The organism is Pseudoduganella aquatica (assembly GCF_009857595.1).
Taxonomy (GTDB): Bacteria; Pseudomonadota; Gammaproteobacteria; order Burkholderiales; family Burkholderiaceae_D; genus Rugamonas; species Rugamonas aquatica_A.
Window position 1 is genome coordinate 1 of sequence record NZ_WWCU01000029.1, and the last position, 57,545, is coordinate 57,545.

49 protein-coding genes, 1 pseudogene and 2 riboswitches (1 of these 52 running past the window's edge) are annotated in these 57,545 nt (G+C 65.6%); of the genes and pseudogenes, 17 read left to right on the forward strand and 33 right to left on the reverse strand.

Going from position 1 to position 57,545, the window contains the following annotated elements:
• The 5 genes and pseudogenes from GTP77_RS21395 to GTP77_RS21415 form a co-directional block, all read right to left on the reverse strand.
• Positions 1-526: pseudogene (locus GTP77_RS21395) on the reverse strand (hypothetical protein); the annotation flags it as partial.
• Between the two features lie 19 nt (positions 527-545).
• Entirely contained in the window at positions 546-1,139 is a 594-nt protein-coding gene (locus GTP77_RS21400; protein WP_161074180.1) for a hypothetical protein, read from the reverse strand.
• 162 nt (positions 1,140-1,301) lie between these two features.
• A complete protein-coding gene (locus tag GTP77_RS21405; protein WP_161074181.1) occupies positions 1,302-2,201 on the reverse strand; it encodes a peptidase associated/transthyretin-like domain-containing protein in 900 nt (299 codons plus the stop codon).
• A 10-nt stretch (positions 2,202-2,211) separates the two neighbouring features.
• Positions 2,212-2,844: a hypothetical protein gene (locus GTP77_RS21410; protein ID WP_161074182.1), complete on the reverse strand. Its 633-nt coding sequence runs from the start codon at positions 2,842-2,844 to the stop codon at positions 2,212-2,214.
• A 20-nt stretch (positions 2,845-2,864) separates the two neighbouring features.
• On the reverse strand, positions 2,865-3,425 hold the full coding sequence (locus GTP77_RS21415; RefSeq protein ID WP_161074183.1) for a Spy/CpxP family protein refolding chaperone: 561 nt from the start codon (positions 3,423-3,425) through the stop codon (positions 2,865-2,867).
• A gap of 175 nt (positions 3,426-3,600) precedes the next feature.
• On the opposite strand from GTP77_RS21415, the gene GTP77_RS21420 reads away from it, so the two are divergent.
• Positions 3,601-4,290, forward strand: coding sequence for a response regulator transcription factor (locus GTP77_RS21420; protein WP_161074184.1), 690 nt, complete (start codon positions 3,601-3,603; stop codon positions 4,288-4,290).
• A gap of 2 nt (positions 4,291-4,292) precedes the next feature.
• Positions 4,293-5,987: a HAMP domain-containing sensor histidine kinase gene (locus tag GTP77_RS21425; RefSeq protein ID WP_161074185.1), complete on the forward strand. Its 1,695-nt coding sequence runs from the start codon at positions 4,293-4,295 to the stop codon at positions 5,985-5,987.
• Here GTP77_RS21425 and GTP77_RS31090 read toward each other — a convergent pair.
• The 13 genes from GTP77_RS31090 to GTP77_RS21490 form a co-directional block, all read right to left on the reverse strand.
• Positions 5,984-6,322: a FlxA-like family protein gene (locus GTP77_RS31090; protein ID WP_161074186.1), complete on the reverse strand. Its 339-nt coding sequence runs from the start codon at positions 6,320-6,322 to the stop codon at positions 5,984-5,986. The genes GTP77_RS21425 and GTP77_RS31090 overlap by 4 nt on opposite strands.
• Positions 6,323-6,416: 94 nt before the next feature.
• Entirely contained in the window at positions 6,417-6,998 is a 582-nt protein-coding gene (locus GTP77_RS21435; protein ID WP_161074187.1) for a BPSL1445 family SYLF domain-containing lipoprotein, read from the reverse strand.
• Positions 6,999-7,092: 94 nt separating this feature from the next.
• Positions 7,093-7,659 carry a dCTP deaminase gene (dcd, locus tag GTP77_RS21440; protein WP_161074188.1) on the reverse strand — a complete coding sequence of 189 codons (567 nt, stop codon included), beginning with the start codon at positions 7,657-7,659 and terminating at the stop codon, positions 7,093-7,095.
• A 117-nt stretch (positions 7,660-7,776) separates the two neighbouring features.
• A complete protein-coding gene (locus tag GTP77_RS21445; protein ID WP_321170368.1) occupies positions 7,777-8,019 on the reverse strand; it encodes a type II toxin-antitoxin system RelE/ParE family toxin in 243 nt (80 codons plus the stop codon).
• A 308-nt stretch (positions 8,020-8,327) separates the two neighbouring features.
• A complete protein-coding gene (locus GTP77_RS21450) occupies positions 8,328-9,158 on the reverse strand; it encodes an alpha/beta fold hydrolase (protein ID WP_161074189.1) in 831 nt (276 codons plus the stop codon).
• Between the two features lie 70 nt (positions 9,159-9,228).
• Positions 9,229-9,387, reverse strand: coding sequence for a hypothetical protein (locus tag GTP77_RS21455; RefSeq protein WP_161074190.1), 159 nt, complete (start codon positions 9,385-9,387; stop codon positions 9,229-9,231).
• A 79-nt stretch (positions 9,388-9,466) separates the two neighbouring features.
• Entirely contained in the window at positions 9,467-10,450 is a 984-nt protein-coding gene (locus GTP77_RS21460) for a proline iminopeptidase-family hydrolase (RefSeq protein ID WP_223149378.1), read from the reverse strand.
• A gap of 130 nt (positions 10,451-10,580) precedes the next feature.
• Positions 10,581-13,091 (reverse strand): DNA internalization-related competence protein ComEC/Rec2, encoded by a 2,511-nt coding sequence (locus tag GTP77_RS21465; RefSeq protein ID WP_161074192.1) that lies wholly within the window; start codon positions 13,089-13,091, stop codon positions 10,581-10,583.
• Positions 13,092-13,195: 104 nt separating this feature from the next.
• Positions 13,196-13,402 (reverse strand): hypothetical protein, encoded by a 207-nt coding sequence (locus tag GTP77_RS21470; RefSeq protein WP_161074193.1) that lies wholly within the window; start codon positions 13,400-13,402, stop codon positions 13,196-13,198.
• A 36-nt stretch (positions 13,403-13,438) separates the two neighbouring features.
• Positions 13,439-14,242, reverse strand: a complete 804-nt coding sequence (locus tag GTP77_RS21475; protein ID WP_161074194.1) for a TatD family hydrolase — start codon at positions 14,240-14,242, stop codon at positions 13,439-13,441.
• 2 nt (positions 14,243-14,244) lie between these two features.
• A complete protein-coding gene (lolD, locus tag GTP77_RS21480) occupies positions 14,245-14,934 on the reverse strand; it encodes a lipoprotein-releasing ABC transporter ATP-binding protein LolD (RefSeq protein WP_161074195.1) in 690 nt (229 codons plus the stop codon).
• Positions 14,927-16,189, reverse strand: coding sequence for a lipoprotein-releasing ABC transporter permease subunit (locus GTP77_RS21485; protein WP_229202287.1), 1,263 nt, complete (start codon positions 16,187-16,189; stop codon positions 14,927-14,929). The genes lolD and GTP77_RS21485 overlap by 8 nt, the downstream gene beginning before the upstream one ends.
• Positions 16,190-16,212: 23 nt before the next feature.
• Complete coding sequence (locus GTP77_RS21490; RefSeq protein ID WP_161074197.1) at positions 16,213-17,487, reverse strand: lipoprotein-releasing ABC transporter permease subunit; 1,275 nt, start codon at positions 17,485-17,487, stop codon at positions 16,213-16,215.
• Between the two features lie 134 nt (positions 17,488-17,621).
• Between GTP77_RS21490 and GTP77_RS21495 the strand changes: the two genes are divergently transcribed.
• Together GTP77_RS21495 and recJ are read left to right on the forward strand one after the other, a co-directional pair.
• Positions 17,622-18,674 carry a hypothetical protein gene (locus tag GTP77_RS21495; RefSeq protein ID WP_161074198.1) on the forward strand — a complete coding sequence of 351 codons (1,053 nt, stop codon included), beginning with the start codon at positions 17,622-17,624 and terminating at the stop codon, positions 18,672-18,674.
• On the forward strand, positions 18,671-20,365 hold the full coding sequence (recJ, locus tag GTP77_RS21500; protein ID WP_161074199.1) for a single-stranded-DNA-specific exonuclease RecJ: 1,695 nt from the start codon (positions 18,671-18,673) through the stop codon (positions 20,363-20,365). Before GTP77_RS21495 ends, recJ begins: the two co-directional genes overlap by 4 nt.
• A gap of 6 nt (positions 20,366-20,371) precedes the next feature.
• Here the strand turns inward: recJ and def are convergent, their stop codons facing one another.
• From def to GTP77_RS21535, 7 genes are all read right to left on the reverse strand, one after another.
• On the reverse strand, positions 20,372-20,908 hold the full coding sequence (def, locus tag GTP77_RS21505) for a peptide deformylase (RefSeq protein ID WP_161074200.1): 537 nt from the start codon (positions 20,906-20,908) through the stop codon (positions 20,372-20,374).
• On the reverse strand, positions 20,905-21,798 hold the full coding sequence (galU, locus tag GTP77_RS21510; RefSeq protein ID WP_161074201.1) for a UTP--glucose-1-phosphate uridylyltransferase GalU: 894 nt from the start codon (positions 21,796-21,798) through the stop codon (positions 20,905-20,907). The genes def and galU overlap by 4 nt, the downstream gene beginning before the upstream one ends.
• On the reverse strand, positions 21,795-24,143 hold the full coding sequence (gene ligA, locus GTP77_RS21515) for an NAD-dependent DNA ligase LigA (protein ID WP_161074202.1): 2,349 nt from the start codon (positions 24,141-24,143) through the stop codon (positions 21,795-21,797). Before ligA ends, galU begins: the two co-directional genes overlap by 4 nt.
• 9 nt (positions 24,144-24,152) lie before the next feature.
• Complete coding sequence (locus tag GTP77_RS21520; RefSeq protein ID WP_161074203.1) at positions 24,153-25,319, reverse strand: cell division protein ZipA C-terminal FtsZ-binding domain-containing protein; 1,167 nt, start codon at positions 25,317-25,319, stop codon at positions 24,153-24,155.
• Positions 25,316-28,843 (reverse strand): chromosome segregation protein SMC, encoded by a 3,528-nt coding sequence (gene smc / locus GTP77_RS21525; RefSeq protein ID WP_161074204.1) that lies wholly within the window; start codon positions 28,841-28,843, stop codon positions 25,316-25,318. Before smc ends, GTP77_RS21520 begins: the two co-directional genes overlap by 4 nt.
• Positions 28,844-28,946: 103 nt before the next feature.
• Positions 28,947-30,557, reverse strand: coding sequence for a GMC family oxidoreductase (locus tag GTP77_RS21530; protein WP_161074238.1), 1,611 nt, complete (start codon positions 30,555-30,557; stop codon positions 28,947-28,949).
• 2 nt (positions 30,558-30,559) lie between these two features.
• Positions 30,560-32,047, reverse strand: coding sequence for a coniferyl aldehyde dehydrogenase (locus tag GTP77_RS21535; protein WP_161074205.1), 1,488 nt, complete (start codon positions 32,045-32,047; stop codon positions 30,560-30,562).
• A 186-nt stretch (positions 32,048-32,233) separates the two neighbouring features.
• Between GTP77_RS21535 and GTP77_RS21540 the strand changes: the two genes are divergently transcribed.
• From GTP77_RS21540 to GTP77_RS21565, 6 genes are all read left to right on the forward strand, one after another.
• Positions 32,234-34,960: a winged helix-turn-helix domain-containing protein gene (locus GTP77_RS21540; RefSeq protein WP_161074206.1), complete on the forward strand. Its 2,727-nt coding sequence runs from the start codon at positions 32,234-32,236 to the stop codon at positions 34,958-34,960.
• 106 nt (positions 34,961-35,066) lie between these two features.
• On the forward strand, positions 35,067-36,962 hold the full coding sequence (locus tag GTP77_RS21545; protein ID WP_161074207.1) for a DUF1302 domain-containing protein: 1,896 nt from the start codon (positions 35,067-35,069) through the stop codon (positions 36,960-36,962).
• 19 nt (positions 36,963-36,981) lie between these two features.
• Positions 36,982-38,319, forward strand: a complete 1,338-nt coding sequence (locus tag GTP77_RS21550; protein ID WP_229202288.1) for a DUF1329 domain-containing protein — start codon at positions 36,982-36,984, stop codon at positions 38,317-38,319.
• A gap of 131 nt (positions 38,320-38,450) precedes the next feature.
• Complete coding sequence (locus tag GTP77_RS21555) at positions 38,451-39,461, forward strand: WD40/YVTN/BNR-like repeat-containing protein (protein WP_161074208.1); 1,011 nt, start codon at positions 38,451-38,453, stop codon at positions 39,459-39,461.
• Positions 39,458-41,797 (forward strand): efflux RND transporter permease subunit, encoded by a 2,340-nt coding sequence (locus tag GTP77_RS21560; protein ID WP_161074209.1) that lies wholly within the window; start codon positions 39,458-39,460, stop codon positions 41,795-41,797. The genes GTP77_RS21555 and GTP77_RS21560 overlap by 4 nt, the downstream gene beginning before the upstream one ends.
• 131 nt (positions 41,798-41,928) lie before the next feature.
• Positions 41,929-42,234 (forward strand): hypothetical protein, encoded by a 306-nt coding sequence (locus GTP77_RS21565; protein WP_161074210.1) that lies wholly within the window; start codon positions 41,929-41,931, stop codon positions 42,232-42,234.
• A 25-nt stretch (positions 42,235-42,259) separates the two neighbouring features.
• Here the strand turns inward: GTP77_RS21565 and GTP77_RS21570 are convergent, their stop codons facing one another.
• Entirely contained in the window at positions 42,260-44,230 is a 1,971-nt protein-coding gene (locus GTP77_RS21570; RefSeq protein ID WP_161074211.1) for an alkyl/aryl-sulfatase, read from the reverse strand.
• Positions 44,231-44,339: 109 nt separating this feature from the next.
• On the opposite strand from GTP77_RS21570, the gene GTP77_RS21575 reads away from it, so the two are divergent.
• Positions 44,340-45,302 carry a LysR family transcriptional regulator gene (locus GTP77_RS21575; protein ID WP_223149379.1) on the forward strand — a complete coding sequence of 321 codons (963 nt, stop codon included), beginning with the start codon at positions 44,340-44,342 and terminating at the stop codon, positions 45,300-45,302.
• Positions 45,303-45,326: 24 nt separating this feature from the next.
• Positions 45,327-45,797, forward strand: coding sequence for a low molecular weight protein-tyrosine-phosphatase (locus GTP77_RS21580; protein ID WP_161074213.1), 471 nt, complete (start codon positions 45,327-45,329; stop codon positions 45,795-45,797).
• Here the strand turns inward: GTP77_RS21580 and GTP77_RS21585 are convergent, their stop codons facing one another.
• On the reverse strand, positions 45,798-48,488 hold the full coding sequence (locus GTP77_RS21585; protein WP_161074214.1) for a DUF1631 family protein: 2,691 nt from the start codon (positions 48,486-48,488) through the stop codon (positions 45,798-45,800).
• Between the two features lie 177 nt (positions 48,489-48,665).
• Between GTP77_RS21585 and GTP77_RS21590 the strand changes: the two genes are divergently transcribed.
• On the forward strand, positions 48,666-48,878 hold the full coding sequence (locus GTP77_RS21590) for a hypothetical protein (RefSeq protein WP_161074215.1): 213 nt from the start codon (positions 48,666-48,668) through the stop codon (positions 48,876-48,878).
• Between the two features lie 73 nt (positions 48,879-48,951).
• Here GTP77_RS21590 and GTP77_RS21595 read toward each other — a convergent pair whose 3' ends face one another.
• Complete coding sequence (locus GTP77_RS21595) at positions 48,952-49,509, reverse strand: ATP-dependent Clp protease proteolytic subunit (protein WP_161074216.1); 558 nt, start codon at positions 49,507-49,509, stop codon at positions 48,952-48,954.
• 137 nt (positions 49,510-49,646) lie between these two features.
• Between GTP77_RS21595 and GTP77_RS21600 the strand changes: the two genes are divergently transcribed.
• Positions 49,647-50,405 (forward strand): hypothetical protein, encoded by a 759-nt coding sequence (locus GTP77_RS21600; RefSeq protein ID WP_161074217.1) that lies wholly within the window; start codon positions 49,647-49,649, stop codon positions 50,403-50,405.
• 51 nt (positions 50,406-50,456) lie between these two features.
• On the opposite strand, the gene GTP77_RS21605 is transcribed toward GTP77_RS21600, so the two are convergent.
• From GTP77_RS21605 to GTP77_RS21625, 5 genes are all read right to left on the reverse strand, one after another.
• Positions 50,457-50,720, reverse strand: a complete 264-nt coding sequence (locus tag GTP77_RS21605; protein ID WP_161074218.1) for a GNAT family N-acetyltransferase — start codon at positions 50,718-50,720, stop codon at positions 50,457-50,459.
• A gap of 185 nt (positions 50,721-50,905) precedes the next feature.
• The gene (locus GTP77_RS21610; protein WP_161074219.1) at positions 50,906-51,229 is read right to left on the reverse strand and encodes a low molecular weight protein tyrosine phosphatase family protein; all 324 of its coding nucleotides are present in this window, start codon (positions 51,227-51,229) and stop codon (positions 50,906-50,908) included.
• A gap of 74 nt (positions 51,230-51,303) precedes the next feature.
• Entirely contained in the window at positions 51,304-52,464 is a 1,161-nt protein-coding gene (locus GTP77_RS21615) for an IS30 family transposase (RefSeq protein ID WP_161074220.1), read from the reverse strand.
• A gap of 704 nt (positions 52,465-53,168) precedes the next feature.
• Positions 53,169-53,762: a hypothetical protein gene (locus tag GTP77_RS21620; RefSeq protein ID WP_161074221.1), complete on the reverse strand. Its 594-nt coding sequence runs from the start codon at positions 53,760-53,762 to the stop codon at positions 53,169-53,171.
• A 113-nt stretch (positions 53,763-53,875) separates the two neighbouring features.
• Positions 53,876-54,187, reverse strand: coding sequence for a TFIIB-type zinc ribbon-containing protein (locus GTP77_RS21625; RefSeq protein ID WP_187358797.1), 312 nt, complete (start codon positions 54,185-54,187; stop codon positions 53,876-53,878).
• Positions 54,188-54,459: 272 nt separating this feature from the next.
• A riboswitch (glycine riboswitch) is annotated at positions 54,460-54,546 on the forward strand.
• Between the two features lie 19 nt (positions 54,547-54,565).
• Positions 54,566-54,671, forward strand: a riboswitch (glycine riboswitch).
• Between the two features lie 55 nt (positions 54,672-54,726).
• Between GTP77_RS21625 and gcvT the strand changes: the two genes are divergently transcribed.
• The 3 genes from gcvT to gcvP form a co-directional block, all read left to right on the forward strand.
• Positions 54,727-55,848, forward strand: coding sequence for a glycine cleavage system aminomethyltransferase GcvT (gene gcvT, locus GTP77_RS21630; RefSeq protein WP_161074222.1), 1,122 nt, complete (start codon positions 54,727-54,729; stop codon positions 55,846-55,848).
• A gap of 39 nt (positions 55,849-55,887) precedes the next feature.
• On the forward strand, positions 55,888-56,271 hold the full coding sequence (gene gcvH, locus GTP77_RS21635) for a glycine cleavage system protein GcvH (RefSeq protein WP_161074223.1): 384 nt from the start codon (positions 55,888-55,890) through the stop codon (positions 56,269-56,271).
• 130 nt (positions 56,272-56,401) lie between these two features.
• Positions 56,402-57,545: the start of an aminomethyl-transferring glycine dehydrogenase gene (gcvP, locus tag GTP77_RS21640; protein ID WP_161074224.1), read on the forward strand. Its footprint extends 1,748 nt past the window's final position; 1,144 of the gene's 2,892 nt are visible here — the first part of the coding sequence; its start codon is at positions 56,402-56,404; its stop codon lies off the right edge, out of view.

Here is a 57,545-nt window from a genome sequence, read left to right on the forward strand (position 1 = left end):
TGGCGGCGGCCTGCGCCACGGCGCGCGGATCGCCGCCGCGCGCCTGGGCGGCGCGGTTCACCGTGTCCGCCGCCAGCCGCACAAAGGTCTTGGCGCCTTCGAATTCGCGGTCCTCGCCCATCATTTCGCCCTCGGCCTCCAGTCCCAGCGCACCGCCCGCCGCCGAGGCCAGGCCACTGCCGATCTTGGCGCCCAGCGGGCCGCCGAAGTAGCCGCCGATGGCGCCGCCGGCCAGCGGCAGCGCTTTCTTGGCCACGCCTTTGAGCACGCCGCCCACGGCCTGGCCTATGGGCGACTTGATCACGGAGCCAGCCACCGAGGCGGCCTTCTTCAGGAAGTTGCCGAGGAATTGTTCCAGCTCGGCCTCGTTGGTGACGGACAGCAGTTCGTTGGCCAATTCCATCTCGTCCGCTTCGGACAGCAGGCCGCCCTCGCCGCTCCACTCGCCCTGGCCGAACTCGTATTGCTCGCCTTCATAGCCCATCTCCTGGCCGAATTCCAGGGTGGTACGATCGATGTCATGCATGATTAGCTCCCGATGGTGGTTAACAGTTGAGGACCACGATGCGCTTGCCGCTGCGCTGCCAGCGTCCCCTTGCCGGCTCCTGCTGTGCCGCGCTGTGCAGCAGACCCGGCGCGTGCTTGCGCGCCGCCTGCGCCAGCGCCGCCTGCACCCTGCTTTCGGCGTCCGCCATGTTCCCGTCCGGTCCGACCGGGCCGGACGCCAGCGTGCTGTTGATCAGTTCGCGCGCCAGGCGGATGAAGTGGCGCGCCAGCGCGAATTCCTTGTCCTCCGGGCTGAGGCCCTCCAGCTCCAGGCCGAAGATGGCCGCGCCCCGCTGCTGCGCCGCCTTGCTGCCGAAAGGCATGGCCGCCGTCGCCGCCTGCAGCAGCGCCGACATCAGCGCGCGGCCCAGCGGCACGCGCAGCGCGGCCCGCCCGGCCGCACCGGAGCGCGCCACCAGGCCGGCCAGGAAGGGCGCCAGCCCGGCCCCATTGCCCGCGCCGGCTTCCAGCAATTCGGCGCCATAGGTCATTTCGGCGTCGGTTTCCTGCGTCGGCGGCGGGGCCGCAGGGGCAGCCGCTGCGGATGGGAAGGCAATGTCCAGTTCTGGCAGATAGTCGAGCAGGCGGTTCATGCGAAGCTCCGGTCAGGCGTGTGTACACCTGCCATTGCAAGCCGCGTGCCTGCGCGCTTGAGGCGGAACGGCCGCCGCGTTGCCGAAGTTGGCTTCGCGGCGGCCGCCGTGATGGGGAATTGCGCGAAGCGGACTTCGCGCGGAGGGGGCCGGCTTGCTTGATTAGCCGAGCACGGCCAGCGTCAGCGTGGCGACGTAGCCGTCGGTGGCGTTGCCGGTCATGGCGGCCAGTTGCAGGGAATAGCCGTCGCTGAACACATTGTCGGTGGCGTAGCTGATGCGCGCCAGGTTGCTCACGCTGGCGCTGTAGCCGCTGTTCGCATAAACCTCGGTGAGCGTGGCCATGGGGAAGGTGAACTGCGAAGTCTTGATGCGGTTGGACGCGCTCGTGCTTTTGGCCAGCGTGGGATAGACCTCGAAGTGCACGTGCGGCATGCGGCCGTCGTAGCAGCCGGGGAAGATGGTGGTGAACGTCACCTCGCCGCTGCTGTTGGCCTCCTGCACGCCGCGCAGGTAGTTCTGGTTGGTCACGCCGCTGGAATACAGCGAGTAATTGCCCGAACGGTCGCAGTGCCACAAGTACACCGCCATGCCGCCCGCCGTGCCGCAACTGGCGTTGGCGTTGATGATCTTCAGCTTGATGGTGAGCGGCACACCGGCCGCCGTGCCGCTCATGCCGGCGAAGCTGCTGCGGATGTCCGTGCGCACCACGCCGCTCTGGTTCAGCACATTGGCTATGCCGGCGCTGGTGCTGTTGGTGCCGTCCGCTGGATACGGACCGCCGGTTTCCTCCGGAATGACACTGCAGGCGCCGCTGGTGCCGGTGCTACCCGTGCTACCCGTACTGCCGGTGCTGCCCGTGCCGGTGCCGGTGCCGGTGCCGCCGGAGCTGGTGCTGCTGCTGGCCGTGGAATCCGTGCCGCTGGAGCCGCCGCAGCCGAGGATGGGCAAGGCCGCCGCACTGGCCATCAGCCAGCGCAAGGATTGGCGGCGGCCGGCCGCCATTTGCATCATCTTGTCCAGATCCGCCGCAAGGCCGTGGTTGTGATCGTGCGTGTGCATAGACTGTCCTTTATACCGAAGTGTTGATCAAATTGCCGCTGGTGCCGGCATTGGGCAGCTTGTCCGACAGCGCCTGCAGGAAACTGGCCAGCTTGCTGCCGCTGTTGGAGGCGTCGCTGCCGAGCGCTTCGAGCAGGCTTTGGAACGAGGACTGCAGCGCGCTGCCGCTGTCCTCCGTGCCGTCGCTGCCGGCGGTCTCGCCGGACGAGCCCAGCTTCGAGATAAGGCTTTGCAGATCCGCCTCCAGCTTGCCTGGGCCACCCGGGCCGCGTGGGCCGCCCGCGCCGCCCGGCGGGCCATACGCCTGCCCGTCGCTGGACGAGGAAGACGATTCCGAGGACGACGCGCCCTGCTCGTGCAAGGCGCCCATCAGCTCATGCAGGAAGCTGCCCAGCGCCTGCGCGGCATTGCCGCTGCTGCTGGCGTCGGAGCTGGCGCCATCGGCGGTGGCGCTGTCGCCTGCCGACATGCCGAGCGACTCCAGCACGCTGGCAATGGCGTCGATAAGGCCTCCGCCGGACGGTGGCGGCGGCGGGCCATTGCCCACCTGGCCACTTTCACCGCTGGCATTGGCGGAACCGAGTTTGCTCACATAGCTCAACTGGCTGGTTGCGCTGCTGGAAGTCAGGGAACTGATGGTCATGCTTTTTCTCCTTGCTCGATTTATGGTTTTTCGCGTGCCGGGAAGCCTTGGCGCGGCGGCTTGCGCTGGTCCAGCTGTTTGCGCTGCTCGGGCGTCAACACGCCCAGCAGCTTCTGTTCGGTGCGCACGCGCTGCAATTCCATGTTGGAGATGGCCTGCGCGGCGGCCTGCGCCAGCGACACCGCCTTGGCGTCGTCGAATTTCTCCGCCTTGCCCATCGCGTCCAGCGCCTCCTGCGCCTTGCGCAGCGCCCTGGACTGCTCGCGGATATACGGTTCCTGCGTGTGCAGAATGGTGAACACCTTGTCCTGCTGCGCTTCGCTCAGGTCCAGGCCGTGCATGAAATGCGGGCCGCCATGGGGGCCACGCTCGCCATCCGGGCCGCCACGGCCGCCCATGCGGGGGCCGGGACCAGGGCCGCCGGGCGGCATGCCTGGGCCGCCTTCGGCGCGCGGGCCGGGCGGCGGCGCGTCGAAGCCTTCGTCGCCGCTGGACAGGCCGTTGGCCGCATGCGACGCCAGCGGCAATGCCAGCGCGGCGGCCAGCAGGAGGTGTTGCAGGTGGATTTTCTTGGTTTTCATGTCTGCTCCAGATGATTCGTAAGGAGCAGCCATTGTCCGGCCGGGCCATGTAAAGTGCAGTTAGGACAACGTAAATCGGTGTAAAGACGGCGGGTGTAAATCGGGGTAAAAGCACGCTTCGGCCGGCATCGAGTTTGTTATGATGGGTAAATCGACAACCACGAAACACGCGGCAATGAGCAAGGTACTGTTAATAGACGACGACATCGAACTGGTGGGCATGTTCCGCGAATACCTTGAGCAGGAAGGCTTTGAGGTCAGCACCGCGCACGACGGCGAGGCCGGCGCCGCCGCCGCCTTGTCCGGCTTGTACGCCATCGCCGTGCTGGATGTGATGATGCCGCGCATGAACGGCCTGGAGACGCTGCGCCGCATCCGCAGCCACAGCCGCATGCCCATCCTGATGCTCACCGCGCGCGGCGACGACACCGACCGCATCGTGGGCCTGGAACTGGGCGCGGACGACTACGTGGCCAAGCCCTGCACGCCGCGCGAGCTGACCGCCCGCATCCGCGCCATCCTGCGCCGCACGCTGGGCACACCGATGGACGCCGGCGGCACCCAGCCGCTGGCCGTGGGCCAGCTCACCATGTGGCCCGAGCAGCGCCGCGCCAGCTGGGCCGGCGCCCCACTGGAGCTGACCAGCACCGAATTCAATCTGCTGGAAGTACTGGCGCGCCACGCGGGCAAGCCGGTCAGCAAGAACGTGCTGTCCGAGCAGGGCCTGGGCCGGCCCATGGCGCGCTTTGACCGCAATATCGATGTGCACCTGAGCAGCTTGCGCCACAAGCTCGGCACCATCGCCGACGGCCGCTCCTGCCTGCAGACCGTCTACCGCCTGGGCTACCAGCTGATCAAGGAGTAGCCGTGGGCCGTTTGTTCTGGAAGTTCTTCTTCTCCATACTGCTGGCGCAGTTGGTGGCGGCGGTAGGCATAGGCGGCGCCATCTGGCTCAAGAACCGCGACAACGCGCCGCCCCGCCAGCAGGATATCGACACCGGCCCGCGCGCCGAGGACGCGATTGAATCGGCCGCCGCCACGCTGGAATTCGGCGGCGTGAGCGCGCTGCAAAGCCTGCTGGAGAATATGAACCGGCACCGCGTCTATGCGGTCAGCGAGCAAGGGCGCGAGCTGCTGGGACGCATCGTCAAGCCGGGCATGATACTGGAGGCGCGGCGCCTGCTGAAACAGGACGGCGCGCAGCGCGTCGTGCGCGAAGTGCGGGCGGCGGACGGCCACCGCTACACGCTGTTCCTGCCTTCCCGCGAGCATCTGGGCGAACGCCTGGGCGGCGCGCCGCTGCTCGGCAGCCTGGCCGGCATAGCCAGCGTGCCTTTCGAAGGCCGCAACCCCGGCTACTGGCGCAATCAAAACGACTGGCGAGGCCCGAACGACTGGCGCGGCCCCAACCCGGCATTCGGTCCATCAAACGGCGGCGCCCCCCTGCCCGGCATGGTCCCAGGCCCGAACGGCCGCGGCGACCCACCCGGCGGCGCGCAGGCGGCCGGCCCCGGCGGCCCGAGGTCCGGTTCCGGGGCTGGTCCCGGCTTTGGCCCAGGGTCCGGCCCCGGCTTCGGTCCCGGCGCCGGCCCCAACGCCGGCCCGCAAGGTCCGCCGCAGCGCTTCCAGCCCATGACGCCTTTCATTCCCATCGCCGCCGCCGTGCTGGCCAGCCTGCTGTTCGCCGCCCTGCTGGCCTGGTACTTCGCGCGCCCCATCCGCTCGCTGCGGCAGGCATTCGAAGCCGCCTCGCAAGGCGACCTTGCGCCCCGCTTCGCCCAGGTCTCCGGCAAGCGCGGCGATGAACTGAGCGACCTGGGACGCGACTTCGACCGCATGACAGCCCGCCTGCGCAGCCTGATGGATGCCCAGACCCGCTTGCTGCACGACGTCTCCCACGAACTGCGCTCGCCGCTGGCACGCCTGCAAGCCGCCATCGGCCTGGCGCACCAGCAGCCGGACAAGGCCCACGCCACCATGGAGCGCATCGAGCGCGAGAGCGTGCGCATGGACAAACTGGTGGGCGAGCTGCTCACCCTGGCCCGCCTGGAAACAGGCCCCATCACCTCGGCCGGGGAAGCCATCAGCATGGCCGAGCTGCTGGACGAAATCGTGGCGGACGCCGAATTCGAGGCCGCCTCGCACGACAGGGCCATCGAACTGCGCGGCAGCGCCGACGTGGCCGTGAACGGCCAGGCGGACCTGCTTGCGCGCGCGATTGAAAACATTGTGCGCAACGCCATCAAGCACAGTCCCGCCGGCGGCACGGTGCGCGTGGAGCTGCACACGGACGAAGCGACGGACCGCCTGCTGATACGCGTGCTCGATCACGGCCCCGGCGTGGCCCAGGCCGACCTGCAAGCCATCTTCGAGCCATTCTTCCGCAGCAGCGGCACGCTCAAGGACGTGGAAGGCCACGGCCTGGGGCTGGCGATTGCGCAGCAGGTGGTGCAAGGGCACGGCGGCAGCATTGCCGCCCGCAACCGCGAAGAAGGCGGCTTGTGCGTGGAAGTCGCGCTGCCGATTGCGCAGCACGACAATGGGGAACGGAGCAAGGTCTAGGCAGTCGTATCGATAATACTGCCAACGGTGGAACTGGACGAGCGCGGCGCGCTCGCCTGCTGGGCAGGCTGCGCCGTCGATTGCGCCGCCTGGCTGGCCTGCGCCGCCTTCTGCGCTTCCTGCGCCTGCAACTGGGCGATCTGCGCCTGCACGGCCTGAACCTGCTGCGAAATCTGCTCCGCCTGTTTCTGGCCAGCCTCGCTGGTATCCTTCTGCGCTTCGCTCAACTGCTTCTGCAGCGACACCAGCTGCTTTTGCAGCGCCGCCACCGTGCTCGAACTGCTGCCGGACACACTGGCCGAGCTTGCGCTACCGCTGCTGATTGCCGTCACCATGCTACACCTCCATCTTTATCATTCATAAAGATGGTAACGGTGCCAATTCCGGCGGCTCAACCCTGCGAAGTGTAAAGCCAGGTAAAGACGGCGCTCACAGGTCCAGGCGCGACACCTTGGTGCCCTCCAGCGTGAGGTTGGCCATCAGGCCCGCATTGGTGAGCACCAGCGCCTGCACCGGGCTGTTGGCGGTAGCCGTGTCGACCTCGCCGTTCACGCCCACCTTGATGACAGCCACCGATGCATCCACGCCCGCCGTCCAGCCTTTGCTCTGGCCGAACTTGCTGAACGCTTCCTGCGTCATGAACAGCAGCACCACCGCCTTGGACTGTGCGCCCGCCTGCAAGCCCACGGAGGCCGAGGCCATGCTGTAGTAGCCGCCATGCTCGCTCTTCACGCGCAAAGCGCCCTTGCCGTACTCGCCGCCCACCACCAGGCCGGCCGCCAGCACGCGAGGGAATACCAGGACAGCGTTGGATTTGGCCACCAGCTCGCGCGAGCCCTTCACTTCCGCGTAGAGGCGGTTCAGGGTGCTGTCGACGCCGTTGTCGATCTCGGTGCGCACGGCGCCGGCATCGGCCTTGCCGGAGGTGGTGGTGGTAGTGCAGCCCGTCAGCGCGGCGCCGGCAAAGGCCAGCGCCGCAGCGGATGTGATGAGGAAGGTACGCTTATGCATGGAGCTCTCCAGTCGTCAGGGTCAGCGAATCTTTGCAATTCTGACACCTTGCGCGCAGCAGAGCCTCTCCCTTCCGAAGCAGGCCAGAGGAAAATCAAGCCTTCGGCAGCGTAACGCCGGACTGGCCCTGGTATTTGCCGTTGCGGTCTTTGTACGAGGTTTCGCACACTTCGTCGCTTTCGAAGAACAGCACCTGCGCGCAGCCTTCGCCGGCGTAGATCTTGGCCGGCAGCGGCGTGGTGTTGGAAAACTCCAGCGTCACATAGCCTTCCCATTCCGGCTCGAACGGGGTGACGTTGACGATGATGCCGCAGCGGGCATAGGTCGACTTGCCCAGGCAGACCGTCAGCACATTGCGCGGAATGCGGAAATACTCGATGGTGCGGGCCAGCGCGAAGGAATTCGGCGGAATGATGCAGACGTCGCTCTTGATATCGACAAAGGAGTTGGAATCGAAGTTCTTCGGATCGACGATGGTGCTGTTGATGTTGGTGAAGACCTTGAATTCGTCCGCGCAGCGGATGTCGTAGCCATAAGACGAAGTGCCGTAAGAGATCACTTTGCGGCCGTTTTCAGCCCGCACCTGGCCCGGCTCGAAAGGCTCGATCATGCCGTGCTGTTCCGCCATGCGGCGTATCCATTTGTCGCTCTTAATTGCCATCGCAAAAACCATTTCTCAAGATTGCAGGGAGGCGCCAGCTTGCACCAACGCCATTTCACCCGGGATTTTACGCGAAAGGACTGCTTTCAAGAACAATTCTGCAAGCTTTTGGGCACATCAGCTAGAAATGATTTCGGCAGTCAACGCCCTGCGCTCATGCAAGACTCGCAAGACCGCGAGCGTACTCTGATCGACGCGGTAAAAGATCAGAAAGGGAAACTGGCGCAGTTGCCAGACACGCAAGGAGCGATCAGGTAGAAAGTGCGCATAGCGCGGCGATCCGATCCCTGGATTGCCACAAAGTTTGGCTAACGATGAGTGGAGTTCAGAAATAAAACGCTCAGCCAGGGCAGTAGAAATTGTTGATTAGTAGTCAACAATATCCGCAAGATCGCTCTCGGCGGCGGGGAATAGCCTAATCTGCATTCTCTACGCGGGTAGCTGGGACGCGCGCGCGCAGTTGCGTGATCAAGTCCGCGACGCTTAACTCCCTGGGCGCGCCGCTTTTAAGTCCCGCCATCACCAATTCATACAGGTGACGCTCGGCCTCGCTCTGCGGACCGATTTGATTGCTTCCGTCTGGCAACGTCTCTCCAGACTCATCAGATGTTATTTGCACGCTCATCCAACTATTATAAGCCGCTCCCAGGCAAAGGCTTTGACTACCCTCAAACGACAGTCTCGCCAGAACCAGCGCTTGCCAGTATCCCCAGCAGCTGCGTGATCATCTCGTGGGTTACCTGGGCCGTCAGTTCGGGGGACTCCATGGGGAACAGGTGGCCGCCGGGAATGATGCGGAAATTGCTGCCGACCAGACGGCGGGTGGCGTCCAGCCCGGCCTGGCGATTTTCCACCGACTCGCTGCCGCCGATAAAGCCGGCCGGCACCTGCACGCCGCGCCGGACCAGGCCGCCGATATGGTGCGGCAGGCTGCGGTAGACCGCCGTTTCATTCTCCCGCGTGAAGCGCAGCTGTACGCCGTCCGGATGCGGCTTCAGGCCGGCGGCGATGTAATCGTCCAGCACACCGGGCGCCCAAGCCGCGAAAAGATCTTTCGAGGCGAAGTGCTGGTGCGCCGCTGCCGCGTCCGGCCAGACATTGCGGCGCTTTTCCGAAAAGCGCGCCGGCGAGAACTTGTTGGCCACTGACCAGTTGCGCGTCACGCGCAGCAGCATGGCGCGCCAACCCGCCACCACGGGTGAATCGAGCATCACCACGCAGCGCACCAGGTCCGGCCGCATGGCGGACACCATCACGCTCAGCATGCCGCCCAGCGAGTGGCCCAGCAGTATCACCGGCTCGGTGTAGCGGCTTTCCAGCTCGTCCACCAGCTCCTGCACCAGCTGCGGCCAGCCGGTGCCGACCGGATAGGCCGGGTTGTGGGCATGCATGTCCAGTGCGGAAATGTCGTAATGCTGGCCCAGCAGCTCGAACAGGCGGCGGTAGGTGCCGGCCGGATAGCTGTTGGCGTGCGAAAAGTGCAGCTTGGGTTTGTTCATTTTTGTAGTGTCTCCTTGGGACCATTGTAAGGAGAGCGGCGGCAAAAGAAATAGAACGGTTGCTCTAATTTCACTCCTTGGCCGGCGGCAAGGGCGGCGCGGGCGGTTTGGAAGTCGGAATAACGAGGACGTGCTTGTCCATTACCTTGCCGTCCTGCTTCTGCTGCACAACCTGCGTGGCGACGGCTTTGGCAGGAACGACCGGCTTGGGATGGCGGGGAAAGATCATTGCTGCGCTCGCTTGATGGACGGACCACCCAGATGAGGACAGTTGCCGGACTTTCAACACGCCATCCATCAGTTCCGGCTTAGACGGTCTTCAGGAAGGCCAGCAAGCCCCGGAAGTACTGCTCCTGCGCATCCCACATGCAGAGATGGCTGCCGTTCTCGCAAATTACGGATTTCGCATTCGGCATCATGCGCGCCATTTTGCGGATATCCTCCGGGTCCATTTCGTCGTAGGTAGCGCCTATGGTCAGCGCGCGCACCTTGATTTCATGCAGGCGGTCCCAGCGTTCCCAGTCCTTCAGGTTGCCGGTCACCAGGAATTCGCTCTTGCCCTGCATCTGGTTGTAGATTTTCGCATTCAGATGACGAAACGCGCGGTTCACCGCATCCGGCCACGGACTGATGCGGCACAACACCTGCGGATACAGCACCTCGTTCATGATGCGTTCGTACTCCGGCGTATCGTAGGCCTCCCTGGCTTCCAGCGCCTGCAGCTCCGCCAGCGTGTCCGGCGGCAGCTTCATCTTGATCGACGCGGTGTGGCGCAGCAGCGCCTGTATGCCCGCCGTCATATTGGAAATGACCAGGCCGCGCAAACGGCGCTGGTGGTGCAGCGCATATTCGATGGCCAGCAAGCCGCCCCAGGAATGGCCGTACAGAACGAACTGGTCAAGGCCCAGGCCTGTGCGCACTTCTTCCAGTTCCTCAAGGTAGCGCGGCAAGGTCCACAGCGAAGGATCGTCCGGCTGGTCGGAGTTGCCGCAGCCGAGCTGGTCGTAGTAGTACATCTCGATGCCGGCCTGCGGCAGGAAGGACTCCATCGCCTCCAGGTATTCGTGCGTAAAGCCGGGACCGCCGTGCAGCAGCAGCACCTTGATGGGGCCCTGCCCGACTTTCTTGGTCCACACCTTGTACTTGCCGCCGGCGACAGGAATCATGCGCACGCCTGCCGTGCGGATGCCGACCGGGTTCAAGCCGTCAGGGCGGGTAATCGTCGCGCCGCCTGCGGAAGCGGTCCCTGCTGCGGACGCCGTGGCGGTGCTGGCTGCGGCGATCGCCGCCATACTGCCTGTAACAAAATTTCGACGCTTCATATTGGCTTCTCGTTATTCTCGGGCGCGCAAGTATCCGGGGCAGGCGGAATGCCGTAAAGACCGCCGGTCGTAATACACTATTGAGCATTGCGAAATAATCTTACGGATGGCGCCAATAGCGCGGGTTGGCTTCGCGGTAGCGCTCCACGCTGAGCTGGCCATTGAACTCCAGCGTCAGTGCTCCGCTTTCGTCGGTGCGCAGGCGATCGATACCAAGGCTGCGGTAGCGCTCAAAGACCTGCGGCTGGGGATGGTGATAGCGGTTGCGGTAGCCGACCTGGAATATGGCAGCGCCAGGCCGCACGGCAGCCAGGAATGGCGGCGTGGACGACGTGCCGCTGCCGTGGTGTGGAGCGAGCAGCACATCGGCCGGCAGGCTCGCCGGGGCGCGTAGCAGCAGCTCGGCCTCCTGTGCCGCTTCGATGTCGCCTGCCAGCAGCATGGCCTTGCCGCCCGCGCTCACCCTCAGCACGCAGCTGCGGGCGTTCGGTTTCAGTCCCGCATGGCCGTAGCTTTCGGCGGAGGGATGCAGCATCTCAAAGAGCACCCCGTCCCAGTTCCAGCCCTGCCCGGCTTCGCAGCGCACATGCCTGGGCGAGGCGCGCACGATGGGATGCCCCGCCGGCAGCGAGGTGCTGGTCCAGGAGATGCGCATATTTTCCAGCATCGCCAGGGCGCCGCCGGAGTGGTCGGCGTCCGCGTGGCTCACCACCATCGCATCCAGCGCGCCGATGCCGCGCGCCCGCAGGTAAGGCAGGATCACCCGGTTGCCGCCATTGGAATCAGGCGCGTAGGCGGGGCCGGTGTCGTACAGCAGGCGATGCCCACTGGTTTCCACCAGCAGCGCCATGCCCTGCCCCACGTCGAAGGCGGTCACGCGGAATGCGCCGTCCGCCGGATGGCTGGGCGTCGCCGCCAGCAAGGGCAGCCAGGTCACGATACCCAGCCAGCGCAAGGGCCAGCCGCGCGGCGCCAGCATCCACGCCGTGCCGAACAGCGCCCAGCAGAACAGCCAGGGCGGCGGCGTGGGCGCGGCCCATACGGCGAAGCGGCTCGCGCTCATCCATTGCAGCGCTTGCGCCAGCAGCCATACGGTTCCGTGCGCAAGGTTCAGCAATGGCGCGGCCAGCAAATCCGGCAGCACCGCCCCCGCCAACGCCAGCGGCGTGACCAGCAGGCTGACTACCGGAATGGCCACCGCATTTGCCACCGGACTTGCCACCGACACCTGCGCGAACAGCAGCATGGTCAGCGGCACCAGACCGACGGTGACCGCGTACTGCACGCGTGCGGCCATCTTTAAGTCCGCCATCCACCGTTCGCGCCTCGACAGCGGCGCGCGGCGCGGCTGCAGCAGCGGCAGCGCGCCATTACCGGCGGCGCCTGCCGCCAGCACCGCCACGCCGCTGCCGTGATGCACCTCGGTGCGGCCCACCGTCGCGTACAGGATGGTGGCGACGGCGCCGAAAGAAAGCCAGAAGCCCGGCCACATCACCGCCCAGGGATCGAGCAGGACAACCACGCCGGCGGCAAGGCACAGCACATGCGTCACGCTGGCCAGCCGGTCCGTCCACAGCGCCACGGCGACCACCGCCAGCATATACAGCGTGCGCTGCGCGGGTACGCCGAAGCCCGCCAGCAGCACATACACCAGCGCAGCCAGCATGCCAGCCAGCGCCGCCACTTTCTGCGCAGGCAGCAGCAGCGGCAACTGCGCGCGCGTGAAGAAGGAACGCCGCCACAAGGCCGACGCGGCCAGCGCGAACAGGCCGGCGATCATCGTAATATGCAATCCGGATATGCTGATGAGGTGCGATATGCCTGTCCGGTTAAACACCTGCCAGTCGGATTGCGGAATGCCGCGCTGGTCCCCCACCACCAGCGCCACGATCACTCCCGCATACTCCTTGCCCTTGAGCGCGCGCAGAATGCGCTCCCGCAGCACAGCGCGGCAGTGTTCGACCAAGTTGCCAAAACTGGTGACGAAAGCAGCCAGGCGCTGGTTGCGGCCATCCTGGCGCACATAGCCGGTGGCGCGCACGCCCTGCTCCAGCAGCCAAAGTTCGTAATCGAAGCCATAGGGGTTGGCGTTGCCGTGCGGCCGCTGCAAGCGGACCGTGAGCCGCCAGCGTTCGCCCGGCTGCACGTCGCCTATCGGCACGGCCTCGCCGCGATAGCCCTCGTACCAGGACAGTGCTACCAGCGGCGGCACACGCATGGCGCCGCGCTCGACCTGCTCCACCGCGAAATTGAAACGGACGCCGCCTTCGAAACGGTTGGGCAGGTTGGCGATGGTGCCGATCAGGGTAACGTCGCGGCCTTCGTTGGCCTTCGCCAGCTCAGGCTTGAGCGCCGCTTGCGCCAGCATGGCGGCCCAATAGAAGCCCAATGCGAAGCCTGCCAGCAGTCCGAACAGCGGCCGCGATGCGAGCTGAAACTGGCGCTGCCCCTTGTAGCGTAGCGGCAGACGCCCTTGCAGGCAATGCACTGCGAACAGGCCCAAAACGGCAACCGTCAAGGCCAGCATAACTACCTGCGCGTGCAGCGGCAGCGTAGCTTGCGTCTGCAACCATGCCGCACCGCCGACAAATCCGAGTATCGCGCATCGCATCACGGTTCCGGGCAAAGAACCGATTATTGCCAGACCAGCTTCCCCGCGTTCTAATCCAGATCAAGCTCTCGCAAAGTTGCAGACCGAAACCGAGGCGCCCCCTGTTAAATATACATCAGGCCTATTTCTGCAGAAATATTATTGACGACACTCCAGTCTTCCATATTTTTTGACTGCAGAGAAACAGAGATGCTTGCCTTTCCTGCAATCAGATTCTTGTAGAAATCTATCCTCCCCTGAATCGCTACGGCAAAGCCATAACCGAGTGACAGCACCATAGAAACAGAAAACAAGATTCGTCCAAGATTCATATCGAAACCCTCCTTATCCCATAGGGCCGAGACCGCTCAGGTTTGCAGCAGGCTGGCCATGCGCGGCAGGATGGCGCGCGCATTGGCGCTGGTGGCGGTGCGGACCTCGTCCACGCTGATGCCGCGCAGTTCGGCCAGCACCTCGCCTATGCGCGGAATCTGCTGCGGGGTGTTCACGCCGGGGTGGACCCAGGACGGAGAAATGTCCGGCGCGTCCGTCTCCAGCACGATGGAAGACAGCGGCAGCTCGGCCGCCAGACGGCGTATCTGCAGGGCGCGCGTGAAGGTCATGCTGCCGCCGAAGCCCAGCTTGAAGCCCACATCGATATAGCCCTGCGCCTGCTGGAAGCTGCCGTTGAAGGCGTGCGCGATTCCGCCGTTGGGCGTGATCTGGCGCACATGCTTGAGCACCTGGTCCTGCGACTTGCGCACATGCGTAAGCACCGGCAGGTTGAAGTCGCGCGCGATGCGCAGCTGCTCGCGCAGGAAATGCACCTGCTTCTCGCGCATGGCCGGTTCGGCCAGCATGGGGACGAAGAAGTCCAGTCCTATCTCGCCTATCGCCACCATGCGCGCATCGTCCATGGCCGCTTCCACGCTGGCGCGCAGGGCGAGCAGGTCGTCCTCGGTTGCGTTGGGCACGTAGATGGGATGGATGCCCAGCGCATAGCAGGCGTTATCCGCCCTGGCAGCGAGGCCGGCGACGATATCAAGATTGGCCCGCTCGACGGCGGGAACCACGATCATGCCCACGCCCTGCTCCTGCGCGCGGCGCGCCACGTCCAGCGAGGCATCGCCGAATTCGTGCGCGTCCAGATGACAGTGCGTGTCTATCCACATGCTTACTTCTCCTGGTGCAAGCCCTGGTCGGTCAGGCGCAGCACGCGGTCGCAGCGCTTGGCCAGTTCCGGGTCATGCGTGACGATGACGAAGGCCGTGCCCAGGGTGCGCGACAGCTCCAGCATCAGGTCGAAGATCTGCTCGGCCGTGCCGTGATCGAGGTTGCCGGTCGGTTCGTCGGCCAGCACGCAGGCGGGCTGCGTCACCAGCGCGCGCGCCAGGGCCACGCGCTGGCGCTCGCCGCCGGACAGCTCGCCCGGCACGTGCGTCACCCGCTTGGCCAGGTTCACGCGCGTGAGTATCTTCTGCGCTTCCTCCTGCGCCTGCGAGCGCTTTACGCGCCGTATCATCAGCGGCATGGCCACGTTGTCCAGCGCCGTGAACTCGGGCAGCAGGTGGTGGAACTGGTAGACGAAGCCAAGCGACTGGTTGCGCAAGTCACCGCGTTCGCGCTCGCCCAGGCTGGCGAAGTCCTTGCCAAGCAGGGTTACGCTGCCGTTGCTCGGCGTATCCAGGCCGCCCAGCAGGTGCAGCAGCGTGGACTTGCCGGAACCGGATGCGCCGACAATGGCCACGCGCTCGCCGCGCCGCACGTCGATGTCGATGCCGTTCAGTACCTGGACCGAGTAGCTGCCCTGGGTGAAGGTTTTGCCCAGCCCGCGGCAGGACAGGACGATGGATTGATCATTCATAGCGCAGCGCCTCCGCAGGTTTGACACGGGCAGCCCACCAGCTTGGATAGATGGTGGCCAGGAAGGCCAGCGCCACCGCCACCACGCCGATGCGGGTGACGTCCGGCCAGCGCATATCCGAAGGCACGGTGCTGATGTAGTAGATATCCCTAGACAAGAACTGCACTCCCAAAGTTGATTCAATAAACGGCACGATCACATCGATATTCAAGGCCACCAGCACGCCGCCGGCCACACCCAGCGCCGCGCCCATGGTGCCCACCAGCGCGCCCTGTATGACGAAGATGCGCATAATGGATTGCGGCGACGCGCCCAGCGTGCGCAGGATGGCAATGTCGGGCTGCTTGTCCGTTACCGTCATCACCAGCGTGGACACGAGGTTGAACGCGGCCACGGCCACAATCAGCGCCAGGATGATGAACATCATGCGCTTCTCGGTCTGCACCGCCGCGAACCAGTTGGCGTTCAGCTTGGACCAGTCGCGTATCTCCATCCCGGCGGGCATCAGGGGTTTGAGGTCTTGCGCCACTTGCGGGGCGCGGTGCATGTCCGCCAGGCGCAGGCGCAGGCCGGCCGGCGCGGACAGGCGCAGCATTTTTTCAGCGTCCACAATGTGGATGAAAGCCAAGCCGCCGTCAAACTCGGCGTGGCCCGCCTGGAAGATGCCGGTCACGGTAAAGGAGCGCATGCGCGGCACAATGCCGGCCGGCGTAACCGTGCCTTGCGCCAGCGCCATCGTCACCTTGTCGCCCAGGTTGACCTGGAGCGCGCGCGCCAGGTCTATGCCCAGCACGATATTGAATTCGCCCTGGCGCAGCGCGTTGAAGTTGCCGTACTTGGTGTGCTTGGCCACGTCCGACACATTCGGCTCCTGCTCCGGCAGGATGCCGCGCACGATGGCCGGACGCAGCGTGTCGCCGCCATGCTGCAGCATGGCCTGCGTTTCCACGAACGGCGCGGCGCCCTTCACTTCCGGATTCTTGAAAGCGTTCTTGGCCTGCTGCTCCCAGTCCGGCATGCCCTCGCCCCCAGTGTTGAACACTTCCACGTGGGCCAGCACGGACAACATGCGGCCCGTGACTTCCTTCTGGAAGCCGTTCATCACCGACAGCACGATAATCAGCGCTGCCACGCCCAGCGCAATGCCGCCCATGGAGATCAGCGAGATAAAGGAGATGAAGCTGTTGCGCGAGCTGCGCTTGCCGGCGCGCGTGTAGCGCAGGCCGACCAGCCATTCAAAAGGTAAATTCGACATCAGATTCTTCAGCATGATCTGGTTCACTCGTAGCGCAGGGCGTCGGCCGGCTTCACGCGCGCGGCGCGCCAGCTCGGATACAGGGTGGCGACAAAGGCCAGCGCAACCGCCGTGGCGGAGATCACGGCCACGTCATGCCAGCGCAGGTCGGACGGCACGGCGCTGATAAAGTAGATGTCCTTGGCCAGGAACTTCATGCCCAGCATGCGCTCGATGGCGGGAACGATCACGTCCACGTTCATGGCCAGCAGCACGCCGCCTGCCACGCCCAGCGCGGTGCCGATCACGCCCACCAGCGCGCCCTGCACCATAAAGATAAACATCACCGAGCGCGGCGCGGCGCCCAGCGTGCGCAGGATGGCGATGTCGGCCTGCTTGTCCGTCACCGTCATCACCAGCGTGGCAACCAGGTTGAAAGCCGCCACTGCGATAATCAGCGTAAGGATAATGAACATCATGTTCTTTTGCGTCTGCACCGCGGCGAACCAGTTGGCGTTCTGCTGCGACCAGTCGCGCACCAGCAGCTCGCCCGGCATGGTGCGTTTCAGCTCGCGCGCCACGTCCGGCGCGCGCTGCACGTCCGCCACGCGCAGGCGCAGCGCGAACGGCAGCTCCAGGTGCAGCAGCTCCATGCCATCGCCGATGTGGACATAGGCCAGGCCGGAATCGAACTCGTTGTGGCCGGCCTCGAAAATGCCGGCGACGGTGAAATAGCGCATGCTGGGAGAGCCGCTACCCATCATGTCCTTGCCGTTCTGCGCCAGGGCCATGGCGACCTTGCCGCCCACTTCCACGTCCAGTGCCTTGGCCAGGCCCACGCCCAGCACGATATTGAACGCGCCCGGCTGCAGCGCGTCGAAGCTGCCCTGCTTGAACTGCTTGCTCACGCTGGAGACGGTGGCTTCGGCCTTGGGCAGAATGCCGCGCACAATGGCGGGCCGCAGCTTGTCGCTGCCGTGCACCAGCATGGCCTGGGTTTCCACGAATGGCGCCACGCCCTGCACTTCGGGATTCTTGAACGCCTCCTTCGCGGTGGCCGTCCAGTCCCGCAGGCCGCCGCCGCGCAGGTCGTACATCTCCACATGGCCCAGCACCGACACCATGCGCTCGGTCACTTCCTTCTGAAAGCCGTTGTACACCGACAGCACCACGATCAGCGCGGCCACGCCCAGGCCTATGCCCAGCATGGAGATGGCCGAGATAAACGATATAAAGCTGTTACGCCCGCTGCGCTTGCCCGCGCGTGTGTAGCGCAGGCCGACCAGCCATTCGAAAGGCAGATTCTTGATGATGCTCATGGGCCTTGTAGTTAGTGGTGCCATAGGTGAAAAACGTTCCGAGCCCGAAGTGTGCCATACAAATTACATTTCGTGAGTGAAACACCGCACCGTGGCCGCAAGCGGAAGGCGGCGGGCTGATACAATCGCGGGTTATGAATCAGCTTACCCTCGTCCTGCCCTTCGCCCTCACCCCGCCCGAACTCGCTCAAGACCTGGCCCGCGCTATGCAAGTGCCGGCGCTGGCGATGTTGCTCGAGCGCAATAGCACGCACCGCGTGACGGAGGAAGACGGCGCCAACCGCCTTCTGCCGCATGAATCGTGGCTGTCGCGCGCGCTCACCGCCGGCGCGCCCGCAGGCCCGTCCGACAACGCCCCCTTCGCACCCGCCATGATGCGGGCGCTGGACGTGGCGCAGGCCGACGGCTATTGGTTCGCCGTACAGCCCGTGCATCTGCAACTGGCGCGCACCCATATGGAGCTGGGCGATCCGCGCTCGCTTAACCTGAACGAAGCCGACTCGCGCGCGCTGTTCGACCTGATCAAGCCCTACTTCGACGACGCCGGCAAGCCGCTGGTCTACGCCGCGCCGGACATGTGGTTCATGCGCGCGGACGACTGGCAAGGCCTGCGCACCGCTTCGCCGGACGTGGCCGTGGGCGACAACCTGAGCGACTGGATGCCGGAAGGCGATGCCAAGCGCGAGTTCCGCAAGCTGCAAAACGAAGTGCAGATGCTGTGGCACGAACACCCCGTCAACGAAGCGCGCCAACAGCGCGGGCTGTCGCCGGTGAATTCGTTCTGGCTGTGGGCTGGCGCCTCTGCCAATGCCTCGGCAAACGCAGCAGCCAGCAACGCCGGCGCGCTGGCCGTCGTCAACTGTCCCGCGTGGCTAACGCTGCTGGCCGATCCCGCCCTGCGCGCCGCCACCGCCCCGCAAGTGCTCGCGCTGCCCGGCGACGCCACCGTGGTGCTGGGCGAACTGATCCCGGTAGGCAAAGCCGGCGACTGGGCGCCCTGGCTGGCGCACATGCAGCAGATCGAGCAGCAATGGTTCGCTCCCTTGCTGGCGGCGCTGCAAACGGGCCGCCTGGGCAGCCTGAAACTGGTTTTCAGCAGCCATCTGAAGCTGGCCGAATTCACCATCACCAAGGGCTCTTTGCGCAAATTCTGGCGCAAGCCCGCCCTCACCAAGCTCACGCCATGACCCGTATCGCCACCCGCCCCTGCCCCTTCCGCGAATCGGAAATGCTGCGCCAGGGCGGCATCCATCCTGTGCTGGCCCGCCTGTTTGCCGCGCGCGGCCTGACCGACCCCAAAGACCTGTCCAGCGAGCTGGCGGCGCTGATCGCGCCTTCCGGCCTGCTGCACATCGGCGCGGCGGCCGTCTTCCTGGCCGACTCCATCGCCGCGCAAAAGCGCATGGTGATCGTGGCCGACTACGACTGCGACGGCGCCACCGCCTGCGCGGTGGCGCTGCGCGGCCTGCGTTCCATGGGCGCCAATGTCGACTTCATCGTCCCCAACCGCTTCGAATACGGCTACGGCCTCACGCCGGAAATCGTGGCGCTGACGGCGCGCGAAAAGCAGCCGGACATCATCATCACCGTGGACAACGGCATAGCCAGCATAGACGGCGTGGCCGAGGCCAACCGGCGCGGCATCGAAGTCGTCGTCACCGACCACCACTTGCCGGCCGACGTGCTGCCCGAGGCGCGCGTTATCGTCAATCCCAACCAGCCGGCCTGCGGCTTCCCGAGCAAGAACCTGGCGGGCGTGGGCGTGGTGTTCTACGTGCTGCTGGCCCTGCGCGCAGAACTGCGCAAGCGCGGCGTATTCGACGCCGCCACCCAGCCCAAGCTGGACAGTCTATTGGACCTGGTGGCGCTGGGCACCGTGGCCGACGTGGTCAAGCTGGACCCGAACAACCGCATCCTGGTGGCGCAAGGCCTGAAGCGCATGCGCGCAGGCCGTATGCATCCCGGCGTGGCCGCCCTGTTCCGCGTGGCCGGCCGCCAGGCGCGCACCGCCACGCCGTTCGACCTGGGCTTCGCGCTCGGCCCGCGCCTGAACGCGGCCGGGCGGCTGGAGGACATGTCGCTCGGCATCGAGTGCCTGCTCACGGACGATGAAGACCGCGCCTGGCAGCTGGCGCAGCAGCTCAACGAGATCAACCTGAAACGGCGCGAGATCGAAGCCGAGATGCAGGACGCGGCCTTGCTGCACCTGGACCGCTTTGAACCCGCCGCCAGCAGCACCATCAGCGTATTCGACGAAAGCTGGCACCAGGGCGTGATCGGCATCGTGGCATCGCGCCTGAAAGAAAAGTTCTTCCGTCCGACGATTACCTTCGCACCGGCGGGAGACGGCTGGATCAAGGGCTCCGGCCGCTCCATCCCAGGCTTCCACCTGCGCGACGCGCTGGACCTGGTTTCAAAACGCGCCCCCAGCCTGATCGACAAATTCGGCGGCCACGCCATGGCTGCGGGCCTGAGCATCCGCGCCGATGCCTTCGACGCGTTCTCGGAAGCCTTCGAAGCCGTGGGCCGCGCATGGCTGACGGAACAGCAGCTGGAACGCGTGATCGAAACCGACGGGCCGCTGGAAGACGGCTACTACACCACCCAGTTCATCGAGCTGATGGACGGCCAGGTATGGGGCCAGGGCTTCGCGCCGCCGGTGTTCTGCGACGAGTTCCGCGTGGTGAGCCAGCGCATCCTGAAAGAGCGCCACCTCAAGCTGCTGCTGGAGAAAAACGGCGCGCGCTACGACGCGATCTGGTTCGGCCACACCGAATCCGTAGGCGACCGCGCCCGCGTCGCCTTCCGGCTCGACGCCAACGAATACAACGGCACCACCAAGGTCCAGCTCATGGTGGAACACGCCGAACCCGCGTAGGGCGGGTTAATCGTCGTCGTTGGGATCGAGGTCGGGGAACATCACAGAGGTGTAGCCGAACTTGCTGAAGTCGGTGATGCGCATCGGGTAGAGGATGCCGTGCAAGTGGTCGACTTCGTGCTGTACCACGCGCGCGTGGAAGTCGTCTGCGTCGCGCACGATGGCCTGGCCGTATTGGTCCACGCCTTCGTAGTGCAGCTTCTTGTAGCGCGCCACGCTGCCGCGCAGGCCGGGCACGGACAGGCAGCCTTCGAAGCCGTCTTCCTTTTCTTGCGTGATCGGCGTGAGCACGGGGTTGATCAGCACCGTCTCCGGCACTTGCGGCGCGTCCGGATAGCGGGCGTTGTTCTTGAAACCGTAGATCACGAGCTGCAAATTCACGCCGATCTGGGGCGCGGCCAGGCCCGCGCCGTTGGCGGCGTGCATGGTGTCGAACATGTCGGCGATGAGGGCGTGCAACTCGGGCGTATCGAATTCGCGCACCGGCTCCGCCACGCGCAGCAGGCGCGGGTCGCCCATCTTCAGGATTTCACGGACCGTCATTTCGCCCCCAGTTCCAATTGCATCTCCTGCAGATATTTGCGGAATTCGTCGCCCATCTCCGGATGCTTCAGGCCCATGGCAGTGGTGGCTTTCAGGTAGCCCAGCTTGGAGCCGCAGTCGTAACGGGTGCCGTCGTAGCGGTAGGCCAGCACGCGCTCGGCCTTCATCAGCGCGGCGATGCCGTCGGTCAGCTGGATCTCGCCGCCGGTGCCCGCGCCCAGGTGCTCCAGGTATTCGAAGATGCGGCCCGACAGCACATAGCGCCCCACCACGGCCAGCGTGGAAGGCGCCTCCTCCGGCTTCGGTTTCTCGACGATGCCGGACACCAGTTCCAGCCTGCTCTGATAAGGCGAGGCGCTGACGATGCCGTACTGGCGCGTGTTCGCGCGCGGCACGTCCTGCACCGCCAGCACGCTGGCGCGCTCATAGGAATACACTTCGGTCATCTGCGCCAGCACCGGACGGGCGCCGTTGTCGGTGTCCATGAAGTCGTCCGCCAGCAGCACGGCGAAAGGCTCGTCGCCCACCACCGGACGCGCGCACAGCACCGCGTGGCCCAGGCCCAGCGGCTCGGACTGGCGGATGAAGATGCAGTTGATGTGCTTGGGGATGACGTTGCGCACCTGCTCCAGCAGCGCGGTTTTCTGCGCCGCTTCCAGCTCGGCTTCCAGTTCGTAGGCTTTGTCGAAATGGTCTTCAATGGCGCGCTTGTTGCGGCCGGTGATGAAGATCATGTCGGTGATGCCGGCCGCCACCGCCTCTTCCACCGCATACTGGATCAGCGGCTTGTCGACGATGGGCAGCATCTCCTTCGGCTGCGCCTTGGTGGCAGGTAGAAAACGGCTGCCCAGGCCTGCGACTGGGAATACGGCTTTGCGAATTTTGGTCATTTATTATTCTCCAGCAGGGCCAGCAGGCCCGCTTCGTCCAGGATGGGGATTTCGAGTTCTTCCGCCTTGGCCAGCTTGCTGCCCGCCTCGGCGCCTGCCACTACATAACCGGTTTTCTTCGATACGGAACCAACCACCTTGCCGCCCGCCGCTTCAATCATGGCGCCAGCCTGGTCGCGGCTCAGGTTCGGCAGCGTGCCAGTCAATACAAAGGTCTTGCCGTTCAGGGCGCCCGTGGCTTCCACGACTTCCGGCAGCAAGGCAAGCAGGCCTTTGCAGAGATCATCCAGCGCGGCCACCTGGTCGCGGTTGCCCGGCTGCGCCATCCACTCTTCCAGCGCAGCGGCGACGTCCGCCGGCAAGCCATAGACCGAGAAAATGCTCTGCTGCGCCAGCTTTTCCAGCGTAACGCCCTGCTCCACCAGCTTGCGGCAGCGCGGCTCGGTCATCTTCGGTATGCCCAGTGCGGCCATCAGCTTGATGTCGTCGAGCTTCTCGCGCAGCTTGGCGCTGGGCGCGTGCTCGCCTTGCGGGGCCACGCCCGCCGCCAGCAGCGCGTCGATGGCTTCCTGGTTCTTCGGCTCGGAGAAGAAGTCGGCGATGGCTTCGGCCACCGTGCCGCCGATATCGGGCAGCACCCGCAGCAGCGCGATCGGCGCGCGGCGCACCAGGCCGAAACTGCCCAGCCACTCGGCCAGCGTCTTGCCGGTGGACTCGCCCACGTGGCGGATGCCCAGCGCGAACAGCAGGCGCTCCAGCGGCGGGTTCTTGCTGGCGGCGATGGCCTCCAGCAGATTGTCCGCCCACTTGGTGGCGATCTTGCCTTGCTGGACGGTCTCCGGCGTGGTGCCGTCGCGTTCATCGGCCAGGCGCTTCATCTTCAGCAGGTCGTCCAGCGTCAGCTTGTACAGGTCGGCCACGCGGGTCACCAGGTCGCATTCGACCAGGTTGTCGATATAGCGGTCGCCCAGGCCTTCGATGTCCATCATGCGGCGGCCGGAGAAGTGGCGGATGGCTTCCTTGCGCTGTGCGCGGCAGAACAGGCCGCCGGAGCAGCGCGCAATGGCCTCGCCCTCTTCGCGCACCACGTGCGAACCGCACACCGGGCACACCTTGGGCAGCACGTAGCGCGGCGGCTCGGGCTGCGGGCGCTTTTCCAGCACCACGGCCAGCACCTCGGGAATCACATCGCCAGCGCGGCGCACGATGACCGTGTCGCCCACGCGCACGTCCTTGCGCTGCACTTCGCCTTCGTTATGCAGCGTGGCGTTGGTGACGTTCACGCCGCCCACGAACACGGGCTCCAGGCGCGCCACCGGTGTGATGGCGCCGGTGCGGCCCACCTGCACTTCGATGTCGTGCACGATGGTGGTGGCTTCTTCGGCCGGGAATTTATGCGCAATGGCGAAGCGCGGCGCGCGCGATACGAAGCCAAGCTGACGCTGGTCGGACAGCTTGTTGGCCTTGTACACCACGCCGTCGATCTCGTACGGCATGTCCGGACGCGCCTTGCCGATGGCGGCGTAGTAGTCCAGCAGGCCTTGCGCGCCGCGCACCACGGCGCGTTCCTTGGCCACCGGCAGGCCGAGGGCGTAGTACCACTCCAGCAGCGCGGAGTGCGATTCGGGCATCTCGGCGCCTTCCAGCGCGCCGATGCCGTAGGCGAAGAAGCTCAGCGCGCGCTGCGCGGTGATGCGCGAATCGAGCTGGCGCAAACTGCCTGCCGCCGCGTTGCGCGGATTGACGAATTCCTTCTGGCCGGCTTCGCGCTGGCGCTCGTTCATCTTGGCGAAGTCGCGCTTGTACATCAGCACCTCGCCGCGCACGTCCAGCAGCGCGGGCACCTTGTCGCCGTGCAGGCGCAGCGGAATGCCCTTGATGGTGCGGATATTGGCGGTAACGTCCTCGCCGGTGTAGCCGTCGCCGCGCGTTGCGGCCTGCACGAACAGGCCGTTCTCGTAGCGCAGGTTGATGGCCAGGCCGTCGAATTTCACTTCGGCGGCGTACTCCACTTGCAGCACGTCCAGGCCTTCCCGCACGCGGCGGTCGAAGTTTTCCACGTCCTCGTCGCTGAAGCCGTTATTCAGCGACAGCATGGGCACGGTGTGCGTCACTTGCGCAAACTGCGGCAGCGGGGCCGCGCCCACGCGCAAGGTTGGCGAATCCTGCTTTTGCAGCTCCGGGTGTTCCGTTTCCAGCTTTTGCAGCTCGAGGTAGAGCTGGTCGTATTCGGCGTCCGGGATGGTCGGCGCATCGAGCACGTGGTAGGCGTGCAGATGGCGGTTCAATTCGGCCGTCAGCCAGGCCGCGCGGTCCACCTTGGCCTGGTATTCCTTGTCACTCATTGCGCACCCTTAGCAGAACAGGCGCAGCGCGCGGGTGGAACCGGCCGGGATGTCGGAGGACTCCATGTCGGCGTAGAAGTCGCGCACCTGGCCGGCGATTTCGGCCAGCGCTTCGTCCGACAGCGCCTGGCTGTAGTCGTCCACGATGGTGCCATCCAGGCGGCCCGCCAGCGATTTGGCGCAGGCGATCATGGCGCCGAAGCCGTCGCGCGACGGGGCCACGCAGGGCACGTCGAGCAGCAGCGTCAGGCGCGGCGTGGTTTCTTCGGCCAGCGTGACATTGGTCGACAGCGAGAACAGGTGGCCGCCGTCGCCGTCCGGCATCACGTAGCGGCCGTCGGGACGCACGTCGAAGCCCTGCTTCTCCAGTGCGCCCAGCAGCGTGCTGATGGCCCACGGCGCGCCGTTGGTGTGCAGGTTCACGCCCAGCTGGGCGTCGTGGCTGGAGACGAAGCGGTGCAGCGTTTTCGCCTCGGCCATCACTTCCATCATGTCCGGAATGGCCGGTTCGGCGCCGATTTCATCGGCCATGGCGCGCAAGCGCGTCACCAGTTCGGAGTATTCGAGTTCGTTCAGCGCGGTGCTGCGGCTGGCCAGCTGCACGCCGCCTTGCAGCTCCGTGTAAACGCCGCCGTGGACGATGGGTTCCCAGTCGCCGTTCACGTGCAGGCCGATGTAGTGCACCGGCTTGTTGCCCACCAGGCGCAGCTTCTGCAGCACCGGCAGGATTTTGTCGCCGCGCACCGGGGCTTCCAGCGCCAGCGGCAGCAGGCAGTCGATCAGCGGGTCCACCAGCGCGGTGGCCTGCTCCGCTGCTGGCGTGAGCGTGCCGGCTTCGTGCGCGGTGGGCGCGTAGGATTCACCGCCGGCGTCTCCGCCCGCGCCACCAACCCCGCCGCTGCCGCCAGCCGCCCCGGCCCCGCCGGCGCTGCCGCCGTGGGAGCGCGCGCTGGCGCCTGCCGCTGCGGCGGCATCGGTCTCGCCAAGCGAGAAGCTCGGTTCGTGCCGGGGCACGCCGGCTTCGCCGTCGGGCCGCATCAGCACGTCGTCATGGTCGGACGAAAACGCCCGCTCCACCGATTTTTTGGCTTTGTATTCCTGCCATTTGTTGTAAGCGACAACGCCGACGATAAAGACGCCGCTTGCCGCGATCAAACTCATTTGAAGGTCTGTCATGCTGCTTGTGCCTCAGAAGCGAAGTTGGCGGCGGCTTCCATATCCACCGCCACGATGCGCGATACGCCCTGCTCTTGCATCGTCACACCGATCAGTTGATTGGCCATCTCCATCGCAATCTTGTTGTGCGAAATGAAGAGGAATTGGGTCTGGTCGGACATCCGTTTCACCATGCGGCAGAAACGTTCCGTATTAGCGTCGTCCAGCGGCGCGTCGACCTCGTCGAGCAGGCAGAACGGCGCCGGGTTCAGGCGGAACATGGAAAACACCAGCGCGGTCGCGGTCAGCGCTTTCTCGCCGCCCGACAGCAAATGGATGGTGGCGTTCTTCTTGCCCGGCGGCTGCGCCATCACCTGCACGCCGGAATCCAGGATTTCGTCGCCCGTCATGATCAGCTTGGCCTGGCCGCCGCCGAACAGTATAGGGAAAAGTTCGGAGAAGTGGCCGTTCACGCGGTCGAACGTGTCTTGCAGCAGGTCGCGGGTTTCCTTGTCGATGCGCGCAATCGCGTCTTCCAGCGTGTTGATCGCTTCGGTCAGGTCGGCGTTCTGCGCGTCGAGGAAGTTCTTGCGCTCGGAGGCCTGCGCCAACTCGTCCAGCGCGGCCAGATTCACCGCGCCCAGCATGGAGATGGCGTTGTTCAGGCGCGTGACCTCGCCTTGCAGATAGGACGGCTTCATGTCCGGATTCAGTTTCTCCGCCAGCGCCGCCTCGTCCGCGCCCGCCTCCGCCAGCTGCGCGGAGAACTGCTCCTGGTTCAGGCGCGCGGCCTGCTCCTTGAGCTGCAGCTCCATGATCTTGTCGCGCTGCGGCTGCAGGCTGCGTTCGTTGTTCATGCGCGCATCCTCGAAGCTGCGCAGCTGCTGCGTGATCTGGTCCAGCTCATGGCGCGCGTCCGACAGCGCGCGCTCCTGCTGCGTGCGGCGTTCCAGCAGCTCCTGCAGGCCTTCGCTTGCGGTGCCGGCTTCCAGGCTTTCCAGTTCGCGCTGCCCGGCCTGCAGGCTATCCGCCACCTGCGCCGCCTGCGTGGTGGCGGTGGCGATGCTGCGGCGCAGCTCCTCGATCTTGCTGCGCTGGGACTTCTCGGCGAACTCCGCTTCCTGCGCGCCGCGCTCCAGGTCGCGCAGGGCCTGGCGGGCGTCGGCCAGCTTCTGTTCCTTCTCCATGAACAGGGTCTGGCCGTCCTCATGCTCGCCCTGCAGGTTGCCCAGCTCCATATCGAGCTGCTCGAACTTCTCCTCGGACTCCATGCGCACCTGCATCTGCTCCGATTCCTGCGCGCCGATTTCGGCCAGGTCCGCCTCGATCTGCGTGCTGCGCTGGTTGAAGCGCGCCTCGATCTCGGACAGCTTGACCACCTCGAGCTGCAAAGCGTGCACCGACTGCGTGAGCAGCTGCGACTTCTGGCGCAGCTCGGCCAGGCTGCGCGCATGCGCCGCCACGGCGGCGTCCGCGCGCACCGAGCGGGCGCGCGCCTCGTCGGCCAGGATGGTCTGGGCGCGCAGCTGCTTGCCGATGTTGTCGATCTCCTGCTGGCGCGCCAGCATGCCGTCCTGCTCCGCGTCGGCGGCGTAGAAACGCACGCTGGACTGGGTGACAACGTGGCCCTGCGCGGTCACGAACACGCCGCCGGCGGGCAGCGTGGCGCGCGCCTTGAAGGCGGCGTCCGCGCTGTCTGCGATGAAGACGTTGTGCAGCCAGTCCTGCAGCACCGCGCGCAGGCCGGGATCATTCAGTTTCAGCAGCGTGATGAAGGGCTTCAGGCCAGGCTGCTCCTGCTGCATGGGCGGCGCGCTGGCGCCGGGCGCGAACAGCGCCAGCTTGGCCGGAGGCGCGTCGCTGAAGAAGTGCTTGGCCCATTCAATATTGGACACTTGCAGGGCCGAGGTGCGCTCGCGCAGGATGGCCTCCATCGCCGTCTCCCAGCCCGCCTCGATCTGCAGCTTCTGCCACAGGCGCGGCAGTGCATCCAGCTCGTGCTTCTGCAGCCACGGCGTGACCTTGCCCTGGGTCTGCACGCGCTCCTGCAACTGGCGCAGCGCATTCAGGCGCGCTTCCAGCTGCGCATTGGCGGCCGCTTCGGCGTTCACCTGCAGCTGCGCGTCCTGGCGCTCCGCTTCCAGCTTGGGCTGCTGCTCCAGCGCTTCTTCCAGGTGGTAGTTGAGTTCCTCGGACGCCTGCTGCTTTTCCTCCAGCTGCATCTTCAGGTTGGACAGGTGCGCCGAATCCGGCAGGCTCAGGCCGTGCTTCTCCTGCTGCAGGCGCTCGCGCCGCACGGCCAGGCCGTTCAGGATGTTGCTGGCGTTGCGCTGGTGCGCCGATTCCAGTTCCAGCTGCTGCTGCGCCTGCATGATGCGGGCGCGCGACGCGCTGCTCTTGTCCTGCGCCGCGCGCCAGGCCGCCTCCAGCACCGGCAGCGACTCCGCCTTCTGCTCGGCCATCATGCGCGCCTGCTCCACCTTGGCGGACAACTCCTCCAGGTTGAACTCGGCTTCCTCTATCTGCTCGCTGTACTCGGCGGCCTGGTTCTGCCACTGGTCGCGCTGCGCGCCCAGGGTGGCCAGCTGGTTCTGCAAGCGGGTGCGCGACTCCACCACGAACTTGATCTGCGCTTCCAGGCTGCCGATTTCGGAGTTGGTCTGGTACAGATGGCCTTGCGCGGTGTGCAGGCGGTCGCCCACGGCGAAGTGCGACTGGCGCATCTGCTCCAGCGTCAGCTCCACGTTGCGCAGCTTGGCGGTCTGCTCTTCCAGGTCGGTCTGGGCCTGCTCCACCTCGCGGAAGTACTTGGTCTGCTCGTACTGCGCCTCGTTCTTGCGCAGCAGCCAAAGCAGTTTCTGCTTCTCGTCCTGGTCGGCCTGCAGCTGGTGGAAGCGGTGCGCCACGGCTGCCTGCGCTTCCAGCTTTTCCAGGTTGGCGTTCAGTTCGCGCAGGATGTCCTCCACGCGCAGCAGGTTCTCGCGCGTGTCGTGCAGGCGGTTCTCGGTTTCGCGGCGGCGCTCCTTGTACTTGGACACGCCGGCGGCCTCCTCCAGGAATACCCGCAGCTCCTCGGGGCGCGACTCGATAATGCGCGAGATCATGCCCTGGCCGATGATGGCGTAGGCGCGCGGACCGAGGCCGGTGCCGAGGAAAATGTCCTGGATGTCGCGCCGGCGCACCGGCTGGCCGTTGATGTAGTAGGTGGACGTGCCGTCGCGCGTGAGCGTGCGCTTGACCGCGATCTCGGCGTACTGGCCCCACTGGCCGGAAGCCTTGCCGTCGTTATTGTCGAACACCAGCTCCACAGACGCGCGGCCGGCCGGCTTGCGGTGCGTGGAGCCGTTGAAAATCACATCCTGCATGGACTCGCCGCGCAGCTCCGACGCTTTCGATTCGCCCAGCACCCATCGCACGGCATCGATAATGTTCGATTTGCCGCAGCCGTTGGGACCTACCACGCCGACCAGCTGACCGGGCACCTGGAAATTGGTGGGATCAACAAATGACTTAAATCCCGACAATTTAATGGAAGATAGACGCACGTTTTAGGACGAATTGAATTGCCACAATGAAAAGTGGCCTATCATACCATTTCAATGCCCGATTCAGGCCAAAAACGCGCGCGCTGCGGGGCGGGGCCGCCCCCTAGCCGGCGGCGCGGCCGTCCCTCAGCAGGATGGCGCACTTTTCCCCGATCATGATGCTGGGCGCATTGGTGTTGCCCGAGACGATGGTGGGCATGATAGAGGCGTCCGCCACGCGCAAACCGGCCACGCCGCGCACGCGCAGCTGGGCGTCCACCACCGCCATGGGATCGTCCTGCGGCCCCATCTTGCAGGTGCCGACCGGGTGGTACTGGGTGTCGGCCCGCTTGCGGATATCGGCGATGGTGGCGGCGCGGTCGCCCAGGCGCACCGGATACAGCATCTTGCCGCGCACCGGATCCAGCGGCGCCGACTCCATGATTTTCTGCTGCAGGCACACGCCCTGGTACAAGGTTTCCAGGTCGCGCTCGTCGCTGAGGAAGCGCGGATCAATATGGGGCGCGTCGCGCGCGTCGCGGCTGCGCAGGCTGACTTCGCCCCGGCTGTGCGGCCGCAGCAGGTCCACGTGGCAGGAAATGCCGTGCCCCAGGTGCATCTTGCGCGCGTGGTCGTCCACCAGCGCCAGCACGAACACCAGTTGCAGGTCCGGCACCGCCACATCCGGCGAGGAACGCAGGAAAGCGCCAGCCTCGGCGTAGGGACTGGTGATCATGCCCCTGCGCTTGCTGCGCCACTCCAGCATGGCGGCCGCGATTTTGCCGGCGCCGCGCGCCGACAGGCCGAAGGTCTCGGTATCGCTGGGCGTCTGCCAGCCCTGCACGTGGTCGATATGGTCCTGCAGGTTGCGGCCCACGCCGGGCAAGTCCTTCACCACGGGGATGCCCATGGCCTGCAGCTGTGCCGCCGGGCCTATGCCGGACAGCATCAGCAGCTGCGGCGAGCCGAAGGCGCCGCCGCTCAGCACCACTTCGCGCCGCGCGCGCACCTGCTTCAGCGCGCCGCCGTGGTGGTATTCCACGCCGGCCGCGCGTCCTTCCGCCAGCAGGATGCGCGACGACACGGCGTGCGTCACCACCTGCAGATTGGGGCGGTGCAGATTCGGCGTCAGATAGGCCTTGGCCGCGCTGCAGCGCTCACCGTTCCTGTGCGTCACCTGGTACATGAACGCGCCTTCCTGCCGGACGCCGTTGTAGTCGCGCACATGGGGCAGGCCGTTCAGGGCGGCCGCATCCAGGAACATCTGGTTGATCGGACTGGCGTGGCGCGGATAGCATACGTTGAGCGGGCCGCCCACGCCATGGAAGGCGTCGCCGCCGAAGTCCTCGTTGTTCTCGGCGCGCTTGAACAAGGGCAGCACGTCCTGGTAAGACCAGCCAGGGTTGCCCTGCGCGGCCCAGTTGTCGTAGTCCCAGGCATTGCCGCGCACGTAGAGCATGGCGTTGATGGAACTGCTGCCGCCCAGCGTCTTGCCGCGCGGCTGGTAGCCCCTGCGTCCGTTCAGCCCCGGCTGCGGCACCGTCTCGTAGGCATAGTTGTTGATCTTGCGCGGCAACATGGCCACCACGGCGGCCGGCGCGTGTATCAGCACGCTGCTGTCCGGACCGCCCGCCTCCAGCAGGCAGACCGAGACCGACGGGTCTTCCGTCAGCCGCGCGGCGATGGCGCAGCCGGCAGAACCGGCGCCCACCACGATATAGTCGAATTCCTGCATGCTCATGCCTGCTCCTTGCCGTGTTCAATGCGCGGGGCCACGCCGGGGTCGCCCTTGCCGAGAAATACGCGCAGCGCCAGCCGCTGCACCACGTTGCCGTAGGGGGGATAGAACAGGTCGATGGGGAAGAAGCGATGGCGCTTGAACACCGTCTTCGCATGCGACAGCTCGCGGAAGCCTTCCTCGCCGTGGTAATTGCCCATGCCGGAATTGCCCACGCCGCCAAACGGCGCGTCGTGGTTGATGACATGCCAGCCCCAGTCGTTGACGGTCACGCCGCCCGAATGGGTGCGGCGCAGCACCTCGTCCCGCTGCGCCGCGTCGTGGCCGAAGCAGTACAGCGCCAGCGGGCGCTCGGCCGCATTGATGAAGGCAATGGCCTCCTCCAGCGTGTCATACGGGACGATGGGCAGCACGGGACCGAAGATCTCTTCGCGCATGACGCGCATGCCGGCGTCCGCGCCCAGCACCAGGTGCAGCGGCATCTGGCGCGCCGACAGCAGCAGACGGCTGCCCTCGCCGCAGCGCAGCACGGTGGCGCCGCGCTCGCGGGCCTCGTCCAGCAGCGCGCGCAGGCGCGCATGGTGCGCCGGGCTGATGATGGCGGTGTACTCGGGCGCGCGCGTGCCGGTTTCATGAAACTCTGCGTAGGCCAGCTGCGCCGCAGCGGCAAATTCCTGCACCGACTCGCGCGGCACCAGCGCATAGTCCGGCGCCACGCAGATCTGGCCGCTGTTCGCGCTCTTGCCGTGCACCACGCGGCGCGCCGCTTCGGCCACGTTGTAATTCCGCAGCAGCAGCGCAGGCGACTTGCCGCCCAGTTCCAGCGTGACCGGCGTGAGGTTGCGCGCGGCCGCCTGCATCACCAGCTTGCCCACCGCCGGCGAACCGGTAAAGACCAGGTGGTTGAACGGCAAGGCCGTGAAGACGGTGGGGTCGTCCAGCTCTCCCGCCAGCACAGCAACCTGCTCTTCCGCGAAGATTTCGCCCAGCATGCGGCGCAGCACGGCGTTGGTGGCGGGCGTAAGCTCGGAAAGCTTGAGCATGACGCGGTTGCCGGCCGCCAGCGCAGCCGCCAGGGGGCCGAGCGCCAGGTAGACCGGGAAGTTCCACGGCACGATCACGCCCACCACGCCCTTGGGCTGGTAGCGCACGGTCACGGAATTGGATAAAAACAGCAGCTCGGTGCGGCGGCGGCTCGGATTCATCCACTTGCGCACATGGGAAATGGCGTGGTTGATCTCCAGCGTGGAGGCCAGCAGGTCGAGCATCTTGGATTCGGCCACGGCGCGGTAGCCGAAATCGGCATGCATGGCGGCGGCCAGCGCGTCCTGGTAGCGCTGTATCTGGCGCTTGAGCGCCTGCAGCGCGGCGCGCCGCTGGGCGGCGCTGGGATAGGGGGCGGCGGCATAGGCCTGTTGCTGGGCGGCGAACAGGCGGCGCGCCCGTTCCTCCGCCGCGCTGGGCGCGGGGTCTGCGTGCGGGTGCATGGTGTCCTCTGAAAAAAACGGGAGGAACAAGTCCTCCCGCGAATGGAGACTACATAGCGCATGTGGCACGGATAGCTCCGTACCGGCATGTGCTGGAAGCCATTCTGAGGGCGTGCCCGCCTCCGCATCATCCCCTTGATGGGGGAGCGGTGTTCCATCCCCCATGGGTGGGACTACAATGGACGCATGCCTACCCCAGCCCCCTCCAGCACGCCGCTGATCGCCACCAAGACCCTGCCGCCCAAGCACCGGCGCGGCCTGATTTCACGCGCGCGGCTGGGCGAACTGGCCGGCGATATCGAGTCCCACCTGCTCACCGTGGTCAAAGCCCCGGGCGGCTTCGGCAAGACCACGCTGGGCCAGGCCTGGGCCGGCACCCTGGCCGAACGCGGCCACCTGGTGGCCTGGCTGTCGCTCGACGACGACGATGACGAGCCGCAGCGCTTCCTGCACTACACCAGCCACGCCCTGCAGCGCGCCCACCCGGACCTGGGCGCGGCCTGCGTGGCCATGTTCGCCCAGTCCATGCTGGCCGACCCGCAGCAGGCGCTGGCCATGCTGATCGAGGAAGTGGTGAGCTGCGGCGAGGAGGTGTTCCTCTTCCTGGACGACTACCACTGCCTCACGCTGCCCGAGATCCACGCGCTCGTGTCCTTCCTGCTGCGCTACGCGCCGTCCAATCTGCACCTGGTGCTGCTGTCGCGCGCCAGCGCGCCGCTGGCGCTCGACACGCTGCGCGTGCGCCACGCCCTGCTGGAAATCGACGCCGCGCAGCTGCGCTTCACCCCCGACGAGACCCAGGAATTCCTCAACGCCAGTCCCGCCGCCCAGCTATCGCCCGAGGACAGCCGCCGCATCCACAGCCAGACCGAGGGCTGGGCGGCGGCGCTGCGCCTGATGTCGCTGTCACTGCAAAGCCAGGGCCGGAGCAGCCATGCGCCGCAGGCGCCGTCCACGGCCGGCCTGGCGCGCTCCATCGACGGCTACCTGTGTGAGCTGCTGACGCAGCTGCCGCCAGAACTGGCCGGCTTCATGCTGCGCACCGCCCTGCCCGAACGGCTGTCGCCGGCGCTGGCGGCGGCCCTGGTGGGCGATGACGCGGCGCGCAGCCAGCTGGCGCAGCTCGAACAGCGCCAGCTGCTCACCGCCCTGGACGACGAAGGCCAGTGGTACGCCTACCACCAGCTGATCCGCGAGCACCTGGGCCAGCGCCTGCAGCAGCAAGGCGGCACACTGGCGGCCGAGCTGCACGCGCGCGCCGCCGCGTGGTACCACGCCCAAGGCCTGTGGTCGCCCGCCGTGCGCCACGCGCTCGACGGCGGCGCCACCGCCCAGGCCTACGCCTGGATAGAGGAATGCGCCATGCCGCTGGTGAAGGCCGGCGACATCCTCACCCTGGTCGGCTGCGAACGCCAGCTGGCCGCGCACATGGTGCAGCCGCCGCTGCGGCTGCGCATCGCCCTGGCGTGGGCGCGCATCCTGGCCTGCGCCTGCCCGGACGCCATCAAACTGCTGGACGACATCGAGGCCGACGCCGACACCGAACAGCTGCGCCAGGACAGCCGCGCCGCCCGCGCCGCCGCCTACGCCCTGCTGGACCGCCCGCTGGAGGCGCGCGCCATCGCCGAGGACTGCCTGCGCCAGCCGGTGCCGGACCGCTGGGTCCACAACTCCCTGTACAACATCCTGCGCTTCTGCGCGCTGCGCACCGGCCGCTGGACCGATTTCTACGCCACGCCCGACCTGCCCTACCCGGACGGCGAAGGCCGGCGCAACATCCTGTCCGCGATCTACCGCCTGGTGCTGCTGGGCGTGGGCGACTGCGTGCGCGGCGAGCTGCCGCTGGCCGAACAGCGCTACACGGCCGCCATCTCGCTCGGCTACAGCGCCGAAAACCCGGACAGCGCCGTCACCGCCCTGCCCTCGGGCATGCTGGCCCACGTCTGCTACGAGCAAAACCGCCTGGACGAAGCCGAAGCGCTGCTGGCCAACCGGCTGGAGGTGCTGTGCACGCTGGGCTTTGCCGAAAGCGTCAAGCACATCTTCCTGACGGCCGCACGCATGGCGCAGCGCCAGGGCCGCCACGACCGCGCGCTGGCCTTGCTGGAGCAGGCCGAGAACATCGGCATCAGCCGCCACTGGGACCGGCTGGTGGCCGCCGTCCAGCTTGAGCGCCTGCGCCTGCACCTGAGCCAGGGCCGGCTGGCCGAGGCGCAAGCCTATCTGCAGCGGCTGCGCCAGCTGGCCGCGTCCACCCCGCACACGCCCACCAACCCGCTGGGCGAGGTGCGCCAGTACGCGGCCTTCGGCGACGCCTACTGCGCACTGCAGCAATTCCGCTACAAGGACGCGCAGCAGGTGCTGGAGCCGCTGCTCGCCGAGCTGCTGGCCCTGGACAGCAATCTGCTGGCCATCCGCGCCGGCCTGGCGCTGGCCATCGCCCTGCAGGGGCAGCGCCAGCACGTGCAGGCGCTGCGCGCCTGCCGCGATGCGATGGAGCTGGCGGCCCACGCAGGGATTATCGGCTCGGTGCTGGACCAGGGGCCGGAGCTGGGCGCCCTGCTGGCCGCGCTGCGCGCCAAGCTGGAGCCGGGCACGCCGCTGCTCGCCTTCACGCTACGGGTGCTCGATGCCTGGCAGGCGCTCTACGGCGGCATGGCCTCCCCCAACGCGGGCGGCGGCGCGGCCGGCAAGGGCGCCGACGCGCGCCTGAGCCTGGGGCCGCGCGAATGCGGCATCCTGGAGCTGATCGCCGAGGGCAATTCCAACAAGGAGGTGGCGCGCCTGCTCGGCATCGGCCCGGAAACGGTGAAGACCCACCTGAAGAACATCTTCGTCAAGCTCAACGTGGACCGCCGCATCCAGGCGGTGGCGCAGGCCGAAGCGCTCGGCCTGCTCAAGCGCCGCCGCTAGCCCGTCCCGTCATTCCCCCGATCGGGGGATTAGCCGCCGCCCCGGCAACCCCTATTGTGCTAAACAGCCGCGCCTAGCGGCAAACCACAATACCAAGAGGGGACACATGCAAGCGCATTTCAAGAAGAACACCATCCTGCCGGGCCTGCTGGCCGCTGCGCTGGCGGCCTGGGCGGCCGGCGCAGGCGCCACCGAATTCGACCTCGAGAACGGCTGGACCGGCTCCTGGAACAACACCGTGTTCGCCGGCCAGCAGTGGCGCGCCACCGCCCCGGACGCGGACCGCTACACCGCCGGCAACGGCAAGCTGATCGGCCTGAGCGGCGGCACCGCCGGCCATCCGAACGACGCGGGCAACCTGAACTACGACAAGGGCGACCGCATCTCCACCATGTTCAAGCTGCTCACCGAGCTGGAAGTGAAGAACGGCGACATGGGTGCGCTGGTGCGCGCCAAACTGTGGTACGACCACGCCGGCAAGCACCACAAGGCCCGCTTCGGCAATATGGCCAACGGCTACACCCCGAACACCGAGCTGAGCGACGCCGGCCTGGAGCGCCTGCAGAAGTTCGACGGCGCCTACCTGCTGGACGCCTACGTCTACAACACCTTCAAGGTGGCGGACAAGCCGCTGCAGCTGCGCCTGGGCCGCCAGGTCATCAACTGGGGCGAAAGCCTGTTCATCCAGGGCGTCAACGGCCTCAACCCGGTCGACCTGGGCACGCTGCGCCGCCCCGGCGCCGAACTGAAGGAAGCTCTGCTGCCGCTGGGCGCGCTGTCGGCCAGCATGGGGCTGGGTGGCGGCCACTCGCTGGAAGCGTTCTACCAGTACCAGTGGGGCAACACCTCGATCGATTCCTGCGGCACCTACTGGTCCGTGACGGAAACGTCGATCTCGGCCGACGCGGGCGCTTGCAAGGCCGCCACGCTGGTGCCGCTGGGCGGCATCAGCGGCGTGGCCGCCTTCAAGGGCGGCATGTACGTGCCCATCGCCCAGGGCAAGAAAGCCAGCGACAGCGGCCAGTACGGCCTGGCCTACCGATTCCCGGCGGACGCCATCGACACCGAGTTCGGCCTGTACGCCACCAATGTGCACATGCGCACGCCCATCGTCTCCGGCCTGACCGGCACCAACCTGAAAGCCATCAACCCGGCCATTCCGCTGCTGATGCCGCTGGCGGGCTTTGCCGGCGTGGCCGCGCTGAACCCGATGACCAACCCGGCCATCAAGCCCATGCAGGCCTTCTGGGAATATCCGGAAGACGTGCGCACCTTCGCGCTCAGCGCATCGACCAACCTGGGCGGCTGGTCCATCGGCTCCGAGCTGAGCTACTCGCCCAATGTGCCGGTGCAGCGCAACGGCAACGACCTGATCGGCGCGGCCCTGCAAGGCGCCGGCCCGCTGGGCGCCGTCGCGCGCGCCGCCGTGGCCCAGGGCGTGGGCACCTACGTGCAAGGCTATGACCGCTTCCACAAGACCCAGTTCCAGGTCAACGGCGTGAACACCTTCTCCAACGTGCTGGGCGCGCAGCAGGCCGTGGTGGTCGGCGAGCTGGCCGTTCAGCGCAACAACGTGCCCGACAACAAGGACGCCGGCGCCATCCGCTACGGCCGCGCCTTCATGTTCGGCACCTCCTCCCATCCGCTGTACGGCGGCTCCACCTGCGGCGCCACCAACCCGAGCCCGGCCGGCTGCCAGAACGACGGCTTCATCACCGACCTGGCCTGGGGCTACCGCCTGCGCGGCCAGCTCGAGTACAGCAACGTGGCCGGCACCGGCGTCACGGCCTACCCGGCGGTCTATTTCGCGCACGACGTGAAGGGCTATTCGCTCGACAGCCAGTTGCTGGAAGACCGCCGCCAGCTGGGCCTGAGCCTGCGCCTGAGCTACCAGAAGCGCCACAACCTGGAGCTGAGCTACACCCGCTTCAACCACAAGGCGACCTACGACCCGCTGCGCGACCACGACTACATCGGCCTGACCTACAGCGCCACCTTCTAAGCAATTGGAGACACGAATAATGAAAATGATGCATACCACGCTGCTGGCAGCGCTGCTGTCGGCCTTCTCCGCCCAGGCCGCCATCACCCCGGCCGAAGCGGACAAACTGGGCAAGGAACTGACCCCGGTCGGCGCCGAAAAAGCCGGCAACAAGGAAGGCACCATCCCCAGCTGGGAAGGCGGACTGACCAAGGCCCCGGCCGGCTGGAACCCGGCGCAGGGCTATGCCGACCCCTACGCGGGGGACAAGTCGCTGTTCACCATCACCGCCGCCAACGCCGAACAGTACAAGGACAAGCTGGCCGCCGGCACGCTGGCCCTGCTGAAGAAATACCCGAGCTACAAGATGGTGGTCTACCCCAGCCACCGCAGCGCCGCCTATCCCAAGGAAGTGACGGACAAGGCCAAAGAGCAGGCCACCAAGGTCAAGCTGGAAGGCTCGGCCATGACCGAGCTGGGGGGCTCGCACGTGCCCTTCCCGATTCCGAAAACGGGCCAGGAAGCCATGAGCAACCACATGACGCGCTACCTGGGCGGCGGCTTCGACCGCACCTATGACTGGTTCCCGGTGCGCGCCAACGGCGACTTCTACCGCGTGGGCTTCCGCGAGCTGCGCGTGTCGGACGCCAATTTCGACACCAGGACGCCGAACCACCAGTTCTCCTTCCTGGGCTTCTTCACCGCCCCGGCCACCTTGCAGGGCACGGTCTACCTGGTGCACGAGTCGATCGACCAGGTGAAGGAGCCGCGCCAGGCGTGGATCTACAACGCCGGCCAGCGCCGCGTGCGCCGCGCGCCGGACCTGGCCTATGACAACATCTCCGACGGCACCGAGGCCATGCGCGTGACCGACCAGTACGACGCCTACAACGGCGCGCTGGACCGCTACGAGTGGAAGCTGGTGGGCAAGAAGGAAATGTACATTCCGTACAACAGCTACAAGCTGTCGGACAAGAAGCTGAAGTACGCCGACATCATCCAGAAGAACTCCATCAACCCGGACCTGATGCGCTACGAGCTGCACCGCGTCTGGCAGGTGGAGGCGACGCTGAAGGCGGGTCAGAAGCATATCTACGGCAAGCGCACCTTCTACCTGGACGAGGACAGCTGGGGCGTGGTGCACGAGGACGCCTACGACGGCCAGGGCCAGCTGTGGCGCATCGGCGTGCACGGCACCATGCAGTATTACGACGCCATGGCGCCGTGGTACCGCGTGAACATCTGGCACGACCTGAGCAACGGCAACTACCTGGTGTCCACGCTGGACAACGAGATCAAGACGCCGTGGAAATTCGGCGTCAAGGGCAACTGGTCGGACTTCCAGCCGGATGCGCTGCGCCGCGCCGGCACCAAATAAGCAGCCTGCATCCCGTCACGCATGGCGGGTTACGGACTTCGTCCTAACCCGCCCTACGCAGCGCGCAGCGTATGCGTCCGCATGCGCTCCCCACGCACCACCACCTTCCCGCAAGCCAAGAGGAACTCATCATGAAATACCCCGTGACCGCCCGCCGCGCGGCCACCTGCGCCGTCGCAGCGGCAGCCCTGCTGGCCGCAGCTCTGCCTGCATCCGCCGCCGGCGCCGATGCCAAAATCGCCCCCGCGCCCTCCCTGCAAGTGCGCGCCGACCGCATCATCTTGCAAGACCTGGTCCAGGCCGGCAAACGCCTGCTGGCGGTGGGCGAACGCGGCGCCGTGCTGCTGTCGGACGACGCCGGCCAGACCTGGCAAGCCCGCTTCACCGCCACCAACCGCACGCTGAGCGGCCTGGCCATGGCCGACGCCCTGCACGGCGTGGCCGTGGGCCACGGCGGCGCCGTGCTCACCACCGCCGACGGCGGCAACAGCTGGCAAACCGTCGCCGCCGACGCGGCCGGCAAGGACTCCCTGCTGGGCGTGCTGCACGCGGGCGGCCAGCGCTACGTCGCCTGGGGCGCTTTCGGCCTCTACCTCGAATCGGACGACGGCGGCGCCAGCTGGACCCGCCGCCAGCCCCTGGGCGCCGACTTCGACCGCCACATTTCGCAAGTGCTGGCCAGCGGCCCGGACTGGCTGCTGGTGGGCGAATCGGGCACGCTGGCGCGCTCGCCGGACGGCGGCAAGACCTGGCAAACCCTGGCCTCGCCCTACCCCGGCTCCTACTTCGGCGCCCTCGCCGCCGCCGACGGCGCCCTGCTGGCCTTCGGCATGCGCGGCAATATCTACCGCTCGGCCGACCACGGCGCCAGCTGGACCAAGATCGACTCCGGCACCTCGCTGGCCCTGATGCGCGGCAGCCGCCTCGCCGACGGCCGCCTGGTCCTGGTCGGCAACGCCGGCCTGCTGGCCGTCAGCGCCGACAACGGCAGCAGCTTCACCCTCAGCAAAACCGCGCGCGGCAAAGGCCTGGCGCAGATCGTCCAAACATCGGGCCTGCATGGCGGCGGCCTGGTCGCCGTCGGCGAAGCCGGCGTGGAGCAAGTCAGCCTGGCCAAGCCCGGCGCGAAAGGAACACCATGAGCAAGCACAGCGGCGGCCTGGTCGGCCGCATCTCCCACGGCATATTCCGGTGGCGCAAAGCGCTGCTGGTGCTGTTCATCCTGGTCACCGTGGCGCTGGGCTACTGCGCCAGCCAGCTGCGCGTGCAGGCCGGCTTCACCAAGATGATCCCGCTCAAGCATGAATACATGCAGACCTTTATGGAATACCAGAAGGACTTCGGCGGCGCCAACAAGATCCTGATCGCCGTCAAGCAGAAGGACGGCGAGATCTTCCAGCCCGCCTTCATGGACACGCTGCGCAAGGTCACCGATGAAGTGTTCTACGTCAAGGGCGTCGAGCGCAGCTCGGTCACCTCGCTGTTCACCAACAACGTGCGCTACAACGAAGTGGTGGAGGACGGCTTCCGGGGCGGCAACCTGGTCTCGTCCGACTACGCCGGCACGCCCGAGCAGCTGGCCAAGGTCAAGGAAAACACCCTGAAGTCCGACTGGGTGGGCCGCATCGTATCGAACGACATGACGGCCGCCATGGTGGTGGCCACCCTGCAGGACACCGATCCCGACACCGGCAAGCGCCTCGACCTGCAGGACGTGGCCGCCAAGCTGGAGCAGATCCGCGCGAAATACGAGCGCGGCCCGGTCACGCTGCACATTATCGGCTTCGCCAAATCCATCGGCGACATCGCCTCCGGCGCGGCGGGCGTGCTGGTGTTCTTCGGCATCGCCTTCGTGGTCACGGCCCTGCTGCTGTACTGGTACTCCGGCTCGCTCAAGCTCAGCGCCTGCGCGCTGGCCTGCGCCATGGTGCCCGTGGTCTGGCTGCTGGGGCTGCTGCCGCTGATGGGGCTGGGACTGGACCCGATGTCCATCCTGGTGCCCTTCCTCATCTTCTCCATCGGCGTCTCGCACGCGGTGCAGATGACCAACGCCTGGAAGCTGGAAACGCTGGCCGGCGCAGACGGCGTGACAGCCTCGCGCAACAGCTTCCAGAAACTGTTCGTGCCGGGCGCCATGGCGCTGCTGGCCAATGCGCTGGGCTTTATCGTGATCGCCTTTATCGAGATCGAAATGGTGCGCGAGCTGGCCATCACCGCCACCGTGGGCGTGTCGGTGATGATCGTGACCAACAAGATGCTGCTGCCGATACTGCTGTCCTACCTGCGCTTCTCGCCCAGCGAAGCGCAGCGCCACGCCGGCAAGGAAACCGGCGGCGACCGCCTGTGGGAACGCATCGGCCCGCTGGCCACGCGCAAGGGCGGCGCGCTGACCCTGGTGCTGGGCGGCGCGCTGCTGGCCGGCGGCCTGTGGCAAGCGCGCCAGCTGCAGATCGGCGACCTCGGCAAGGGCGTGCCCGAGCTGCGCGCCGACTCGCGCTACAACCGCGACGTGCAGGTCATCACCAGCCACTTCGCCATCGGCGTCGACCTGCTGCAGATCGTGGCCGAAGCCAAGGGCCAGGAATCGCCCTGCGTGCAGCGCCCCGTGATGGAAAAAATGGAACAGCTGGAATTCACGCTCAACCAGGAAGCGGGCGTGGCCAATGTGCGCGGCCTGGCCGGCTTCGTCAAAGGCGTGACCCAGGCCTACGCGGAAACCTTTATCAAATGGCGCGTGCTGCCGGAGGAAACCGCGCAGATCGCCCAGGGCGTGGGCTTCGCCACCCGGCTCGGCAATGAGCTGATGAATTCCAGCTGCACCGCCATGCCGGTGGCCGTCTTCACGGCCGATCACCAGGCCGGCACCATCACGCGCATCGTCGACGTGGTCAAGCGCTTCAAGGCCGAGCACGACACCGAGCAGCTGAAGTTCCGCCTGGCCGGCGGCAACGTGGGCGTGATGGCGGCCACCAACGAAGCGGTGGAAGCGGCCGACAAATGGGTCAACCTGGCGCTGTTCGCCTCGGTGAGCCTGCTGTGCCTGGCCGCGTTCCGCTCGCTGCGCATCACGCTGTGCATCATCCTGCCGCTGGCCCTGGTCACCATTTTGTGCAACGCGCTGATGGCGGCGGTGGGCATAGGCGTCAAGGTCAACACGCTGCCGGTGGTGGCGCTGGGTGTAGGGGTGGGCGTCGACTACGGCATCTACCTGTTTGAAAGCATGAAGCACGAAGCGCAAGCCGGGCGCAGCCTGCGCGCCGCCTTCGTCGAAGCGCTCAAGCAGCGCGGCACCGCGTCCGTGTTCACGGCGGTGACGATGACGGTCTCGGTGGCGACGTGGGCCTTCTCGGCCCTGAAATTCCAGGCCGACATGGGCATCCTGCTGGCGTTCATGTTCCTGGTCAACATGATCGGCGCCATCCTCCTCCTCCCCGGCCTCGCCGCCCTGCTGGTCGGCGACCGCATGCGCCCCAAATAACCAGTCCCACCCAAAGCGGGGTCAGTTCTGTCATCACGTCATATGACGCGATGACAGAACTGACCCCGCTTTGGTTTACGGCGCTGGGTGAGGATATACTGCTGCTTCCTTCAATCTGTCCTGGAGTCGCAATGCACATACGTACCGGAACCGGAGCCGGCGCCAGCCGGGCCGATGGAGGCATGGATTCGGGCTCGCGCATCGCCATGCTGAAGTCGCAGATCAAGGTGCTGGGCAAGAAGATCGAGGCGCTGCGCAAGGCCTTGATGGAGACGGAGGATCCAACCGCGCGCCTGGCCATCATGAAGGAAATCATCGAGCTGCAGGACATGCAGCGCATGGCGCAGGCGCAGATCACGGAGCTGGAGTTGCGCGCGCGGCGCAAGCTGGAACAGGGACGGCAGGACGCGCCGCCCGAAGACGAGCCGGCGCAGTAAGCGCCGGCTGCAATGCAACGCTGCCTTACGGCGTGACGATGTTGAACACCGGGTTGAACTCGGCCACGCTGCCGAACACGGCGCCCAGCGCGCGCGGGTCGCCGGCCAGCTTGACGGCGCCGGACTGGACCAGCTGCGGCAGCGGCACCTTGGCCACCAGCATCTTGAACAGCGCCTCGCGGGTCAGGCTCAGGCTGACGTCGGCGTTCGGCAGCACGCGGCCTTTGGTGTTGTTTAGCACGGAATTGGACAGCTCCAGCGCGTAGTGCTCGCCGCTGTCGGTGAAGGCGATGTTGATGCCCACGTTCAGCCCGTCCGTCTTGCGGTGGTCAAGCCGCACCGCCAGGAAGTCGAACACCATCTCGGTCGGCAGCGCCTGCAGCATCTCCGGCGATTGCGCCGTGATGCGCGCCGGCGCCACGCCTTCGCGCAGCTCGCGCGCCCCCGTCAGGTAGGCGTTGCGCCAGATGGCGGACTCGGCCTGGTAGCCCAGCTGCTCCAGCGTGTCCGCCTGCAGCTCGCGCGCGGCGCGGTTGCCCGGCTCGGCGAACACCAGGTAGTTCAGCATCTCGGCCACCCAGCGGTAGTCGCCTTCGGCGAATGCGGCGCGGGCCAGCGCCAGCGTCTTGTCTGCGCCGCCCATCGCGGCCACGTGGCGGCGCGCGCTGTCCACACGCGGCAGCGGTTGCAAGGTGGCCGGGTTGGCGTCGTACCACCCCAAGTAGAAGTCGTACACGCCGCGCAGATTGTGGCTCAGCGTGCCGTAGTAGCCGTGCGTGGACAGGTCCTGCTGCAGTCCCTTGGGCATGAAGGTCGCGTTGCCCAGCTCGTCCATGGTCACGCCCTGGTTGGCCTGGTGCAGCGCCTCGTCGTGGATGTAGCGGTACAGGTCGCGGTGGTTGGCCAGGTGGGCGCGCACGCGCTGCTGGCCCCACACCGGCCAGTGGTGGCTGCGGAAGGCCACTTCGGCTTGCGGAAACAGATCCAGCATCTGGTTGATGTATTTGCTCCAGCCCAGCGCGTCGCGCATCTTGGCGCCGCGCAGCGTGTAGATGTTGTGCATGGTGTGGCTGACCACTTCGGACAGGCACAGCGCCTTGAGCTGCGGCAGGTAGAACACGAACTCGGACGGCGCTTCGGAGCCGTTCGCCATCTGGAACACGAAGCGCATGCCGTCCACCGTCATTTCCTGCCCGGTCTTGCTGACGATGTCGGTCGGCGCCAGCAGGCCGATGGTGCCCGCCGAGACCGCCTTGCCCAGGCCGGTGCCCACGCCGTCCTGCGCCGACGCGCCGATGGCGGTGCCGAACTGGTAGACCGCGCGCCGCGTCATGGCGTTGCCGGCCAGGATGTTCTCCGCAATGGCCGATTCCATAAAGCCTTCCGGCGCAATCACGCGCACCTTGCCGGATTTGGTTTCATCCATGCTGGCCACGCCCAGCACGCCGCCGAAGTGGTCCGCATGGCCGTGCGTGTAGACCACCGCCACCACTGGCTTGCGCGCCAGGTGGGCGGCGGCCAGCGCCATGCCCGCCTTGGCCGCTTCCGCCGAGGTCAGCGGGTCGACCACGATCCAGCCGGTATCGCCTTCGATCAACGTCATATTGGCCAGGTCCATGCCGCGCACCTGGTAGATGCGCTCGCCCACCTTGAACAGGCCGGCTTCGTTGTTCAGCAGCTCGTTGCGCCACAAGCTGGGATTGACCGTGGCGGGCGCCGCGCCCTGCATGAAGCTGTAGCGTCCGGCGTCCCACACGGCCTGGCCGTTAGCGCCGGCCAGCACGCCCGGCGGCAGCGCGGCGATGCGGCCGCGCCGGGCGTCCTCGAAGGCTTGCTGGTCGTCCAGCGGCAGGCCGGCGCCGAAGGCGGCGTTGCGCGCGGCCGTGGCGGCGGTGGCGGCTTTGGGACCGCTGGCGGCGAAGGCGGCGGGCGCGGGGGCTGCCGCGAGCAGGGCGATGGCGGCAAGCACGGCGCCGTGGACGGTTTTGTACGACATGGACGATCTCCGGGTTTATTGTAGTCATCCGAGTCTATGGATGCGCCCACCGGCTGTCCAATGCATCATTTTGATCGTTATAATGCAGTCTTTGCATTAAACTCCCCTCATGGACATCAAGCGCATGCGCCACGCGATCGCGCTGGCGGACGAACTGAACTTCGCCAGGGCGGCTGAGAAAGTGCACCTGAGCCAGCCCGCGCTCAGCCGCAGCATCCAGACGCTGGAGCAGGAGCTGGGGCTGCAGCTGTTCGACCGCGACAACCGCAACGTGGCGCTGACCACCGTGGGCGCCAGCTTCATGGCGCAGGCGCGGCGGCTGGTGTACCAGATGCGCAGCCTTGAGCGTGACATGGGCCTGCTGCGCAGCAGCGAAATCGGCCAGGTTGCGTTCGGCGTCGGCCCGCTGCCGACGGCGGCCTTTCTGCCCGCCCTGCTGTCCAGCGTGCGCGCCGAGCGTCCTGGACTGCAGCTGACCGTGAGCAGCCACAACTGGCGCTACCTGCTGCAGCATCTGCACGCCGAGGAAATCGAATTCTTTGTGGCCGATACGCGCGACATCCAGCCGGACGCCGCCATCGCCATCACGCCGCTGTGCCGCCAGTACGGCAGTTTCCTGTGCCGCGCAGGCCACCCGCTGCTGGCGCAGGCCGAGCGCCAGCCTGGCGATCTGCTGCGGTACGGTTTCGTGTCGCTGAAACTGCCGGCCGGCCTGCAGGCAGCGATGCGGCGCCTGCTCGGCATGGACGCGAACGAGCCCCTGCCCGTGGCGGTGGAGTGCGACAATGTGCAGGTGCTGGCCGACCTGGCCTGCGAAAGCGACGTGGTGCTGATTGCCAGCGAGGCCGCCGTGGCGCCCAGCGTCGCCGCCGGGCGGCTGGCGCCGATCCGGTTCAGCCACGCGCCGCCGCTGTACGCGGAGATCGGCATCGTGCAGCTGTACGGGCGCAGCCTGTCGCCCGGCGCCGCGCTGGTGCTGGAGCGCCTGCGCGCCATCGCCGCGACCGCCCCAGCCACGGCCATGCATGTCGGCGGGGAGTACCTGGCGGCGCCCGGCGCTACATTAAAATAAGCGTCCGCAAGCAAAGGAGGTCCGATGGCCAAGCACCATTCCGTATTATTCGTCTGCATGGGCAACATCTGCCGCTCGCCGACGGCCGAGGGCGTGTTCCGCCAGCGCGCCACGGCGGCCGGACTGGAACTGGAGATTGATTCGGCGGGCACGCACGCCTACCACGTCGGCAATCCGCCGGACGCGCGCTCGTCGCAGCATGCTGCCCGGCGCGGCTACGACCTGAGCGCCCAGCGCGCGAGGCAAGTGTCCGCCGCCGACTTCGCGCGCTACGACCACCTGCTGGCCATGGACCAGGACAACCTGGCGCGCCTGCAAGCGGCCTGCCCGCCCGAACACCGCCACAAGCTGGCCCTGTTCATGCAGTACGCCACCCACTCCGATTCGGACGTGGTGCCGGACCCGTACTACGGCGGCCCGAACGGCTTCGACCAGGTGCTGGATTATATTGAGGATGCTTCGGACGGCCTGATCGCCGCCCTGAAGCGGGGCTGATCAGGCGGCCACGCCGGCCGGCAGGTCCACGCTGGCGTCGTTGACGGCCAGGCCGCCCATGGCGGCGGACAGCGCGCGCGACACCACGCCTTCGGTGCGCACCGCGCGCACGCTGCGCTCGCGGAATTTCTGCACCAGCGCCTCTCCGGACAGCGAGAACGCTTCCTGCCGCGCGCTGGTGGAGAAGATGTAGAGCGTGCGCAGCGGGCTGATCCAGGCAAGCTTGACCTTGCGCGTGCTGCCGTCGTCCTGGTCGAATTCCAGCCACATGCCACGCGCCAGGCCGTCGGCCTCGATGGTGGCGTCGTCGTCCAGCGGCAGCTCGGGCTCGGGGGCGGCGCTGGCAGCGGCGGCGGCGGCTTGCGCCTCCAGTTCCAGGCGGCGCTCGGCCGCCTTCTGCGCCACTTCCATGGCGATTTCCACCTGGCGCTCCGGCGACAGTTCCAGCGGCGCGCGTACGATGGACGCATGGCATTCGGCCAGTTCTGCGAAGAACTGCAGCCGGTCGGCGTCCTGCCACTTGATCACGTCCAGCCACTTGTTCAGCGTGGACAGCAGCTTGGGCAGCTTGGAGATCAGCTGCTTGCGCTCGTCGGCGGTAATCTTGGGCTTGACGCTCCAGATCAGGTCGTCCATGGTCTGGGTGGCGTTCTGCACCGCGCCCGGTTTGCCCTCTTCCACGCTGTAGGCAATGGTCAGCACGGACACCCATTTGTTCTCGAGGAAGGCCTCCACCATGGCGATCACTTCGCCGGAGCCGATGCGCAGCGCAACGGCGTTCCGGGCCGACTTGGCAGCCACGGCCATTTTTTCCTGCTTGAGCGCGGCGGCGATAGGCTCGGCGATGGCGGCGGCCGAAGCCGCTTCCTCGGCCTTGATGGACGCTTCCAGTTCCTCCACCGCCTCGCTGAAGGCGGACACTTCCAGGTCGTGATCGCGTCCCACGCGCTCGACGCTGCGCTGCATGGCCTGGAACAGCGGATCTTCCGGGCTCTTGCGCTGTTCCCAGCCCATGCGGGACAGCAGGTCTATCATGCGGCGCGCAGGATGGCTGTCCTGGAAGAAGAAGTCCTTGTCGACCAGGGCGGCTTTGAGCACCGGGATCTGCAGGAAGCGGATCAGGTCACGGATTTCCTGCGAGATGTTCTGGTCGCGGAACACCGTGTCGAAGATGGCCGACAGCAGGTCTATCGTGCTTTCGTCCGAGCGCGTCAGGCTGCCTTCCGGGGCGTTCTTTTTGATGTTGGGCAGGTAGAACACATTGGGCGCGGCGCCCGCGTCCGGAGCAGCGCCCAGGCTGGCGACGCCCTGCACGCCCGCAGCGCTGGCGGCGGCGTTCAGCAAGCCGAGCAGGCCTGCACCCTGCGCGCCCACGGCCACGCCCTGCATGCCTGCCTGCGAACCCGCCTGCATGGCGCCCGGCACGGCGAAGCCCGCCGGCACGGCAACCATGCCTTCGGCCGGAACAAACCCGGCGGCAGGCGCCACATAGCCGCCAAACACCGCACCCGCAGGCACGGCTTGCATCGCCTGCATGGCTGGCGCGCCGGCCATGCCCATCACGCCGGGAGCGGCGGCCGGATAGCCGCCTGCCGGCACGGAACCGGCCGTGGCGGCGGCGCCGGGCGGGAACGGGGCTGCGAAACCGGGATATGGCACGGCCATGCCACCGCCCTGTCCGCCCGCCATGGCGAACCCGGCGGCAGGCATGGCGCTTTGCTGCATCTGCGCCAGGTAATTCATCAGCGGCTGTTTGGACGCGGTCTGCGCGGCGCGCTGCGCCACCTCGTTCGGCACCGCGCCCACAGGCACCTGGGCCGCGCCCTGCGCCCACGCCCCCGCTTTCAGGTTGGCGATGTCGGGCAGATCGGGAATGATGAGGTCCGGGTCCAGCGGGCCATCCTGCGTGGCGGAGAAGAACTGGCGCAGCTGCTGGGCCAGTTCAGCCTGCTGCTTGCGCTTGCGCGCCGGACTGGCGCTGCTGGCGTCGTGCGAGTCGGCCTTGCGCGCCTTGTAGCCGTCCACCGAGCCGGGCAGCACGCCCTTGCGCTGCAAGGTCAGGCTCAGCTCCTCCAGCATGGACGACAATTCCATGAACATGCCGGGCTTGAGCAGCGCCAGCAGCAGCCCGGCGGCCTCCTCGTCGGCATTGAACTCCAGCCAGGCCTGCTGCAAGGCCTGCAAAAACACGTCGGGGCGGAATGGATTCTGGTTCACGCGCAGGATGTCGCGGTCCAGCAGGAAGGCCAGGCGCACGTTCAGCGTGGCCAGCGCGTCCGAATACTGCGCCTCGAAGGGCTTGCTGATGCCCTCCAGCGTGACCTTGTTGTCCATCTCCTCCATCGACACCAGCGACAGCGGCTGGTCCAACTGGCGCGGCTTGGCCTTGGTGCCAGGGGCCAGCTCGGCAATCTCGCGCCGCAGGCCGCGCTCCAGCTCCTTCAGGACCAGGTTCAGATAGCGGTAGTGATCATTTCGCAACAGATTGCCCGCGCGGATGCGCGCTTGCAGCTCGCGCACGTCGCCGGCGCCGTCGGCCGCGTCCACCAGCGCACCGGCGATACGGGTCGTGAAGTCCAGGAATTGATCGCCCACATGCCGCTTGACGATCTCGATCAGGTTCTCCAATAGCGCATGGCGCGGCGTAACCGCTTTTTTTGGCGCTGCCGGAGTTGTCGGATGTGAAAGCATGGTCTAACCTGAGTGGGACGGGCTGCGCGGCCGGCCTGTCCGTTTCATTGTTCGTTTCATGATTACAGCCGCGATACCGCATTCTTGCACATTCTTGCCGCAAGGCAATAGCCTGCAGGAAACAAATGGTGATTTTGTTTGATTTTTTTCCTCACTGCACAGATAAAGGACAGCGACATGAAATCGAAGCAACGCACGGAGCGCCAGAGGGATAGTGATGCCAATAGCGCCAGCCGTCAATCCGGAACCCCTGGTTCGACCTCGGTAGGCCGCGCCGACATCCAGGGCGGCGCAATCGACCGCAAGGAAGAAAGCCGCCGCTCGCGCAGCGAGGAAGCACGCAGCGAAGTGAGCCGCAGCGCCAGCCGCAGCGGTTCGCGCAACCGCTAGTACTGCTGGCAAGCGCCGCTGTCCGCAACATGCAGCCGCCCGGCCATTCGGTCCGGGCGGCATTACTTCGTCTTCAGATATTGGTGATGCGGTGGCCGGCCGGCGGCCGGAAATCGGTCACTTTGTTGATCATGTTCACCTTCACCGCCTCGGCGGCGGTCAGGTGCAGGTCCGAATAAGCGTGGATGCGCCAGTGCTCGTCGCTGAACTGGACGTGGCTGCGCAGGATCTCCTCGGTGCGGGCGTCGTCCGCCTGCAGGCCCTCGACGATGATGCGCAGCGCATCCGGCCGCGCCCCGGACGGCGCGCTGGCGTGCGATTTGTGCACCATGAAGCGCGCCGTGCTGCTGGCGTAGCGCTTGTGGCCAGCCAGGTAGACGATCACCGCGATCGACGCCACCGCCCCGGCGTTGTACATATGGAAACGGATCGGCAGGTTGCTCATATAGTTGTACAGGCAAATGCCGTCGCTCACGTAGCCGCCGTTCGACTGCAGCAGCACATGCGCGTCCGTCACCATGTCCTCGCTCATGTCGGCCGCCGCATCGAACATGCGGTGCACCATGTCGCTGTTGACGTCGCCGGACAGCGTGAACCAAGCATGGCCCTGCAGTTTGTCCTGGTCTTCCATGAATGTACCCTCACTTTTATACATGCAATGATTCTAACAAAACACGCGACCTCATAGCGGGACCGTGCGGCATTCGTGCGCAGGACAACCACACCGGCGCCACGCGCTACAATCTGGGTCGGACCATAAGGAAACACATGCAGAATCTGATTTCGGAATTAACCCGGCTCTACCTTCCCGCCGGCCTTGCAGGCGACGCGGCCTATGCCGACCTGCTGGCCCAGCGCGTGCAGGGCCAGTCCGGCGTGGAGTTGCGGCTGGCTGCCGATGGCCGCACGCGCGCCATCGCCATCCCCTTCCGCCCCGTCGCGGGTGGCCTGGAAGCGCAGCACTGGACCCAGTTGTGCGACGTGGCGAATGCGCTGCAGACGGAACTCGGCCTGCCCGCGCCGGCCGTGAGCATATCAGGCGACAGCGGCTACGGCCTGTGGCTGTCGCTCGCCGTGCCTGTGCCCGAGGCACTCGCGCGGCAGTTTGCCGCGCAGCTGTGGACGAAGTATTTGCCGGACGCGCCGCAGCCCGACGGCGCCGCGCTGGAACTGCCGCCCTACCTGCATCAGGGCACGGGCAAATGGACCGCCTTCATCAATCCCGGCCTGGGCGCCTCGTTTGCGGAAGAGTCCGGCCTGGAAATGCCGCCGCCCACCGCCGGGCAAGCGGCGCTGCTCGACGGCCTGCACAGCATCAGCGAAGCCCAGTTCGCGCATGCGCTGAAGCTGCTCCAGCCTGCGCCTCCGGCCGTCCAGACAAGCACCTCCGCGCCGGCGCCCGCCGCTGCCCCTACCGCCGTAATCGAAGACGGACTGCTGCTGAAAGACGCCACGCTGGAAGACATCATCGCCCTGCTGCACTCCAGGAATATCGAACCGACATTCAGGCACTTGATCCGTAAATGACGAGATCCAGCATGACGCCCCTGCGGCGGGCTTGGCCGCCTCGCGCAGGCCTCATGCCAATGATTTGGTCAGCGCATATCTGGCACCGCCGGGAGGAGAGTCCGGCAAACGGCTAAACACTTTATAACCGCATTTTTCATAAAACGGCAGCGCCTGGAAGCTGAGCGTTTCGACATAGGACTGTTTGCAGCCGCGCCGCAACCCTTCCGCTTCCGCAACCGCCAGCAGCTCGCTACCATAGCCCTGCCCTCGCTGCGACTCTTGCAGCCACATGACATGCACATGCAGCCAGCCCAAATAAGTAGCGCCGAACATGCGCCAACAAGCTCCCCAGCCTCATTTCTCACCGAAGCCAGCAAATACTGCGGCGTGTCGCCATTTGCCTGCTCGGCGTTAAAGGCCGTCAAATGCCCAACCAAGGCCTAGATATCGGCCATCTCCGGCTCCGACTCCAGCACAACCGGACGCTTCTCAGCCATTCAAGCTCCTTGGTCAACGAACTAGCGCAGGAAGCGCCCCACTTTCGCTTCCAGCAGTTTAATCAATTCGGGTTGCATGTATTCATAGTCATCCGGGATATCAAGGCAGATGACGCGCTTACCGTTCAAGTACGGCTTGAACCGCATCGACAGCCTGGTCCGGTGCGCCTTCTCCATCACAAAGATGATGTTCGACCAAGCGATCTGCTCAGGCGACAGCGGCACCGACGCGTCGCCACCCAAACCGGCGGAATCCGTTTCGACACCTGGCCAAGTAGCGAACACCGCCTCGGCTGTAGGGCTGCGGAGCCGGTTCTGGCTGCAGATAAATAACGCTCTCTTCAATGCTTCGCCTCAATAGTTGAATAGAATTTTCAAATAGTATGACGCGAATGCGATGTCCGTTAACGCCTGCGGATTCAACCGGTCGACGCAACACATTCGTGAAATCGTTGTGCCGGGGTATCATAGTCTAGCGTTTTCCTGGGCCGTCCGTTCAGCCGATTTGCTACAGCATCGAGCTGGCCCTGAGAGTAGTTCGACAGGTCCAGGCCTTTGGGGAAATACTGCCTCAGCAGGCCGTTGGTATTTTCGTTTGAACCACGCTGCCAAGGATGTCGAGGGTCGCAGAAATAGACTTGAATGTCGGCCGCCAGCTTGAAGCGCTTGTGGTCAGCCAACTCCTTGCCGCGATCCCATGTAAGCGACTTGTAGTGCTCCTGTGGCAGCTTCATAGCGTGTTGGATCAGCGCGTTCACAACAGTCTCGGTATCCTTGCCTGCGACCTTTACCAGCATCACATAGCGTGTTTTGCGCTCGACCAGCGTGACGATCTGGCTGTTATGGCTACCAAATAGCAGATCCCCTTCCCAATGCCCAGGTACAGCCAGGTCTTCCGCCGTTGCAGGGCGCTCACTGATGGATACTGCGTCAGTAATTCTGCCGTGATTCTCCGTTTTCATCGTGTGATGGCGGGAACGGCGCATCACTCGAGTGCGACGTAAATGCTCTGTCAGCTCCTTCTTCAAGGCGCCACGCGCCTGGATATACAGGCTACGATAAATCGTTTCGTGTGACACTTGATGAGCCTTATCGCCAAGGTTAGCGCGCTTGAGCCATCCGGCAATTTGCTCGGGTGACCATTGCAGTTGGAGCTTCTCAGCCACCATTTCAGCCAGCGCAGGGTTCTCTGCCAGTCTACAGCGCTTAGGGCGCCTGACTCGATCCCAGGCGCGCTTGTCGGCCTGGTTTGCCCGGTACAGCGCCTGCCCGCCATTACTCCTGATTTCTCGGCTGATGGTGGAAGGAGCACACCCCAGCGAAGCAGCGATCTTCCGAATCGGTGCCCCCGCCACCAACGCGCGCGAAATATCTTCGCGCTCAGCAATCGTTAAAGCCAACCTGGAACGACAGCGCTGAGCAGGACTAATCCCGCCGTTCTGAATAAGAATTCCCTGAATTGCACCGTGACTTCGGCCGAAAAGTTGGGCAATATGCTGCAGAGATTCACCCTGACGCCAGCGTTCCCACATCAATGCCTTTTGCTCGTCAGTGTAATAGATTCGTGGTTTGCGTTTCATGGCAACACTCCTCCTGCCTAAGCAGTTTAGTGTGTTGCGTCGACCGGTTGAATCCGCAGCCGAAAGCCGAATCGAATCTACGCTGCTCAGTTGCAGGGCGCCCTGGGAAGCAAGTAGGTACCGTAGTTCCGCCGAATGTTCTTGTCGGCGTCTGGCTGAGCGCCCGTTTGCTCTAATGTCAGTTCCACTACCTCGCCTTTCCTCTGAAGTATTCCCCTACCGGCATTTCCCCATCCATCGTCGTCAAAATTAAAGGTCGCAACGCTGTTCTTCTGCTGGCTCATTGGGGCCTTAACCATCAACACCTGCCCAGAGTCTGGCATTGAGATACTAATCGAAATCATGGGCATCTTATCGTCAGAAGTTTGTGCGCAAACTACCAAGTTCCCAAGCAATTCCTCAGGGCCATGTCCACGCCTGGCATAAAGCGGCTCTTTCAATGAAAACGATTCCGTTTGAACGCCCGCGTACACGCCTTCGCTAACCGCAAGTGACGTAATAACCGCACAAAGGACGCATCGCCAGGTGGCCAGGGAATTCTTGCAATTGGTTTTAGGTTTCATAGCATGGACATTTGGATTTCGTGATGGGCAGCTTCTGGCCGGACGCGGCCTGTCGAAAAGATGCCGTCACTGCCACGTAGAAGTTAATTTTAGATAGTCCGCTCATCGCGCCGTTTGAATTGCAGGGCCCTGTGGGAGCGCTCATTTGAGAATGAAGGACGTTTTGAGTCGCAGCACCGAGTTTCTGAGGTTGTCTTTGAGCGAGACGCGAACCGTCCACGTACCGGCAGGATCAGAAACCTCTCCAGTGAAACCAAGAACAGGTGCCGAAAGATACATGTTGTAGGGGCTTCCTTTGAGAATGCCCTGAAAGCAAACGATGTCAGTTTGATGAATTGAAGTCGTTCCGTCCGGCCTTATTACGTCGAGGTCGCAGGTCAGGTTTGCTCGACCATCAGCAGTCAGCTTGGGGTTCGCGAAAAAGGTGAGAACGAACACTTGCTTGCCTTTTGCGACGGTCTTTGCCTCGTTAAAGTGCGGGACAGTATTAGAAGGCGTGTCCCATTTCTCGCGCCAATCTACATCCGACGTAACGAGCAACGAGCCCCCAAGTCCATTGAGCGAACGTCTAGCTTCTGTTTCGGGAGCTGGATTCCCTTTCGCATCCTTCCAATAGCCCTCCTGCCCAAACGCTGCAGACGCAATGGCGAGACCGAGAGAAATGATGGCTAGATATTTCATGGACGGCCAATATCTCACGTTAACACTTGCGATAAAAAAATGTGTTGCATTCATAAGCTCCCAAAATCTAAAATAATTCCAAACATGATGACCAGGTGATTCTGGCCGATTGCCGCCTAATACCGCTACTCAATGCAAGCCAAGGTACAGCTTAGAGAATTTATTACTTAGTCCGTGAAATTTCCAAGAACATCAAAAACATCGGAAGCAAATTCCAAGATATCTCCAAGCCCATCAATGCTGCTGGAGGAAGAACTGCCTGGCACGCACTGGCCTATATTCGACAGGTCCGCCTGCCTCGGCGGCTCGACCAGTTCCAGCAGGCGGGAAAACTGACCGGCCTCCAGCCAAAGACCCAGGCACTGTCTGCAAGCGCACATGGCAACGCCTTGGTAATCAATGGGCTTCATCGCCTGACCGTCCACTGGGCAAGGCTGAACGCCGGCGGAGTCGCGCTGCTGGTGCAGTTGCAATGCCACGTGTGCACGCAATTCAGGTAGCAAGCTACCGCTCAAGGACACGCCCAGGCATTGCGGGCAGCGGTGAATCCGGTGGCCGCCAAAGCTGGCAAGCGTTAATTGTGCGTCGTCAACCGGACAAAGCATGGGCGCCCTTTCGGAATAAGAATGCCCGTGAGATTACCAGATTGTCAGAGAGGAAAAGTCACAAATACTCACCGTCGGACCGCCTCAGCCGGCGCCCTCGCCGGCCCCGCAAGATTGACATAAAGCCCCTTCTGGCATATATTCCTCAGTCTTGATCGGGAGAGGGCAAACTCGCGTTGCCGCCGAAGGGGCACTACCCAAAAACTCTCAGGCAAAAGGACCGGTCAAGGGCCAGCGGCGCACCGCGCAGCTGGGTCAAACTCTGGAGAGCGGCTGCGGCACCACGCCAGCAGCCCACCGAAGGGGCGTGCGGATGCCATTCCGCTATCTCTCAGGTACCAAGGACAGAGGGGTTCGTCGCATTGTGCTGTGCATTTTGCTTCTGTTAACTCCTATATCTATTGGACCGCCCCATGACGCTCAAAGCGACCCCACTCAATGCCGCACACCGCGCCCTCAATGCACGCATGGTCGATTTCGGCGGCTGGGACATGCCAGTTAACTACGGTTCGCAAATCGAAGAACACCACGCGGTGCGCACCGACGTCGGCATGTTCGACGTAGCCCACATGTGCGTGGTCGATATCAAGGGCGACAACACCCGCGCATTCCTGCGCGGCCTGCTGGCCAACAACGTCGACAAGCTGCAAGTCTCCGGCAAGGCGCTCTACTCCTGCATGCTGAACCCGCAAGGCTTCGTGATCGACGACCTGATCGTCTACTTCATCAACGAGAGCTGGTTCCGCCTGGTGGTCAACGCCGGCACCGCCGAGAAAGACGTGGCGTGGATGCAGGCGCAGAACACAGCCACCGGCTCGGGCGTGACCATCACCCAGCGCAGGGACGGCGCCAACGCCATGGCCCTGATCGCCGTGCAAGGCCCGAACGCCCGCGCAAAAGTATGGGAAGTGATCGCCGGTTCGCAGGACGCCACCGCCGACATGAAGCCGTTCAACGTGGCCTTCGTGCCGAACACCATCTTCGGCGAGGCGATGATCGCCCGCACCGGCTACACCGGCGAAGACGGTTTTGAAATCGGCGTGGCGGCGGAACAGGCCGAGGCGCTGTGGAACGCGCTGAACGCGGCCAGCGTGAAGCCTGCCGGCCTGGGCGCGCGCGACACGCTGCGCCTGGAAGCGGGCATGAACCTGTACGGCCAGGACATGGACGAAACCGTGAACCCGCTGGACGCAGGCCTGGCATGGACCATCGACCTGGTGTCCGAGCGCGACTTCGTAGGCAAGGCCGCTCTGCAAGCCATGGGCCAAAACGCCCAGTTCGTGGGCCTGATCCTGCGCGAAAAAGGCGGCGTGCTGCGCGCGCACCAGAAGGTGATCGTGGCGGGCTCCGAGCAGACCGGCGAGATCACCAGCGGCACCTTCAGCCCGACCATGCAGCAAGCCATTGCGCTGGCGCGCGTGCCGAACGGCGTGGCCGTGGGCGACACCGTGCACGTGGAAATCCGCGACAAGAAACTGGCCGCCACGGTTGTAAAGTTGCCGTTCGTGCGCAACGGTAAAATCCTGGTAGCCTGACCCTCGAATTCTTAGAACACAACCCAACTGGAGCTAGACATGAGCAATATTCCTGCAGACCTGAAGTACACCGAGTCCCACGAGTGGGTACGCGCTGAAGCCGACGGCACCGTGACCGTCGGCATCACCGAGTTCGCGCAGGACGCACTGGGCGATATCGTGTTTGTCGAACTGCCGAAAGTCGGCACCACCTACGGCGCCGGCGACGACGCAGCCGTGGTGGAATCGGTGAAAGCCGCTTCCGACATCTACGCGCCGATCGCAGGCGAAGTGGTAGCAGTGAACGACGCCGTGGTGGACGCGCCTGAATCGATCAACACCGACGCCTACGCCGCCTGGCTGTTCAAGATCAAGCCGGCCGACGCAGCCGCCATCAACGGCCTGCTCGACGCCGCTGCCTACGGCAAGACCACCGAAGGCTAATCAGCCTATGTATGTAGGGCGGGTTAGCGCGCAGCGCGTAACCCGCCGGCGCCGCCAGCGGCCCATGCATGGCGGGTTACGGCCTCCGGCCTAACCCGCCCTACGAATTCTTCACATCTCCTCCGCCATCATGACCCGTACCAGCCTGACCCAACTCGAAGCGCGCGACGCTTTCATCGCCCGCCACATCGGCCCGGACGCCAACGAGCAGCAGCAAATGCTCGACGTGCTCGGCTACGCCACCCGCACCGCGCTGATCGACGCCATCGTGCCGCCGTCCATCCGCAACAAGAGCGCCCTGCCGCTCGGCCAGTTCTTTGAGCCGATGCCGGAAACCACCGCGCTGGCCAAGCTGAAAGGCATCGCCTCGCAGAACAAGGTGCTCAAATCGCTGATCGGCCAGGGTTACTACAACACCCACACGCCCGGCGTCGTGCTGCGCAATATCTTCGAGAACCCGGCCTGGTACACCGCTTACACCCCATATCAGCCTGAAATTTCGCAAGGCCGCCTGGAAGCCATCCTGAACTTCCAGCAAGTGGTCACCGACCTGACCGGCATGGGCATCGCCAACGCGTCCATGCTGGACGAAGGCACGGCCGCCGCCGAAGCCATGACGCTGATCCAGCGCGTGGGCAAGTCGAAATCGAACACTTTCTACGTCGCATCCGACGTGCTGCCGCAAACCCTGGAAGTGGTGCAGACCCGCGCCCTGCCGCTGGGCATCACCGTGAAGACCTTCGACCCGGCCGAACTGGCCGGCGTGACGGACGCTTTCGGCGTGCTGCTGCAATACCCAGGCGTCAACGGCGTGGTGCGCGACTACCGCGCCGCCGTTGAAACCGTGAAAGCCGCCGGCGCCATGGTGGTGGTCGCGGCCGACCTGCTGGCCCTGACCATGCTCACGCCTCCGGGCGAATGGGGCGCGGACGTGGTGGTCGGCAACTCGCAGCGCTTCGGCGTACCGCTGGGCTTCGGCGGCCCGCACGCCGGCTATCTGTCCACCCGCGACGAATTCAAGCGATCGATGCCGGGCCGCCTGGTCGGCGTCACCATCGACCAGCAAGGCAACCAGGCTTACCGCCTGGCCCTGCAGACCCGCGAGCAGCACATCCGCCGCGAAAAAGCCACCTCCAACATCTGCACCGCGCAGGTGCTGCTGGCGGTAATCGCGTCGATGTACGCCGTCTACCACGGCCCTGCCGGCCTGCTGCAGATCGCCAACCGCGTTCACCGCTACACCGGCATCCTGGCGGCCAACCTGAAGACCCTGG

Coding starts and splice junctions, on each gene's coding strand:
- GTP77_RS21595 (WP_161074216.1), bottom strand. CDS start 49,509: ATGGAAGACCAGGACAAACTGCAGGGCCATGCTTGGTTCACGCTGTCC.
- GTP77_RS21435 (WP_161074187.1), bottom strand. CDS start 6,998: ATGCATAAGCGTACCTTCCTCATCACATCCGCTGCGGCGCTGGCCTTT.
- GTP77_RS21470 (WP_161074193.1), bottom strand. CDS start 13,402: ATGAATCTTGGACGAATCTTGTTTTCTGTTTCTATGGTGCTGTCACTC.
- GTP77_RS21490 (WP_161074197.1), bottom strand. CDS start 17,487: ATGAGCATCATCAAGAATCTGCCTTTCGAATGGCTGGTCGGCCTGCGC.
- galU (WP_161074201.1), bottom strand. CDS start 21,798: ATGACCAAAATTCGCAAAGCCGTATTCCCAGTCGCAGGCCTGGGCAGC.
- GTP77_RS21450 (WP_161074189.1), bottom strand. CDS start 9,158: ATGAACAAACCCAAGCTGCACTTTTCGCACGCCAACAGCTATCCGGCC.
- GTP77_RS21560 (WP_161074209.1), top strand. CDS start 39,458: ATGAGCAAGCACAGCGGCGGCCTGGTCGGCCGCATCTCCCACGGCATA.
- GTP77_RS21620 (WP_161074221.1), bottom strand. CDS start 53,762: ATGAATGCAACACATTTTTTTATCGCAAGTGTTAACGTGAGATATTGG.
- GTP77_RS21580 (WP_161074213.1), top strand. CDS start 45,327: ATGGCCAAGCACCATTCCGTATTATTCGTCTGCATGGGCAACATCTGC.
- GTP77_RS21400 (WP_161074180.1), bottom strand. CDS start 1,139: ATGAACCGCCTGCTCGACTATCTGCCAGAACTGGACATTGCCTTCCCA.
- GTP77_RS21465 (WP_161074192.1), bottom strand. CDS start 13,091: ATGCGATGCGCGATACTCGGATTTGTCGGCGGTGCGGCATGGTTGCAG.
- GTP77_RS31090 (WP_161074186.1), bottom strand. CDS start 6,322: ATGGTGACGGCAATCAGCAGCGGTAGCGCAAGCTCGGCCAGTGTGTCC.
- GTP77_RS21570 (WP_161074211.1), bottom strand. CDS start 44,230: ATGTCGTACAAAACCGTCCACGGCGCCGTGCTTGCCGCCATCGCCCTG.
- GTP77_RS21575 (WP_223149379.1), top strand. CDS start 44,340: ATGGACATCAAGCGCATGCGCCACGCGATCGCGCTGGCGGACGAACTG.
- GTP77_RS21485 (WP_229202287.1), bottom strand. CDS start 16,189: ATGTCGAATTTACCTTTTGAATGGCTGGTCGGCCTGCGCTACACGCGC.
- GTP77_RS21585 (WP_161074214.1), bottom strand. CDS start 48,488: ATGCTTTCACATCCGACAACTCCGGCAGCGCCAAAAAAAGCGGTTACG.
- recJ (WP_161074199.1), top strand. CDS start 18,671: ATGACCCGTATCGCCACCCGCCCCTGCCCCTTCCGCGAATCGGAAATG.
- gcvT (WP_161074222.1), top strand. CDS start 54,727: ATGACGCTCAAAGCGACCCCACTCAATGCCGCACACCGCGCCCTCAAT.
- GTP77_RS21460 (WP_223149378.1), bottom strand. CDS start 10,450: ATGGCGGCGATCGCCGCAGCCAGCACCGCCACGGCGTCCGCAGCAGGG.
- GTP77_RS21420 (WP_161074184.1), top strand. CDS start 3,601: ATGAGCAAGGTACTGTTAATAGACGACGACATCGAACTGGTGGGCATG.
- GTP77_RS21475 (WP_161074194.1), bottom strand. CDS start 14,242: ATGTGGATAGACACGCACTGTCATCTGGACGCGCACGAATTCGGCGAT.
- GTP77_RS21615 (WP_161074220.1), bottom strand. CDS start 52,464: ATGAAACGCAAACCACGAATCTATTACACTGACGAGCAAAAGGCATTG.
- GTP77_RS21405 (WP_161074181.1), bottom strand. CDS start 2,201: ATGCACACGCACGATCACAACCACGGCCTTGCGGCGGATCTGGACAAG.
- ligA (WP_161074202.1), bottom strand. CDS start 24,143: ATGAGTGACAAGGAATACCAGGCCAAGGTGGACCGCGCGGCCTGGCTG.
- GTP77_RS21600 (WP_161074217.1), top strand. CDS start 49,647: ATGCAGAATCTGATTTCGGAATTAACCCGGCTCTACCTTCCCGCCGGC.
- def (WP_161074200.1), bottom strand. CDS start 20,908: ATGACGGTCCGTGAAATCCTGAAGATGGGCGACCCGCGCCTGCTGCGC.
- GTP77_RS21605 (WP_161074218.1), bottom strand. CDS start 50,720: ATGTTCGGCGCTACTTATTTGGGCTGGCTGCATGTGCATGTCATGTGG.
- GTP77_RS21455 (WP_161074190.1), bottom strand. CDS start 9,387: ATGATCTTTCCCCGCCATCCCAAGCCGGTCGTTCCTGCCAAAGCCGTC.
- GTP77_RS21565 (WP_161074210.1), top strand. CDS start 41,929: ATGCACATACGTACCGGAACCGGAGCCGGCGCCAGCCGGGCCGATGGA.
- GTP77_RS21555 (WP_161074208.1), top strand. CDS start 38,451: ATGAAATACCCCGTGACCGCCCGCCGCGCGGCCACCTGCGCCGTCGCA.
- GTP77_RS21495 (WP_161074198.1), top strand. CDS start 17,622: ATGAATCAGCTTACCCTCGTCCTGCCCTTCGCCCTCACCCCGCCCGAA.
- GTP77_RS21530 (WP_161074238.1), bottom strand. CDS start 30,557: ATGCAGGAATTCGACTATATCGTGGTGGGCGCCGGTTCTGCCGGCTGC.
- lolD (WP_161074195.1), bottom strand. CDS start 14,934: ATGAATGATCAATCCATCGTCCTGTCCTGCCGCGGGCTGGGCAAAACC.
- GTP77_RS21415 (WP_161074183.1), bottom strand. CDS start 3,425: ATGAAAACCAAGAAAATCCACCTGCAACACCTCCTGCTGGCCGCCGCG.
- GTP77_RS21520 (WP_161074203.1), bottom strand. CDS start 25,319: ATGACAGACCTTCAAATGAGTTTGATCGCGGCAAGCGGCGTCTTTATC.
- gcvH (WP_161074223.1), top strand. CDS start 55,888: ATGAGCAATATTCCTGCAGACCTGAAGTACACCGAGTCCCACGAGTGG.
- GTP77_RS21540 (WP_161074206.1), top strand. CDS start 32,234: ATGCCTACCCCAGCCCCCTCCAGCACGCCGCTGATCGCCACCAAGACC.
- GTP77_RS21410 (WP_161074182.1), bottom strand. CDS start 2,844: ATGACCATCAGTTCCCTGACTTCCAGCAGCGCAACCAGCCAGTTGAGC.
- GTP77_RS21535 (WP_161074205.1), bottom strand. CDS start 32,047: ATGCACCCGCACGCAGACCCCGCGCCCAGCGCGGCGGAGGAACGGGCG.
- GTP77_RS21590 (WP_161074215.1), top strand. CDS start 48,666: ATGAAATCGAAGCAACGCACGGAGCGCCAGAGGGATAGTGATGCCAAT.
- GTP77_RS21550 (WP_229202288.1), top strand. CDS start 36,982: ATGAAAATGATGCATACCACGCTGCTGGCAGCGCTGCTGTCGGCCTTC.
- dcd (WP_161074188.1), bottom strand. CDS start 7,659: ATGGCAATTAAGAGCGACAAATGGATACGCCGCATGGCGGAACAGCAC.
- GTP77_RS21545 (WP_161074207.1), top strand. CDS start 35,067: ATGCAAGCGCATTTCAAGAAGAACACCATCCTGCCGGGCCTGCTGGCC.